At 31.1% G+C, this 56,300-nt stretch carries 23 protein-coding genes; all 23 read left to right on the forward strand.

Annotated features, from left to right (window positions below):
* A partial coding sequence (locus tag CLAVI_RS04735; protein ID WP_228547648.1) for a hypothetical protein occupies positions 1–397 on the forward strand: 397 nt, incomplete at its 5' end.
* Positions 398–1,425: 1,028 nt separating this feature from the next.
* A complete protein-coding gene (locus tag CLAVI_RS04740) occupies positions 1,426–4,449 on the forward strand; it encodes a hypothetical protein (protein WP_194844449.1) in 3,024 nt (1,007 codons plus the stop codon).
* 45 nt (positions 4,450–4,494) lie between these two features.
* Entirely contained in the window at positions 4,495–7,497 is a 3,003-nt protein-coding gene (locus CLAVI_RS04745) for a hypothetical protein (protein ID WP_194844450.1), read from the forward strand.
* A gap of 98 nt (positions 7,498–7,595) precedes the next feature.
* Positions 7,596–10,649, forward strand: coding sequence for a hypothetical protein (locus CLAVI_RS04750; RefSeq protein WP_194844451.1), 3,054 nt, complete (start codon positions 7,596–7,598; stop codon positions 10,647–10,649).
* Between the two features lie 154 nt (positions 10,650–10,803).
* Positions 10,804–13,740 (forward strand): hypothetical protein, encoded by a 2,937-nt coding sequence (locus CLAVI_RS04755; protein WP_194844452.1) that lies wholly within the window; start codon positions 10,804–10,806, stop codon positions 13,738–13,740.
* Positions 13,741–13,767: 27 nt separating this feature from the next.
* A complete protein-coding gene (locus CLAVI_RS04760; RefSeq protein ID WP_194844453.1) occupies positions 13,768–16,119 on the forward strand; it encodes a hypothetical protein in 2,352 nt (783 codons plus the stop codon).
* A 1,285-nt stretch (positions 16,120–17,404) separates the two neighbouring features.
* Positions 17,405–19,126, forward strand: coding sequence for a hypothetical protein (locus CLAVI_RS04765; protein ID WP_194844454.1), 1,722 nt, complete (start codon positions 17,405–17,407; stop codon positions 19,124–19,126).
* A 315-nt stretch (positions 19,127–19,441) separates the two neighbouring features.
* Positions 19,442–21,238, forward strand: a complete 1,797-nt coding sequence (locus CLAVI_RS04770) for a hypothetical protein (protein WP_194844455.1) — start codon at positions 19,442–19,444, stop codon at positions 21,236–21,238.
* A gap of 1,301 nt (positions 21,239–22,539) precedes the next feature.
* The gene (locus CLAVI_RS04775) at positions 22,540–24,216 is read left to right on the forward strand and encodes a hypothetical protein (protein WP_194844456.1); all 1,677 of its coding nucleotides are present in this window, start codon (positions 22,540–22,542) and stop codon (positions 24,214–24,216) included.
* Between the two features lie 656 nt (positions 24,217–24,872).
* Positions 24,873–27,302 (forward strand): hypothetical protein, encoded by a 2,430-nt coding sequence (locus CLAVI_RS04780; protein WP_194844457.1) that lies wholly within the window; start codon positions 24,873–24,875, stop codon positions 27,300–27,302.
* Between the two features lie 94 nt (positions 27,303–27,396).
* The gene (locus CLAVI_RS04785; RefSeq protein ID WP_194844458.1) at positions 27,397–29,865 is read left to right on the forward strand and encodes a hypothetical protein; all 2,469 of its coding nucleotides are present in this window, start codon (positions 27,397–27,399) and stop codon (positions 29,863–29,865) included.
* A 126-nt stretch (positions 29,866–29,991) separates the two neighbouring features.
* Positions 29,992–30,981 carry a hypothetical protein gene (locus CLAVI_RS04790; RefSeq protein WP_194844459.1) on the forward strand — a complete coding sequence of 330 codons (990 nt, stop codon included), beginning with the start codon at positions 29,992–29,994 and terminating at the stop codon, positions 30,979–30,981.
* A gap of 104 nt (positions 30,982–31,085) precedes the next feature.
* Positions 31,086–33,479: a hypothetical protein gene (locus CLAVI_RS04795; RefSeq protein ID WP_194844460.1), complete on the forward strand. Its 2,394-nt coding sequence runs from the start codon at positions 31,086–31,088 to the stop codon at positions 33,477–33,479.
* A 258-nt stretch (positions 33,480–33,737) separates the two neighbouring features.
* Positions 33,738–36,158 (forward strand): hypothetical protein, encoded by a 2,421-nt coding sequence (locus tag CLAVI_RS04800; RefSeq protein WP_194844461.1) that lies wholly within the window; start codon positions 33,738–33,740, stop codon positions 36,156–36,158.
* 292 nt (positions 36,159–36,450) lie between these two features.
* On the forward strand, positions 36,451–39,954 hold the full coding sequence (locus CLAVI_RS04805; protein WP_194844462.1) for a hypothetical protein: 3,504 nt from the start codon (positions 36,451–36,453) through the stop codon (positions 39,952–39,954).
* Positions 39,955–40,007: 53 nt separating this feature from the next.
* Complete coding sequence (locus tag CLAVI_RS04810) at positions 40,008–40,463, forward strand: hypothetical protein (RefSeq protein WP_194844463.1); 456 nt, start codon at positions 40,008–40,010, stop codon at positions 40,461–40,463.
* 103 nt (positions 40,464–40,566) lie between these two features.
* Positions 40,567–42,189 (forward strand): hypothetical protein, encoded by a 1,623-nt coding sequence (locus CLAVI_RS04815; RefSeq protein WP_194844464.1) that lies wholly within the window; start codon positions 40,567–40,569, stop codon positions 42,187–42,189.
* Between the two features lie 47 nt (positions 42,190–42,236).
* Complete coding sequence (locus CLAVI_RS04820) at positions 42,237–44,651, forward strand: hypothetical protein (protein ID WP_194844465.1); 2,415 nt, start codon at positions 42,237–42,239, stop codon at positions 44,649–44,651.
* A gap of 84 nt (positions 44,652–44,735) precedes the next feature.
* A complete protein-coding gene (locus tag CLAVI_RS04825) occupies positions 44,736–47,222 on the forward strand; it encodes a hypothetical protein (RefSeq protein WP_194844466.1) in 2,487 nt (828 codons plus the stop codon).
* 1,111 nt (positions 47,223–48,333) lie between these two features.
* The gene (locus tag CLAVI_RS04830; RefSeq protein ID WP_194844467.1) at positions 48,334–50,667 is read left to right on the forward strand and encodes a hypothetical protein; all 2,334 of its coding nucleotides are present in this window, start codon (positions 48,334–48,336) and stop codon (positions 50,665–50,667) included.
* A 40-nt stretch (positions 50,668–50,707) separates the two neighbouring features.
* A complete protein-coding gene (locus CLAVI_RS04835; protein WP_194844468.1) occupies positions 50,708–53,392 on the forward strand; it encodes a hypothetical protein in 2,685 nt (894 codons plus the stop codon).
* Positions 53,393–53,520: 128 nt separating this feature from the next.
* Positions 53,521–55,932 carry a hypothetical protein gene (locus CLAVI_RS04840; RefSeq protein WP_194844469.1) on the forward strand — a complete coding sequence of 804 codons (2,412 nt, stop codon included), beginning with the start codon at positions 53,521–53,523 and terminating at the stop codon, positions 55,930–55,932.
* Between the two features lie 30 nt (positions 55,933–55,962).
* A complete protein-coding gene (locus CLAVI_RS05600) occupies positions 55,963–56,097 on the forward strand; it encodes a hypothetical protein (RefSeq protein ID WP_267239484.1) in 135 nt (44 codons plus the stop codon).
* The last annotated feature ends 203 nt before the right edge of the window (positions 56,098–56,300 follow it).

Genomic DNA, 56,300 nt, shown 5'->3' on the forward strand with positions numbered 1-56,300 from the left:
GTTCAATAAAGTAGATAACTATTTTCATATAGGTTCCTATAAATTATCTGTAATACCCCAAGAATGGATAAAAGATAACCAGCCCTTCATGGTGAAAAAATATTTTATTTCACCCTCTATTTTGCTCACAATTGTAAAAATCATTTCCTATTTTACAATTATTATTCCTTTTATATTTTTGATCATGAAGATGGTTTTAAGATCTCGTTACAATTTTATTGCAAGCGACTCAATATTAAAAGAACATCAAAATATCTCTTCTTCAAATCTATCCCATCAGAACAATTCATCATCACACATATCTGATGTCCAGATTAAAAATGTTGTATCCAACAAAAAAGTAAGAAATCTCTCTCTAATTTTAGAAGAAGGTCTTTCTTTTTATTCTACTGAATAGCAAAGAATGTCTAAATTATCCTTTCTTAAATCACAATTTATATATCCATCTAAATATATTAATATTTTTCTTAACTGTTTAAATAAATCATGAAACCCATATTGATGAGATATAATTTGTAAAAGATTGATTGCTATTTTTTCATTGAAAGAAATTTTTGAATGAGGCTTTTAATTCCAAGGGCTTTTTTAGGTGATTTTATGTAGAATATATTTGATAAATGCACATATTTCTAATTAAGGCATCTAGTTTTAAGGCAAAGCTTTCAAGATCTGTACGAATAGGTTGTAGTCTAAAAGTAGATTTACTCAACATAACTATATTTTTAATATTGTAGGTAAAAAGAAAAGATACTTCAAAGAAAGTACTCTTACTGTTCATTAAAAATATTTTTGTATAAAAATAAAATGATTGAGATTACTTACTGTTTCTTCAAGGAAACGTTTTTTTAATGGCAAGTGTGTTACAAGATCTTTAGAAAAAGCATCCTTGTTTTTATGATGAAACACAGCTTTGCCATTAAGAATAATTCTTAGTTATATGGTTATAAGATATAGGACTCGAAAAGGATGTTATTTGTATTTTATGAATAAACATCTAATTATTTAAATGAATTACTAAGCGAGCAAAGTCAGGAATAGAATTGAATCAAGAAAATCCAATCTTAACATCTATGAAACGACTAACACTTGCATCTTTCCTAAAGTATAGCTTTACTTAAGCTATTTTATTCAGAACAAGCAGATATGTATCTATACAAAATTATCGTAAATAATCAAAAAAAAGTGCCTATCATCCCTCACTCTTGAATCTATTGTATTGAATATTACACTATAATGAAAAGGACCTTCATAAAATATTTTGCATGTTCTTTTTTATCCAGACCACCCATCATTTAATAAAACTTAATTTAATCACACTTTAAATTTAATAAGATTAATTCAAATATTATTAAAAAATATTGAGAACTACATTATTAAATGTTATTCTCCTCACCACATTTATAATATTTTTAATAATCCATCCTTATGCTTTCTATAAATTTTGTTATTCCAGAAACTACTTTAAGAGTCCTCCGAAGAACTCTAACCATAGCTCCTTATAATGCCCTTGATTGCCAAGCCTTGGACATACCAAAACTACTAAAAAAGATAATACTTAATATTGAGCGAGCAGCCATCGGAAACTATTCCTTAGTTAATATATATCCAGCAGAGCCACCTAGTCTCCAAAGCCCCTTCAACTCCATCAAAACTCTTAAAGAGTTAATTGCTATTCTCAATACTTGTTTACGCAAACAAAGATTCATGCTTCAAAAAACTTATGGCTCTACATTTTATTGCAGTATCATAAATTCTTTAAGAACAGCAATAACCATTCTGAATACTGCTCCAATTTTCCCAGAACGATCTTCGCCAGAACCTATTCAATCTGCTCCTCCTCCTCCTCCTTATTTGGTTTTTAATCCTATTTTTATATCGCTTACTTTATGCTATTCAAGAGAACAACTTTTGTTAAGCCCATACATTTCATCAACACAAACCCCTTTTTCTCTAAAAGACCAATTAACCTCTCATGCCAGAAAACTAAAAGAGGCAGCACTTCAAAGATATTCTCTTTTAAATCATTTTCCTGAAAAAAATTCTTCATCTTCCCCTGATCATCCAAAAGGTATCACAGATCTTCAAACACTTGTAATTAAACTAGAAAAGTGGATAAAACATAACTCTCTTCCTCTTCTAAACCAGTGTGGTCTATCAGCCCTCAGAGATATTTATAAAGATCTCTCAGAAGCAGCCAACTGCCTTTCCCTTACATCTTTCCAAACTCTATTACAAATAGAAAATCCACCTCAAACAAAGCATGAACCCTTATTAGCATATAAGGCTTCATCAACACCTGTCAATTCTACTCCTAGCCTATTGTTACCTCCTAAAAAACAAAAATTAAAGCCTACCATATCAGACTCTTCTCTTCCAATTCTTTCCCATATTGATAAAAACTTATCAATAAAAAAACGCTTATGGAAAAGATCCCATGAAACATCTATAGAAGCTTATTCTTCTCCTACCAAAAAACATAAATCAGAAAGCCCAACACCCATTTTAGGATTTTTTGACCTCTTTACAGAAAATCTAGCAACTGATTCTTCTCCTTTAGGCAGTCCATTAAATTTAGAAGAATTAATAGAAACTTTAAGACCAGAAACACCAATTATCCCTAAGGCATATGAAGTTGAAGAACTTACACTAGCTGGAAATAATATTTTCACACTCACTTCTATAACTACAGAAGACCTTGAAAGCTGGATAAATCATGCTCATTCATTAGTGGGCCAATGCTTAAATTATCCAGAAAACCTTTTAGTAAATTCTCTAGCAGACGTATCTGCCCTTGAACATGAATCTCAAACAAATTTAAGAAAATTTACACTGCAGCAACTTCTTAAATTTATGAACAGAAATCTTCCTTTCCTTTCAAAAATACAAGATCAACAAAGTCATCAAGAAATAACTGCATTGCATGGTCATTTAACAAAAGAACTAGAAAATGCTCTTTCAGAGATAGAAAAAGCTCTTATACCTCCAGCAACAACACTTATTCTTCCCTCACCTATACAAAACGTAAAACTTCCTAATGACAACAACAAATTTATCAAAGTTACAGTTTGTAAATCTCACTTCTTAATATCTAGTAGATATTCTATAAAAAGTGGCTTTGACTTCAAAAAATTTTTAGTGCAAGTAGAAAAAGCTAGCAAATTAAGCAAATATTCCTCTCTACAAATAATCTCTGGAATAGAAAAAGAGTCCTCCAATAATTTATTAACGTCTTTAATGGTTTTATACCATGTAACCAAACAAAATTATTTAAATTTCAAATATTTACATCCTTTTTCCAAAATTGATCGCGAAGCGCTTGCGTCTTTAAATACCTTAAATCAAAAATATTGTTTTTTAATGAAAGAGGAACATGACGACAATCATCATCACAACAACCTAAAAGAACAAGCCATTTCCATAATTCAACCTCCAACTTCTGTTGCTTCAACACCTTCCTTATCATATTTTACAGTGTTTTGTAATCCAAAATTTACAGATATCTTTTGGATAAGAAAAATGAATATCCCATCTCCTATAGATAATAATACAACTGTGCTTAACAATTGGATAATTAGCCTCAAAAAACATGCGCAGCGCATGCACAATTTACATTCTTATATTGAAAAACATCCTGTGTTTCTTAAATGTAATGATAAATCTTGGGCATTAACTCACCTTAGCGCTTTACCTATTCCAAAAGCACAATTAGAAAATATTTTAGGAAAAATTGCTCAATCTAATCTTACACTTTGCACATCTTATTTTTTAGAAATTTCACCTGAAGGAAAAGAAATTAAGCACCCTGGGTACAATGAAACAATAGAACTTTTATCCCCTTTAACATCAATTTTTAAAACAACACCTCCAGAAAGACCTGCCTCTGATATCGCCCCAATAAATTACTTAACTGCCACTGATAATTTATTTACACCTACTCATGCTCCTTTTATCACGTTGAGAGTACGTAATTCTTATTTTATTCTTTCTGTTTCCCAAATACTACATATGCAAAAAAGCAATTTTAGTAAAATTGTGCTTCATCAAATCAAACAAATTAAATCTAATATAAAAAAGATTATTAACGAATCTTCTTTTCCCATTGTTAAAACATCAACTATTCCTATCACGAATTTAACAACTTTGATACCCATGATGTATTGGGGATTAGGTTGTAATATATCTTTAGTAAAAAGTATGTTTCCCAAATCCTTTATAGAAAATAAAAATGTTACTGCTGTAGATCTAAAACTTAAAGAAGTTCTTCTTGATTCAGAAGAAATACAAGCCATGTTATTAGAAAGCTGGAAAAAAATATCCCCTCTTACACCTATTTCTCCATATGAATCTTTGAATCATCCATTTAAAGAGAATTTCACCATCATTTATAAAGAAATAAATCAATATACAGAGACAAAAACAAAAAATATTGAGAACTACATTATTAAATGATACTATCTCGCCATTCTTATAATAAATTTTTAACAATCTATCCTTGTGCTTCCTATAAATTTTATTTTTCCAGAAACTACTTTAAGAGTAATCCAAAGAACTCTAACCTTAACTCCCTATAACGCCCTTGATCACCAAGATGTGGACATACCAAAACTACTAGAAAAGATCATATTTGATGTTGAGCAAGCAGCCATTGGAAGCTATTCCTTAGTTAATACATATCCAGCAGAGCCACCAACCCTACAAAGCCCCTTCCACTCTGTCACAACTCTTACAGATTTAATTTTCACCCTTAATACTTGTCTAAGTGAACAGCAACGCATGTTGAAAGCAAATTATGGATCTCTATTATATGCCAGCCTCATAAATTCTTTAAATACAGCAAAAACAGTTCTGAATACTGCTCTAGTTTTGCCAAAACAATCTTCGCTAAAACCTCCTTATTCTACGAGTCTCCCTTCACCACATTTGGTTTTTAATCCTATTTTTATATCGCTTACTTTATTAATTTCAAAAAAACAACTTGTCTTAAGTCAGTATACTTCAGCAAAAAGAACCCATTCTTCTCTAAAAGACCGATTAACCTCTAACACCAGAAAACTAAAAGAGGCAGCACTTCAGGGATATTCTCTTTTAAATCATTTTCCTGAAAAAAATTCTTCATCTTCCCCTGATCATCCAAAAAATATTACAGATCTTCAAACACTTGTAATTAAACTAGAAAAGTGGATAAAACATAACTCTCTTCCTCTTCTAAACCAGTGTGGTCTATCAGCCCTCAGAGATATTTATAAAGATCTCTCAGAAGCAGCCAACTGCCTTTCCCTTACATCTTTCCAAACTCTATTACAAATAGAAAATCCACCTCAAACAAAGCATGAACCCTTATTAGCATATAAGGCTTCATCAACACCTGTCAATTCTACTCCTAGCCTATTGTTACCTCCTAAAAAACAAAAATTAAAGCCTCCCATATCAGACTCTTCTCTTCCAATTCTTTCCCATATTGATAAAAACTTATCAATAAAAAAACGCTTATGGAAAAGATCCCCTGAAACATCTATAGAAGCTTATTCTTCTCCTACCAAAAAACATAAATCAGAAAGCCCAACACCCATTTTAGGATTTTTTGACCTCTTTACAGAAAATCTAGCAACTGATTCTTCTCCTTTAGGCAGTCCATTAAATTTAGAAGAATTAATAGAAACTTTAAGACCAGAAACACCAATTATCCATAAAGCATATGAAGTTGAAGAACTTACACTTGCTGGAAATAATATTTTCACACTCACTTCTATAACTACAGAAGACCTTGAAAGCTGGATAAATCATACTCATTCATTAGTGGGCCAATGCTTAAATTATCCAGAAAACCTTTTAGTAAATTCTCTAGCAGACGTATCTGCCCTTGAACATGAATCTCAAACAAATTTAAGAAAATTTACACTGCAGCAACTTCTTAAATTTATGAACAGAAATCTTCCTTTCCTCTCAAAAATACAAGATCAACAAAGTCATCAAGAAATAAATGCATTGCATAGTCATTTAACAAAAGAACTAGAAAATGCTCTTTCAGAGATAGAAAAAGCCTATACACTTACAGAAATAAGACCTCCTTATAATCCACTTATTAAACCCATAGAAATTGTAAAACTTCCTTTAATTCAAAGGAATTTTATAAAAATCAAAAATTGTCAATTTTACTTTTTATTATGTAGAAGCAAAACCATGAAGAGTGAAAGTGAATTCAAAAAATTTTTAAAACAAGCTCAAAAAGCTTGTGCCTTAGGCGCATATCGTTCTTTACAAAAACTTCCAGAAATAAAAAAGGAAACTTCAAATAATTTATTATCCTCTTTAATAGTTTTATATTTTGTGACTAAACAAAATTATGTGAATTTAAAGGCCTCCCTTCCTTACGTGCGAATTGATCATGATGCTCTTAATTTTTTAAACACCTTAAATCAAAAATACTGTGATTTAGTAGGAGAAAAACATGATGATTTACATCATAGCAACAACCTACAAGAACAAAATTTTCCGACAATTCCATCTCCATCTTCTCGTCTTTCATCTATTTATTTATCATATCTTACAGTTTCTCCTACTTTGAAAAGTCCTCATACTTTTTGGATAAAAAAAATACTTATTCCATCTCCTATACATAACAGCTCAATGGTTCTTGCCAATTGGATAGAAAACCTAAATAAACATACTTTACGCATGCAAAATTTACATTCTTGTCTGCAATTAAATTCTGTATTTCTTAAATGTAATGATGAATCTTGGCCATTAACTCATTCTACTGCTTTACCTATTTCTCAAGCACAAGGGAACAATGTCTTATCAGCAATTTCTCAATATAACCTTACACTTTGCACATCTTACTTTGTAGAAAATTCAACTGAAGCAGGAGAAATTAAACACCCTGGATACTTTGAGACAAACACAATTTTATCCTTTGTAGCATCCATTTTTAAAACAACATCTACAGAAATCCCTACCCCTGGACTAACTACAATAGATACTCAAGACTGCTTACCTCCCAATGATAATTTATTTACATCTACTCATACCCCTTTTATAAGTTTAAGAAGGCCTGGATCTTCTTATACTCTTGCAGTTATCCCAACGCTACAGACCAACAAAAGCAATTTTAGTAGAATTGCTTTGCATCAAACAAAAAATCTTAAAAATCATATAAGCAATATTGTTAACAATTTTTCATTTCCTTTGATTAAAACATCAAACACACCTATCATGAATTTAACAACTTTTATATCTGTAATGTATTGGGTAATAGATTGTAATAGAGCTTTAATGCGAAATATGTTTCCTGTCACCTTTATCAAAACTCAAAATTTTACTAAAATAGATCTAAGACTTAAAGAAGCTATTGTTGAATCAAAAAAAATCGAAAACATATTATTTCAGGCCTGGGGAAAAATACACCCTGATACGCCTATTCCTCCTTATGAATCTTTAACGCACGCCTTTAAAGAAACTCTCACTGGTATTTATAAAAAAATAAATCAACAACAATAAATAAAATAAAGTTTATTGAAACAAAAAATGTTGAGAACTACATTATTAAATGATATTATCTTCGCAACATTTATAATAATTTTTAGTAATCTATACTTATGCTTCCAACAAACTTTGTTATTCCAGAAACTACTTTAAGAATACTCCGAAGAACTATTACCATAGCTCCTTTTAACGCCATTGATTGCCATGCTTCGCACATACCACAACTACTACAACAGATAATACTTAATCTTGAGCTAGCGGCTATTGGAAATTATTCCTTAGTTAATACATATCCAGCAGAGCCACAAACTCCTGAAAGCCCCTTCAACTCGATTACAACTCTTTCAGAGTTAATTTTTACTTTCAAAACTTGTCTAAGCGAACAGAGAAACGTAATTAAAAGAAATTATGGCGCTTCATTCTATAGCAATCTCTTAAATTCTTTAAGAACAGCCACAACCATTTTGAATACTGCTCCAATTCGTCCAGAAAGATCTTCACCAAAACCTATCCATTCTGCTGCTGCTACTGCTCCTTATTTGGTTTTTAATCCTATTTTTATATCTCTTACTTTATGCCATTCAAGAAAAAAACTTGTTTTAAACCCATATACCTCACTAAAAAACACCCATTCTTCTCTAAAAGAACGACTGCTCTCTAATGCCCGAAAACTAAAAGAAGGCGCTCAGAAAAAATATTCTCTTTTAAATAATTTTCCTGAGAAAGATGCTTCATCTTCATGTGATCATCCGAAAAACATTACAGATCTCCAAACACTTGTAAATAAGCTAGAAAAATGGATAAAACATAACTCCCATCCTCTTCTAAACCAGTGTGGTCTATCAGCCCTCAGAGATATTTATAAAGATCTCTCTGAAGCAAGCAGCAACCTCTCCCTTACATGCTTGCCAAATCTGTTACAAATAGACAATCAACCACAACAAAATTTACAAACTTCCCCATCAAATGCTTCTTCTTCAACATCTTTTCAACATTTTGAAGACTTACCTAGAGAAAGAAGCTTACAAAAAAGAGCTGCTGCAGAAGAAGCTCCAGGTGCTTCCTCTTCTCCTATCAAAAAGCATCGAACTGAAAGCCCAACACCTTTTTCAGAATCTTTTGACACTTTTTTAAAAAATCTAGTAACTGATTCTTCTCCTTTAGGCAGTCCATTAAACTTAGAAGAATTAGTAAAAACTTTAAGATCAGAAGCATCTCCTGACCCTCAAATATATCAAGTTGAAGAACTAACCTTAGTTGGAAGTAATGTTTTTACATTCACTTCCATAAATATACAAGACCTTGAAAGTTGGATAAATAATACTCATTCATTAGTGGGTCAATGCTTAAATTATCCAGAAAACCTTTTAGTAAATTCTTCAACAAACTTATCTGCCCTTAGACATGAATCTCACACAAATTTAAGAAAGTTTACACTTCAGCAACTTCTTGGATTTATGAAAAGGCATCTTCCTTTTCTTTCAAAAATACAAGATCAACAAAATAAGCAAGAAGCAATTTCTTTACATTCTCATTTAATAGACGAATTAACACATGCTCTTTTAGAAATAGAACAAGCCTGTATCACTACAACACAAACGCAAAATCCATTACAAGAAAAGTCTGGCTTAAATTTTCCATCTCCTTTAACGGAGTTGGAAAAATATGTTTCTTATAAAAATTACTCTAATTCACCCCTTAGCAAAAAAGAAGAGTCCATACTTGACATATCAGAAGTTCAACAACAAAAATTTATAAACCCCAATTCTTCTAAAAAGTCGATTTCTGCACAAGAACCTTTTGTTTCATTGAGAATACATGCTCACTATTTTTCAGTAATTTCTGTAACAATAATGCAATATGCGTCTCATATTAAAAAGTTTATTCAGCAAACAGAGCGCGCCATGTGCTTGTCAAGCTATGACTCTAAAATCATATTACCCGCAGTAAATAACAGCGCACAATCAGATCCTTTAAGTGTCCTTTCCACTCTCTACCATATAACTTGTAGAAACCTATATCTATATCAGAAAAACAACCCTCACTATTTAGTGAAAATAACACAATTCCTGAATCCACTACTAAACACTCTTAATGAAAACTACTGCAAACAACAAGGACTCATCCCTGACCCACAAAACCATCACCCCAAACTTGTAAAACTTAAAGTTTCTGATCTCAACTTTTGCTCAGTAACTGCAGGAGAACAACTTATACCTTATATTTCTATCTATCTCAAAAAAAAATCAACAAATACCTTTTCCATCAGAAAAACTTTCATAAAAACACCTATTGCTAATTCACTAACAACAGGAATGCATTTCCTTAGGAGCCTACAAAAACATAAGGATCGCATGAACATAATAGCATCTCTTGATGCGGACCTACGTGCGTATATTAAATGCCATGATAACTCCTGGCCATTAACCCATAAACAATCTTTAACCATCTCTGTTGCTCAGTTACAAAAAATTATAATAGCAATAGCCCATCACAACTATCAAGAATGCCTCCCATATTTAAAAATGCCCTCAGACCCTACAGAACAAATGACTCATTCTACTTATAATCAAGCAGAAAAAATTTTATCCTCTATATTAAACATGCCAATGACAGGTATTACCACGCCCATAGCCACCTTAATAACACAAGCATCTTTATCTGAGCTAAGCGCCATATCTCCTGAAACTCAAAAACCTCTTCCCTCTACTTATTTCATAACGCTTCTTAGGCCTAATCAATTATACCAACTGGCAGCTGTAAAAATTAATTCTATTGGAAAAAGAGACAACATGCTTCAGTTTTTACTAAATCAAGTGTCGAAAATAGAAAAATATTTAAATACTGAATTTTTAACTCCCACATTCCATTCTGTAAACAATGAGTCTCGTGCAATAACAAACAAAATTGAATTCATCCTTTTGTTATATTATGGAATAGACATAAACAAATTAATACTTAAAAAATATTTCGACGGAACATTCCCTGAAAAATCAAAATCTTCATTAGAAGAAAAATATACACTCATATCAAGCCTCTTAAACAAATTTGAGTCAACATTACAATCTACATGGAATCAATTATCAAAAGATAAAGAGATACCTCCTTTAGAAGAGATCAAACACCCATTCGCTAAAAAGCTCATAAATCTAAAATTAGTCCTTTAAAAATAATATCCAACCACTCACCCTAAAGAGGATAATTTGTATAAGCAAGAAATTAATTATTTTCTTGCTTATACAAACGCAGATGTAATTGATCATCAATTCATTAAATGTTATTGTAAACAATTTCCTTACAATAACCTGCTAACAAATTGCTATGTCTTTACCCATCAATTTTTCTTTCCCCGAAATCACTGTAAGAAGATACATAAAAACTATGAGTATTGGCCCTTCTGTACTTACTTGTACAAGAATAGAAGAGATACAAGAAGTACTATCTGCCATAATTGTTAATATCGAAGAAGCTGCTGCAGATAATTTTTTAGTCAAAAATGCCTTTTCAAGATCTTTGCAACCTATAGATAGCCCCTTTAACTCAGTTACAAGTCTTTCTGAATTAGTCTTAACTTTAAAAAAGTGTTTACATGTAAATAAAAACACGCTTGTACAAAATTGTGGTGCTACATATTACCAAAACATAACAAGCTCTCTCAGCACTGTTCAAGAAGTTATTAATACTAGGCAAAGGTTACCATCATTTCATTCTTTGATACATTTTAATTTTAACCCTCTCTTTATTTCTCTTTCTATATTACATATAGAAAAACAACTAGTTATGAAATACTGCAATGTAGTAAGCAGCAATTTCTTTTTTTTAAAAGAAAGATTAGAATGCATGGTAGAAATCCTCAAAGAAGGTGCTCAGAATGGGTTTTCTCTTCGTAATAATTTTCCTACAAATCCAGTAACTTCCTCTAGCTATCCAGGAAATATTAAAAATATTGCAATGTTAGTAGAGCAATTACAACTCTGGGTACAAACAAATGCACCTTTTCTTTTAAAGAAATATGACTCAGCATTTATCTACTCTATAACTAAAAGCCTTAAAACCATCGCCTTAAGCACTCCTCAATTAGATTCTTATAATCCTTTTCACGATCGATCACTAAAACAGAATCCTCTAAAAAGATATTCTGATAGTATTCCTGAAGCTACTGTTTCTTCGTCCAAAAAATATAAAATTGCAAGTCCTTTACTTACTTCAAGATCTACTGAACATCATTTAAAAGAGATTGTTAGTCCTTGTTCTTCTAAAAGCAGCCCATCAACCTTGCAATCTTTAAAGAAATCATTAGAAGTCAAAAATAATCTCTCTACACTGTATCGAGTAGAAGAACTAACGTTTTTTCAAAGCAACATCTTTATAATTATTCCAATACAGACAAGCGATCTTGAAGGATGGGCAAACAGAAACCACACTATAGTTGGTCAATTTTTAAATTATCCAGAAAATATTTTAGTAAATTCTCCTATAGATACACAAGCTCTTAAATATGAAACATTAACCAATTTAAGAGCTCTTTCACTTCAGAAATTGCTTGAATTTATGGCAAAACATGCTTCTTTTATCCCAAAAATACAAGATAAAACAAGCAATCATGAAGCCACGCACCTACATCTTCATTTAACAAAAGAACTAACCAATGCTCTTACAGAGGTAAAATCAGTCAACCTACTCATAAAACAAGATGCACATATTCCAGTAATAGAAGCTAACATCAGTATGGAAAAAAAAGAATTCATCCCTGTAAGCATTTCACCATCTTCTACATCAGAATATTCTTCTTCTAGCAGTAGCACAATGATAGTATCTACCGATTCTTCGTTAGAAGCTAGCAAACAACCCTATCTTTCTCTAAAAATCTCTCATACATATTTTGATGTAATTATTATCTCAGGATTTCAAACTAGTAATCATTTTAGAGCTTTTACTAAACAAATCAAAAAAGCCTCTCTTCTACTTAACTGTAACTTTAAAGTTACAATACCAGGGATATCTAAAATAATATTTAATAATTCTCTAAAAATTTTAACTCTCTTATATTATTTAGTTTCTAGAAATTTATACCTACATCATCAAAACCATCCTTTAAATAAAAGTAAGTCATCATGGTTCCTCAACCCTATACTAAATTACCTTAATGAAACATATTGCAGAAAACAACAACTAATACCTAATCCTCTTCAACATCACCAAGACCTTAAAAAGATTTTATTTTCTAATATGAATCCTCCCTTATATTCTTGTGAATCTACTAATTATATAACATATAAAAGCATCTATCTTCAGAAGCATACAACAAACATTTTTTTGATTAGAAATAAGTCTCTACAATCTCCTATTAACAAAACTCCAATCGATAATAAATATTTTTTACAGAGTATGAAAGATCATAACTCTCGCCTGAAAGCTCTCTCTTTATTAAATTCAAAACAACCTGTTTGGGTGAAGTGCCTTGATGAATCATGGGCATTAATACACAAACAAAATTATACTATACCTGCTTGTCAACTACATGAAATTGCTTTGAATATTTCTAAGTATAACTACACTGAATGCTTAAAACATTTTAAAATTTTCACAACTACTGGTGAAGAAGATTGGCATCCAGGATATGAACAAACTAAACAATACTTATCGTCAGCAATAGAAATATTTAATACAAGTTTACTAAAAGCTCAATCCTGCCCTTCTATCACACACCCTAAAAAAAAAGCTAAAATTTCCTCTCGCCTTAAAAAACCAAGACCTACCCTTACTACTATTATATCCTTTAGCAAGTCTGGAGACTACTACAACTTAATCGAAGCATCAATAACCTCAAAAAGAAGACATCATATTTCATCTTTCTTTTTAAAAAATTCCTTTAGATTAAAAAAATTTGTATTTCATATTATTTCTGCTGATAAATTTTGTAAAATACATAATCAAGAACAAGCTATGACAAATAAAAAAGACTGCATCTGCTTGTTATATCATGGAATTTTATTAAATATTAGCTTAGTTAGAGCACATTTTGAAGGAGCATTTAGAACAGTAAATGAGAGTCTCTTAAAGAAAAAGTATAACAAAATATTAAAAAATTTATACGACGCACAACTTTTCTTGCAAAAAACCTGGAATACAGAAATACCTCAACTCCCTATTCCCTCTATTGAAACTATCAACCACCCTTTTACAACAAATTTAAAGGCTATACATCAAGCTATTCAATCTATAACAATTGACTCTCATGATAATGAGGTGCCATAATCCCATAATCTACAATGAATTTATTATATGACCACTTTTTTTAATCCTATTTTTGTTAATTTACTTCTTTCGCCAGAGAAGCATCTAGCTTTAATTGAACCAATTAAGCATGCAGGCAATACTCCTTTTACCATAAAGCATCATCTAGAAAAAATGGCAAGAGATGCTGCAACAGCATCTTTGCAAAACTATTCTTTTGAAAATGCCTGCTTACAAACAACAACTATTCCTGAGACCTCTTGTCAAAATACTTTTACCCTACAAATATTTGTCTCTAAACTACATCAATGGCTACACAACAATAGTTCTTCTTTAATAGCCACTCATGGCCTTTCATTTTACACAAATATTATTGCCTCTTTGGGCAATCCAAAAAAAGAAACCCAAACAAAAACTGTAAGCACAACATCTTCACAACCATATCAAGGCTTATCCCGAAAACATCGACTATTAGGACATCCTGCCGAACAAGAATCAATAGTACCTCCTTTAGCAAAACAAGCTAGAATAGAAGATGCTCAACCAATCACAAGTACTGCTAGTCTTAGCTATCAATTGCAAGAAATAGTCATGCTAGAAGATACAGTGATGTCAATACAAACCTCTACAATCACTGACTTAAGCACCTGGATCGCTCAGACACATTTATTAGCAAGCCAAGTTTTATCTCATCATGAAATATTTTTTGTTTCTGTAAGAGAAGATATTCCCTCTCTTGCACATGAATCTATACTGAACTTAAGATCTTTGACCCTGCAGGTTCTTCAAAGATTTTTATCTAAACATACTTGCTATATAGATTTGATGTCAGACATTCAGGAAAAAAAAACAACTACAACAGCACATCATATTTTACTAAAAGACATTCAATATGCTCTTTTAGAGTTAGAGAATACCATTCAAGCTGCAGCTGAAGCAATGACAGTCACAACAGACCTAAAACCATTAACTTCAATAAAAAATATAAAAACCAAAAAAAACAAGAGCTCTTTTTCTAAAACAAAACAAAAAGCTGTGAAAATGCAAAAAAACAGCTGCTTGTATATAGGAATAAGAACTCATTTACAGCATTTTTCGCTTGTTCGTAGACAAACCATGAATCATGGAAAAGAGCTCAAAAAGTTCTTCAATCAAGTAAAAAAAGTAAGCATCTTTAAAAAATGCTCATGTGTATGCACAATACCTGAAATGCACTTAAATCAAAGAACCACTAATCCACTAAATATTATTTCTTTGTTATATCACACAGTATCTAGAAATTATTATGTTTTTACAACTTCACATCCAAGATCTATAAGTTTAAAAACCATCTTCCATGACACACTAGACACTTTGAATAAACAATACTGCCTTCAAAAAAAAATTACCCCTAATCCTTTAAATCATCATCCAGACCTTCTAAAAGTAACTGTTTCTGCTGCTACTCCTCCTTTACCCATTGAATCTCAGCCTATATTTTCATATATTTCTATTGTACCTGATAAAATAATTTTAAATACTTTTTGGATTAGAAAAATTCATATCCAATCAGACTCAAACCCATCTTCCTCTCAACGCTTACATCTAAAATTAAGTATTTCAAAACATGATATGAGAATGAAAAAATTATTTGAGTTATCTTTAGAAAAAAATTATTTTATCAAATGTAATGATAACTGTTGGCCTGTAAAGCATTTATCCAAATTCCCCATTTCAAGACATCAATTATGCGAAATAGCTTATGCAATTTCTGAAAAAAATCTCCTATTCTTCGGCTCGTATTTCCAAAGATCTAAGGAAACTATATTAGATGTAGAAGAGATAATGACATTAACCATGAAAAGTTTTAAAGATTTTTCTAGTACTAGCACCTCAAAAACTGTTTCCTCAACGTCTATATCTTATTTCACACCAGTTGCAACACCTTTACTCTCTCTAAAAACAACAAATCATCGATATGAAATGTCTATGCGCTGTACATCAAGCAATAAAAGAGAAAACATTCTAAAATCCTCTGCAAGACAAGCTCTAAAGCTAGCTCATCATGCTAAAAAAATTTTATCTAATTCTAGATTTTCTTACACATCACATGAGGGTTTGAATGTAAATAACAAACAACATTTTTTAGTTGTATTACATGAAGGTGTTATATGTAATACTTTATTTTTAAAACAACAGTTTGAGGGTACATTTGCTCGTAAATTTACAACTCAAAATGAAATTAAATATCAAAAAACTCTTTCAGTCCTGAAAGAAATCACTACATTAATACATCAAACATGGAAAACTTTATTTCCTGGGAAACCAATACAATCTATTCATGAAGTAGAACACCCATTAAAAAATTTACTAATACAATTTCATAATCGTTTAGAGGGTGAAAAATCTAGTGCTCCCTAATCAATAAGTAATGATATCTGATGCCAAAGGTTTTTTTAGCAATATTAATTGTCTCCAATTCACAAAAATTATTAAGCAAAATAAATTCCTATCTACTCATTTATCCTTAACTTCTCCCTCTGCAAAACGCTTATTCATCGACTTCTGGCAACAACATCCTAAATCTTTAGAAATATTTTTGACAATTCTAAAAATCATAAATTACTGTACAATCATCATTCCTCTTGTTGCATTTTTATCTCATTATCTATGGCAGTTTTACTGCCTTTATAAATCAGAAAAAGCCTCTTTCAATATATCTAGAAGCCCTCAATCATACAACCAGATGCTTTTTTAAATATAGATTTTACAAGAAATTTAGAAAATGGGATTTCACAAGAAAATTTAAATCTTATCTTTATAAAATTACAACAAGCTCCTCATGCTTTAGTCTCCACTTATTATATTTCTCAAGCGAGATCTATTATTTTTTAGCTTAAAGACCTTCCTAAATTTATTTTAAAAATAGATCTAGATCCAGATACTTTTGTCACTCGCATAACAGGATTAAAAAATAATTGAAGCATTAGTAAAAACAAAAAATTATAATAGAATTATTATTCCAAAATTTTGTCTTATTACAATTTCTTCCAATGAAAATAAAGCACAACAATGTGTAATTGAAGAAAAAATTAATTTATTCAAAAGTGAACAAATCTCAAAGCTAAGGCTACCATTTTACCTGCAGCATATGGATGGTTAGAGCATGATAAAGAGCTCCGATTTACTATTATTCAACTTTCATTGATTATTCAAAAACAGGTCTACCTGATATTTTCCATCATAATGTCCCAATAATTTGTGATAATAATAGATGGAAAATATGCCTTATTGATCTTGGATTGTTTGAAACTTCCCCAGATAAGGTTGGATATAATCTCAAGCAATTAATGAGATGCACTTCCTCAAAAGAAAGCATGCACGTTATCATCGAATCTTGTAATACTGACTTGAGCCCAAAAACAACTACGAATAGATCTTTTGCAAGAAAAAAATTCCTATATAGCACCACCTATGATGAATCCAAGGTATCTTAAATCATTATCTAAAGAATTGACCTTGAACTAAGTATTGATATAATCTAACGTAATTAACTGACCCACATGGATTTAGAAAACAATCCACTTATTATAAGATTAACTGATGCTTAAAACAAATTTGTGCATCTCTTAAATTATTTTGCTATAACAATCATTTTTTTCTTAAAAACTTTATATTTTATTCATAAATAAAATAAAATTATTATATGTTTATTCATCATTTTTTTACTCCTATCTCTTTTATCTCTACATCTCATCCCCCCTTAAGAGCAAAATTAATCAATCTTGTCGATGATTACTTTCATCTTCATGGCCCTACTTTCATAGTAGAGCAACCATCTAGCCCCCACAATCCACTGACATATAATGGAATGCTTAAAAAAGCTATATCCACTAAGCCTCAAGAACAAGCTCATAAAATCCTTATTTTAACAGCCAAAATCCTTTCCTATACCACGCTAATCATTCCTTTTATTATGCTCTTAGCTAAATATCTTTTGCGACAACCCTATACCTTTGTGCCTTTGCTTCAAGATCATACTTCTTCCACAGAAACAGCCAATCCAACAGGCTTTGCTAACAGTCTTTCAATGCCTACTGAATTTGTAAAAACTCAAGATTTAAAAACAATAACCTCAATATTAAGCACTTCAATCCCTTTGGTTATTACGAAACCAGTAAATAAAAATATTTTTTCTTCATGCAAATCTAGCAAAGGTATCCATGATTTTGAACTTAACTCAGCTCCAAATTTCGTCTTTAAAATAGCTGATGATAATGAATACGCCCAGACTATATTTGCTAATACGCAAAGGATAGAAAATTTAATCAAAGCAAAAGGTTATAACAAAGTATTTGTCCCAAAATCTCAACTTTTAAAAATCACTCTCCCCAACAATACAACTAAATTTTGCATCATCAAAGAAAAACTAAGCTTTCCAGAAGAGCATAAAAAAAATTATTTAGGATGGTCCATCATTCCTGAAGCATATGGATGGTTAGAGCATGATGAAGAGCTAAGACCTGCTATTGCACAAACAGCGTCTATTATTCAAGAAAGTGGCCTATCTGATGTATATTATCGTAATACTCCAGCTGTCTTACATAATGGTGAGTGGAAAATTTGTCTGCTTGGAACAGAGGACTTTAGACCCTCTCCTGCCATGATTAGGTATAATCTTTTACAGCTGATCCAATGCGCTTTCTCTGAAAAAAGCATTCAAGCCATTATAGACTCTTGTAATCCTGCATTAATTTCTCAAAACAATATTCAATCTCTTCTTAATGATCTTCAAAATAAAAAAATAAAACGATCAGAAGAAATTTTAAATATCCTTCTTTATAAAAATGATTACAAAAAAATGCAGACCTCCTTAGGCCATATCAACAACCCCTTTAAACCCATTATTATTGATATAGAATCCTTAAAGCTCGATCTTACTCAAACAGCCCTAAGCCCTAATCAAGAAAACATAGCAATCAAAGATGTGATAAATACAGTCATTACTTTATTAAACAAACAACTAAGCATAAAGTCTATAGAACCTTTTCACCAATACGATAATCATCAATATGACAATCATCGTTTAATAAATTTTCCTCTTGTTACTTATAGTAAAAAAGAAAAAGACTATATTCCTCATCCATCAATATCTGGGTACCTCTCTGATACTGAGCTGCCTTTGTTACACCTACTAGGACTTACTTCAAAAGAAATTTCAGATTTTAAAGCATTAATCGCGTTGAGAAAAAATCAAGGCAAGCATACTCAAGCACAGCATAATAAAGCCTTAGAATACCAAAAGAAAACATGGCTGTACCAAATATTTACAGCTTTACAGGAAAATGGTTATATCTTTTCTTCTCCCTACAATGGTCCAGAAGGCATAAAACTTCTTCTATCCCCTGAATTTAAAATCAAAATGTAATAAATATTTTTAATAAAAAAATGTTTTTTCTATTTAATTCAAAACTAAAGCTCATATACTATAACTAATAGATTCAGATTGCCTTTCAAGGCTAAAGCTCATATACTATAACTAATAGATTCAGATTGCCTTTCAAGGCTAAAGCTCATATACTATAACTAATAGATTCAGATTGCCTTTCAAGGCTAAAGCTCATATACTATAACTAATAGATTCAGATTGCCTTTCAAGGCTAAAGCTCATATACTATAACTAATAGATTCAGATTGCCTTTCAAGGCTACTATCTTTCTTTAAATTAAAGTAACAGGGCCCTATGTCATTAATAAATCCTTTTGATATTTCAGTAATTTTATCAAAAAAAAGCTCTTGTCTTATCATTTTACCTAATCCATTTTTACAGAAAAGCCTTGGACAACATCTTCAAATTTTAGCTCAATCCATTGAAAAAGCTGCTCAGGAACAGCTCTCTTTCACTAATATGTGTCCTAATTTAACAGCTATTTCTCATAATCAAGATAATTTTGACCCTTCATCTATTTCAAATTTACCAACATTAGTCCACCACTTACTCCAATGGATCCATGTATGTAAAAATGAAATTATTTCAATAAAATCATGTGGCCTAGCAAGATATGAAAGAATTAACAGTGCTTTAATTAAAGCACAAAGAAGAATAGCTTCTAGGAACATAAGACAGCCTTTACTAACAACGCCCCTAATTAAACATTTGGTAAAACCCTCTCCAGAAAAAACTAACGATACACTTTTAACACAAAGATTTAAATTTTTAGAAAGTGAGCCTTTATTTATAAACTTACAACTAATTACTAAAAAATTAGAAAAAGCCCTTCCTTACATACTAGAAAGAAGATTTCATCCTTTGATTGCTCGTTATTATAACATTTCTTCAAAATATATTGTATTTCAACTAAGAGGAATGCCTCATATTATTTGCAAAGCAGTGATAGATATAACTGCCTTTGAGAGCCATATTACCAATTCAAAAACCATTGCAAAGATCATTGAAGATAAAAATTATGATAAAATTATAATCCCTCAATCGCACATCCTAGAAATCACCTCAACATGTAGTAATACTGTAATATTCTATCTTGAAAAAAAAACAAATTTACCAAAAAACGCACAAAATCATGCTTTAAACTGGCCCATATCACCTAAAATATATGGATGGACTGAATGTGATGATAAACTGAGACCTGCATTTATACAGCTTGCGCATATTATTCAAGAAACAGGTTTATGTAATATTAATCGAAACAATTGCCTTGCTGTATTAGATCAAAACACCTGGAAACTTGTCCTTGTTGATACTGAAACTGTAAAACCTTCTTCTGCATCAATAATGGGAAGCTTACTAGATTTGATCAGTCATGTATCTTCCCCTACAAGTGCTGCTGCAATTATAGAATCTTGTAAACCTGAATTAATGCCTCAAATAGAATTTTGTGCATTTTTAGAAAAGCTTAAAGAAAAAAGCATTCCTATTTTAGAAGAGACAAAACAATTCATCAGTTTAAAAAATAAATACATCAGTATGCAACAAAACTTAGGTAACATTGGTCATCCCTTCAAACCAATTACTGTTACTATGAATACTTTAGAATTAAATCTTTCACAAACCACTACGACTTCTGATCATAAAAAAATCTCTCTAAAAACTGTTCTAAAAAAAGTAATTATTATATTAAATCAACTTTTATTAGAAAATAGCACCTGCCCCAATGCTATAAATGATTCACCTCGTTTAGTTAACTTGCCAACATACCTTTATAATGTTGACTCTAAGGATTATATACCTCATCCACATACTACATTAAATATATATGACCCCCAAGCTTGTAATTCCTTAGCTTTACTTGGCCTTTCAGCAGAAGAAAAGCAAGACTACCTTAAAAAGATGCAGTTAATGAGAACATCTGCTCGTCTCCCTAAATTTTACCTAACTCATGCCTTACAATATCAAAAAAAAACCTGGCTACACCAGATAATAACTGCATTACAGAATCAAGGCTATATCCTTACCTCTGATTACATGGAAGGCGAAGAGGTAACCCTTTTAAATACTCTTAGTTTTATGATTCAATTATAATTTATATGATTGTTTATTTTTTTTTGACTTCTGTTTATTTTTCTCTTGCATCTAATCCAGGCCTTAAAGAGCAATGGATTTCAAAGATTGATAACTATTTTTATACATTTGGACCCATTCCTTAAATAGATAATGCTTGCCAATTGTCCAGACAGTCTTGTTCATAACAAGGAACACACACCTTTTATCAAAGAAGTTTCCTCTAAACTAAATCCATTAGCATGTTGTTACTCATCAGTTCATCCCCCCCCCTTCTTAAGACCTCTTATTCAAAAATAACATTCTTGATGTTGAAGTAAAAACCCCCTCTACTAACATCTCTCTTTGGCCTGCTGAAGCAGATTGACTTTGACCCATTGCTTTAAAATCAATTTCTCAAAAATTAAAGGAAGCACCTTCATCAATATGTAAGCAACATCTCATAATTTCATTGCTACTTATCATAAATCTTCATATAGATCTATTCTCTTTGAACTAGAAAACCTGCCTCATTTTATTTAAGGAAGCAATAAATAAAGATACATGTAAGAGCGTATAACTAAATCAAATGCTATTACAAAAGTCATTCAATTTAGAAATTATGATAGAATCATTATTCCCACCATCTTCCATCCTAAAAATTTCTAAAAACAATACTTAAACAAGAATATTCCTTATTGAAGAAAAGGTTCTTTTACCTACAAGAGCTAAGATGGATAAATTAAACTAACCCCTAAATCCTGCTTTAGATTCATAGTTAGAAAATCATAACGCATTAATACATGCTTTCCTTTAAATGTCTTACACCATTGAAGAAACAAGCTTATCTGACATCAACAGATCCAATTATTTAGCTTTTACAGATGATAATATGGAAAATTGCTCTAATTGATATTGAATGTTTAAATAGTGAGTCGCTAAAAATGATGAATAATCTCCTAAAACTCATGAAACACTAATTCTACAGGAAGCATGCATGCAATTTTAGAATCGTATAAACCTGAATTAACGCCAAAAATAGATCTATCTGCATTCTTAGAATGCATTTCAAATAAAAACTTGGTAATATTAGCGAGCCTTAACAGATCCTTTGCAACTACAGCTCTCCAATGCCTTAGAATATGAGAAAAAGAACTGGCTATCTCAAATATTTACTGATTTATACAATACAGGTTATCCTGTTATTTCCCCTTATTCTAAATCCTAAAAATGAAAAACATTTATTAAATACTACTTCTTTTATAGTTAATAATAATTTATATATTTAAAAATAACTTTTTTTTGATTATAGTTTTCATAAAAAATTTACTTTTATTAAATACATGTTAGTTTCGTCATTTTTCCTTCCTCTCTATTTTACCCCTGAATCCCGCTCCAGTTTACGAGAACAGTGGACATCCAAAATTGATGATTATTTTCATTTATGTGGCCCTAGCCTCAAAGCCTCCTCCTTAAATAATCCTAATGACCCTTGGGCATACACTGGCTCAATAGTTAGCCAACAAGAAGCACCTCTTTACTCTAAGACGGCCACAAACTTATTAATGATCTTAAAGATCATTTCTTACATGACCATAATTATCCCTCTGACCATGCTCTTAGCTAAATATCTTCTTCGCTACCCATACCATTTAACCTTACTTTTATCAGAACGCGCTTCTTCAGCTCCAATAACACAAACAGAATGGCTTTCTTCTACAGATTTAATATACATACAATCTCAACTTTCAACAATTTTACCTGTAGCACTCGAAAAAAAAGCTCATCCATCCATCTCATATTATCACATATCTGCAGATAAAAATTCTGTGTTTGAAATAGCAGATTTTCCTAATCTTATTTTTAAAACATCAAATAATGCATCCTGTATAAACATTCGATTTGAGAAAATGCAATTACTTGAAAAACTAGTTAAAACAAACAATTATAATAAACTTTTAATTCCTCGATCTCATATTTTAACAATTTCTTTGCCTAATAAAAAATTCCATCCCTGTATTATTGAGCAAAAAATATATAATCTAGATAAACATAAAAAAAATAAATTAGGTTGGCCTACTATGCCTGGCTCATATGGCTGGGTTGAACATGATAAAAATTTAAGACCTGCTATAATACAAGCCGCTCAAGTTATTCAAAAAACTGGCTTATCTGACATCTTCTATAGAAATCTTCCAGCAATTATAGATAAGAATACATGGAAAATTTGCTTACTTGATACAGATGTTTTTAAATCTTCTCCTGATATGGTTAGCTATAATCTTTCTCAACTCATTAAGTGCTGTTGGTCCAAAGAAAGCATAGACGCTGTTATAGCTGCTTCTGATCTTCAAAAAATTCCAGAAGAATACAGAGAGCATTTTTCTGAATACCTAGATAACACAAAAAAAGATCGTTTACACGATCTTGTAAAATTACAAGCTGACAAAGAACCTTATGCACAAATGCAACTCAACCTTGGGAACATTAATAATCCCCATAAGCCTATTAAAGTAGATATTAAACAACTAGGTCTAGACCTTACCCAAACAACTCTAAATCCAAGTAATGAAAGGGTATCAATAATTAGTTATCTTAATCAAATCATAGCAACATTAAATCAATCTCTGGAAGACAACCACCATAAACTTCTTCATACATATCATAATCATCGTAAAATAATTTTCGATACTCACATTTATGACCATGTAAAAAGAGCTTATACGCCTCGTGTTAATACATTATGGTACCTCTCTCTCAAAAATGCTCCCCCATTAATTAATCTATTAGGCCTTAATCAAGACGAAAAAAATGATTTTCAAGGATGGCTTTTTCTTGCAGAACAACAAAATTCAAATTCTTCATATGGCTATATAAAAGCTTTAGAATATCAAAAAAAAACCTGGCTATACCAAATAATAACTGCATTACAGGAAAAGGGTTTTATCTTTTCATCTGATTATTCTGTTGATGGAAAGCCTAACCTCTTACTATGTAGTAACTTATCACTTTGCTTATAAATAAAATATTTTTAAGAAATATTTACATAATAAAATTATTAAGATATGTCAATAATGTTTGTTTTATCATTTTATATTCCTCTTCACTTTATTCCTACATTCTATTTAATTAAATTCTAATACTGCGTGGTCATATAAAAGCTCTATAGTCCATCAAAAAAAACTCTATTTTTCACTAAAAAAATCTCATACCTAATTACTGTTCATCAAAATTCTTTCTTATATTACAGTAATTGTCCCCCTCATAATGCTCTTAGCTAAATATCTTCTTCGCAAACCCTACCATTTAACATTACTCTCACAAAAATAACCTTCTCCAAGCTCTTCCCCTACAATAATAAAGCCTGTTCTAGCAATATCTCCTAAAATAACAGAAAAAGACTGGATCTCAAGTCAAGACTTAACTGACATCATTGCCTTATTGCCTATAATGGCTCCTAAAGCACTTAAAAAGTGCATCTCATCCATTAACCATTGCAACATTAATTCTACAAACACAAGCTAGCAGTACCTAATGAGGTATTATCACATGAACATTTGGACTAATAAAAACGTCTTAATGTTACAAGTACATGAAAATAAAATGTTTAATTGAAAAAAGAAATTATTCTGTGTTATTTTTAATAAATAACTATAATGAATGATTCGTAACTACTATGACTACTCCCATTAATCCTTTTACTATCTCTCTTAATCTACTAAAACAAAATCAACGCATAGAGGTACTCCCTTTTCAACCTCCTCCTGATCTTCCTTTTCATATTAGATATCATTTAAAATACCTCTCTGAATCTATTCAAGCTGCCTCTCTTCATAAGTACCAACTTGTGAATGGTGCGCCCAGAAAGAATTCTTCATCAACAGAGACAGAACCTTTCCAGCCTATTCCAAATCTCCAACAATTAGTTACAAGACTGCATAGCTGGATAATTACTAATAGCTCTATTATCATCTCTTCTTGTGGACCTGCATTTTATCAACAAATAGAACAATCATTTACTGAATCAAAATTGTTAATACATGAGTCCAAGCTTGCTTTTAAGGAACACCATCATTGCTTTTCAGAAGATCCTATTTTTTCTCCGAACAAGAAAAAACGTCATTCAACAGAGGCAGACACATCTCCTTTAGCAAAAAAGATAAAACAAATAAAAATATTAGAACATAAAGACACATTAACCACTGCTATCAGCCCTAAAACAGTTTTAAACAACATAAGCTACACAGTCCAAGAAATAATTTTTTTAAATGAAAGTACCTTTACCTTTCATCAAAAGCTGGAAAATGATCTATACGCATGGATGGATACAACACATCAACAAATTAGCCACGCTCTAAATTTTTCAAAATGTTGTTTTGTACAATCATCTGAGCATTTACTCACCTTACAAAAAGAATCTACACTTCATTTGAGACGAATAACTCTAGAAACTCTTTTACAATTTTTGAAAGAACAAAAGCCATTTTTAGAAAAAATGACTAAAAATCTTGAGCAAAACAAAGCCAAATTTTTTCATTCTCATCTGACAAAAAAATTAGAAACAGCTCTCGTAGAAATTCAAAAACCTTTGACGAGCAGAGCAAAGGTTATAGTCTATAGGAAAAAAAAGATCAGCAAACAAGTGCCTTCAAAAACCATTCGACCTTTTTACCAAATAAGTAATTCAGCTAGAAGTTCTACTGTTACAAAAAAATTTGTGAAAATACGCTTAATGCCACCTGACTTGAGCTTTTCTTTTAGACAAGATATCGTCAAAACATTTGAGATGAAAAATTTTTTAAAAAAAATTAAAAAAGCCTCCCTATGCTCACAGTACACATCTACCCAAGTTATTGATGGAATACAACCCTCCTCCAACAATAAAGCTCTTTTAATTAAAGCCTTGTATTATTCAGCAAAAAATAACTCTTTCTTATTTCAACAAAAAAATTCTATCTCTGAGCATTTACAAAAAGAAATAGATAATACATTAAATTTTCTAAATAACCTTTACTGTATTGAAGTTTCAGCTACTCATGACGAATCCTGTCATCATAATGAATTGACATCATTAGCCATTACAACAACCAGCTTTGCAAGATCTATTTACCCTATTTACAACCTTTCATATATCAGCATACATCCAGATAACCCAGACCCCCTTAATGCCCATCTTCACACAATATCAATTAGTGCTTCTTCTACTCAATTAAAAGACTTAGTTAGCAATTTTATAAGAAGTATTGCTAAGCATAAAGCTCGCATGAACGCATTATTCATACGCTCCATGAAGTCAAATATTTCCATTAAATGTTTAGATAACTCATTTCCAATACCATTTAACAAAAAAACCGCTTTGCCTCACGATGAACTTTGCAAATTATTTTCTAACATCTCTACATATAACCTTCAAAATTGTCTTAACTACTTTAAAGACACATTAGCAGATGGTAGTGAACAATTGTATTCTGGATATCATACAATTCAATCCTCACTAACCTTCATTTTAGATCTTTTTTTACATCCTTTCTCAGAAGAATTCATGATCCCCACTGCAATATCTGTAGTATCTTCCTACTTAAAAAATAATAAACTACCTTTCTTCTCTATTGTAAAAATTGACCGTAGCCATACCATCAAATTTTGTTCTTTTTCAATACATCAACAATTCGATTTGATAAAAAATTTTTACACTCAAAGCAAACACATTCAACTTCGTTTAAAGAAAATTTTTTCTATTGCGCCATTTCATCCTACCAAATATCAAGGCATCTTGATAAAAGATTCTTCTGAATTATTATCCTTATTATATTGGGGAGTGAAATGTAACTTGATATCAATAAAACATTGTTTTACAAATATTTTTTTTAAAAATAAATCTTCAGTAATGCACAGCAATTTTCAAAAATCCACTCAACTTTTAGAAGAAAATATATGTTTAATAGAGAAAGAATGGAACATCATCAACCCAGGCACCCCTATACCTGCTTTAGAAAAATTGCAACATTCTGTAAAAGATGAATTGCAACTCATAATGAATTCCTTAACAAATCCAGAAGACTGTAGCAAATCATTAAACTTGCCATTAGACAAAAAAACAAACTAAATTTATTTACCTAAGATGAATAAGCTAGGCTATTTAAACGTAAAATGTGATTATTTTTTCTTCTTTCTAACATTATGTAAATATTGAACTTATTGTGACTACTTCTATTAATCCTTTCTCAATTATTGTGAATCTTGTAAAAGAAAAAAAAAAGTTAATAATGTTGCCCTTTCAACAAAATCCTTCTCTTACTTTTCACATACGTTCCCATCTAAGCACTATAGCTGAACAGATCCAAATAGCCACTCTTCATCAATACTCTTTTGTCAGCGCTATGCCTCTTAACACAGCTCCTTCAACAAGCACAGAAATTTGTTCTTCAGTTATAAATTTGCAACAACTGATTTCCAGATTACATAGCTGGATAGTAAGCAATCAATCTATCATCCAATCTTCCTGTGGACCTACATTTTATCAAAAAATGCTAACATCATTTACTCTAACACAAACTATGTTGAGCAATTCTGACACTTCTTTTAGCCCTCCTCCAACAATTTGCGTCTCTGATCCATCAAGTATAAAAAAATCTTATCTAGGGAAAAAACGTCTATCTAAAGATTCTAAAAAGGGTACATCTCGCTCAGAATCTTTTTCACCTCCTTTAAAGAAAAAACTCTTAGCAACTTCATCTTTTGAAAAATGTTCAGTCTCAGTAGAAAAACAGACTCCATGTATTACTACTGATTCTTTGCAAGAAATTGTAGTACTTACTAAAGAAGTTTTTACGATTCAACCTGCCCAAAATTTAGATTTAGAATCTTGGATATGTCATACCCATCAGATGGTGAGAAATGCTTTAAATTTTTCAGAAATATGTTATGTAAAACATACAAAAGCAGCATCCGTTTTGAAAAAACAATCCCTTACTAAATTATATGTAGAGACTCATCGAGAAAAAACTCTGAAAAAATTAAAAAAATTATTAGCAAAACAAAAGCCATTCTTAAAAAAAATGCCTGCAAATTTAAATAAAGATCCTGCTATTCACTTACATACACACTTAAAGATAGAATTAGCAGCCGCTTTGAAACAATTAAAAAATACTTCACTCAAACTAAAAAAGGCTTTAAAATCCCCTTCTCCCCTACCCTCCATTGATTCTTTTGAAACAGCGTCTCCCTTACCTTCTGAAATAAAAATTCAAAGAACTGTACCTGGAGTACAATACAAACCCAATAAAATTGCCTTAAAAAACACCATTCAGAAATTTTTTATCTCAATAAAAATATTCCCTAATCTTTTTAACTTATCATCTAGAGAAAAAATAGAAAAAGAAACTGAATTGATGTTTTTTCTAAAACAAGTTCATCATGCTAGTCAATTACCTCAATACATCTGCTCTCAAGATATTCCTGAGATAGATGCAGCTTCATCTGTAAACAAAGAATCAATCCTATTAGCATTATATCATGCTGTAGAAAGAAATGTATTTTTATTCAAACAATTCCATCTCTTGTCTGAACCACTACAAGAAAATGTTGACAAGACACTTAACATGATAAATAAAAAATATTGTGCTATAAAATCTTGTGCTGACGATATAAACAAGCATCATAAAAATTTTCAAAAATATCCGATAACAAAATTAACTCCTCCTCAACCCATCAGCTCTATCTATGCATTACCATTAATCACTATTTATTATAATCCAAAACATCCTCACATAATAAATATTAGAAAAATCTTCATTACAGCATCTGACAAAACCTTATATTGGCTGCTTAAAAATTGGAAAAAAAGTCTTTCTCATCACAAAAAACGAATGCTAGAAATAGCAACCATGGTTTTTCATAAAAATCTTGTGGTTCAATGCCACGATAAATCCTGGCTATTAGAAAGCAACCAACAGAAACTCCTACCCCATCAATTACTCAAGGTTTTATTAGCTATAGCAAAACACAACTACCATGAATGCCTTCTTTATTTTAAAGATACCCAAGAAAATAATAATGAGGAAATACATTATCCTGGATATACAGAAACTGAATCTCTCTTAAAATTTGTTGTAACATTCTTGGAAAATTTTGACATGACTAATCCTTATCCACAACCTGTAGAAGCACCACCAAAAAAGCAACCACCACCAGTATTGTTATTTTTTATGTATAAATCATACAGCAGCTATGAACCCAAACTACATACTACATCAATGAATAAAAAATATGATGTTATAAGAAACATGCATCAGAACTTACTTAAGACAATGTCTTATTTAAAAAATCTTTCAAATGGAAATACTGCAACTCAGATCCTATATAATGGGCAACACCTAGAAAATCAAAAAGACGCCTTAGCATTAGTGTATTGGGGATTGGATTATAATTATCAATTTCTAATGAAAAACTTTAATCACACATTTGACAAAACAAAAAACTCAATGCTACTAAATCTATATCAAGACAGTCTTACACTAATCCAAGAAGAACAAGCATTAGCAACAACATACTGGGGAAAAAAATACCCTAACTCTTCCCTTCCTAACCTTGACTCTCTTAAACATCCTCTCAAAAATGAACTAAGCAATCTGTCTAAAGTATTACAGACTTCTCCAATAGTCAATTAAGATTCAGCCTATATCTCCCAAAGTCATCGCTTTTCATACCCAATCTTGCTTATTCATTAAAAAATGATTGCAAATAGATTAAATCTTTAGATATAATTTATTAATGTCTCTCTCAATAATTTATTAATGTCTCTCTCAATCAATCCTTTTACTTTTCAAGCTCTTCTCAAAGAGGAAGAGCAGTGTCTTCTTCTTGTTCCACCAAATCTAAATTTACAAAATTCTCTTGCATCACAGCAACATTTATATAATGTAGTATCTCGAATTAAACAAGCAGCGCTTCGCCAATACTCTCTCGCCCATGCTCTTCCTTCCACAAGCATTACGCCTAATCCCCTATCTTCTATTCAAAATTTAACAACTTTAGGTGAGCAATTACATGCATGGATTGAACAAAAGCAAGATTTTCTTACAATGTGCTTCGGAATACTTTTCTATCAAGAAATCTCCCACTCTTTAAGTATAATTCCAACTTCTTTACCATCACATTTATCTAACATTCCTTCGAATTTGAAAAAACACCATCCAAAAAAACGATGGAAAATTCAGCATGTTGGAGACACAGAAGCTACTAAACCTAAACAAACTAAAACATCCATAGAAGAGCACTCTTCTCATACCTCTCCAGAACCTTTATTCCAAACTGCAAACGATGAGAACATACAGTCGGATGATGATGTCTTGTTTGTATCAACATCTTATCCTAAAAAACCAACAACAAAAATATTATCTCAATCTTCTAGCAATCTTTACACCTCATTAACCCCATCAACAGGCAACACATTAGAGTTAATAAGAGTAGAAGAAACTCTCTACATGATACAAAAAACAGCTACCAACAATATGAAGAAATGGGCAAAAAAAACACATACCATAATAGAAGATCTTTTAGAATCAGTAGAATTATGTGTAGTTCCATTAAACAAAACACAACAAGATTTAAAAGCTCTTAAATTACTCCCTAGAAAATCTCAAACTTATTGTACTATTAAAACTTTCTTAACAGACACTTTACCCTACTTAAAAAATATTAAAAGCCCTTCTGAGCAAAAAACTGCTACTGCCATGCACCATTACCTTTTAGATAAAACTAATGAAGCTATTTCCTATATGTAACAATTAAATTTATTTTTTGTTAATAAATAATTTTATATACAACTATATCTAATTAAATATGTTATAATTTTCAAACCCAACAACATATTAATTATGAATTGATTATGCCGTTTTTCATCAACCCTTTTTGCCTAAACACGATAATGATAGAGGAAGAAGAAAGCCTCTTATTAATTCCATTGCAAACATCCTTGCTAGAACCATTAAAAATAGAATTACACCTCACTAGACTTGCTCAACATCTAAGAACAGCCTCTCTCAATAACTATTCTCTTATCAATGCTTCAATATCTACATCTGATGTAGAAACAGACTCAGACACTGCATCATTACAATCTATTCAAAACTTAAAAGACTTAGTATTGAGATTAAATAATTGGATAACCCACCAACATTGCATCATAAGTACTTCTCATGAATTAAGTTTTTATCAAAAAATGCAAGAATCATTAAACACTACTGCAACCTTACTTCATTCTATACCTCAACAAAATCGTTTAGAGAATACACCTGAACCAACACCTTCTACATCACAACCATTCAAAGGAGTAAAAAAACGATTTTTAGCATTAATGGAGCAAGAAAGTTCTCTTCAAATAACTCATTCCAAAGCTAAAAAATCTAAAACAGACAACTATAATGAACCTACTGCAAACAGCCTTTCGCCACTTGAAGAAAGGCCTTCACCTTTAATAACCTATCCTGTAACCAAAATATTTTTTCTCCAAGAAGGAGTATTTTCATTAGAAAAAACAGAAGTAGAAGATCTTGAAAGATTCTTTATGGAAAACCATGAAATGGTTGGTCAAATCATTACCCTTAATGACCATGTATTTGCTCCTTCAAAAGAAGCTATTTCAATCTTAAAATATGAGGAAGTCGCTGCATTACGCATTTTGTCATTAAAGATGCTCTTAGATTTTATGCAACAACATCTTATGCTTATCCATCAAATCCCCAACGAAGACATAAAAAAAGAAATATGCAAAGCTCACTTCATTCTTATGAATGATCTCCGCTTTGTCATTGCAGAAACAGAACCATCAACAACAACGTCTTCTCTTTTAAATAAAGCAGTAGCACTGCCTAAAAGCATGCCTCGCGATGCATACCTCCCCTCATATCCCTACATAGGATTAAAAATTTCATCTTCTTCTTTTTTCATATTTGCAAAAAAAACATTTGCAACTAATGGAAAATTTTGTTTATTTTTACAACAGATTTTATTGGCTATTCCACTGTATTCATATAAATCAAGTGGCATAATTCCCAGCATACCCAAGAGCACCTTAAATAATCCTTTAATAGCTTTACAAAGTCTTTATCATATAACTTCTAGAAATTATTTTATGTTCTGTCAAATACATGCTGCTTCACAAAATGTTCATGATCAAGCCAAAAACACTCTTAATACCCTCAATAAACAATACTGCTCCATAATATCTGTTCCAGATAATGCAGCAGATCATCATGTAGATTTACAAAATTTAGCTGTCTCTGGAACAAACCCTCCCTTACCCATTTCTAATCCAGATACTCTATCATACATAAGCATCTATCTTAGTAATCATCACTCAGATCTCTGGTTTATTCAAACAGCCATATTTAATAAACCTCACCCAGAGTCTAAAACTTCAATAACATCCTGGTTAAATGGGTTAAAAAATCACCACCTTCGTATCAAAAAGCTTCTAAAGCAAGCTAAGAATAAACCCATATTTTTAATCTGTAATGACAATTCCTGGCCTATACAATCTTCAAGAGACCATCCTATCCAGAAAGAAGTACTAACAAATACTTTACTCAACATTGTCCAACATAATAACACAACATGTTTAGATTTTTTTACAGATTATTCCAATGACGAACCAACTTGTCGTTCTGGCTATCTTGAAACAAAGATTACTTTAACCAAAATACTAAAAACAGTCAAAAATGCTATAGACCCTCATGCAGATGATAATGACATCAGCGACTCAGATCTATCTCCACCTGCATCCTTGGAAATAAATCTCAATACACTTCAAACAAGATCTATCTTTCCTGTATTCTCTCTATTGAAACCTAGAAATTATAAAATGGAAATCTCTTATCTATCACATCACATCAAATTTAACTCTTTAAGAGCCTCTGCGCGTGCCTCAAAAAAAATCAAAAAATACATTTCAACATTATTAGCTTCTTTTCGCCCTCATGCTATTCAATATCAACATGAATTCATCACAAATATAAAAATGGTCATCCCCTTATTGTACTGGGGAATTCAAATTAACTATAAAATATTAGAATGTACCTTTAAAAACTCTTTTATTAAACAAAACGATAATGCCTCAGAACAATTATATATAAAAACTCTTGCTGATTTTAAAATTTCGCTAGAAGAATTAGAAAAAAATTGGGAAAATATTTCACCAAAACAACCCATACCATCTCTTCATGAACTTGATCATCCAATAAGAAAAGAACTATCTCTTATTATTCAAGCATTTAATATTTAAACCCATTTTTGTATAAGAATATCTTCTTTTAAATGTATTGTCAGATAGATTTATTCCATATATGCTAAAGCCTTTACAGGTATTTACATTATTAGAAGAAATTTATGATTCTATTTCTTATATGAGTAGTCTTATCTTATTTTTCTATTCTCTCTTTATAAGAAAACATTCTCTCATCAATAAATAATTTTATATTTAACTTAATGTAATTAACTATTTTAAAATAAATGATCGAAAAACATATTAATTTAATTGATTATGCCCTTGTCCATCAATCCTTTTATTCTAAGAACTATCCTCATAGAAGTAGAAAAAAGTCTTTTGATCATTCCATTTCAGCCAACCACACCTTTGAAACCATTACAAATACAACACCATCTTTCACAACTTACTCAAAATCTAAAAACAGCCTCTTTCAATAACTATTCTTTTATCAATGCTTCAACATCTAGACCTGATTTAGAAACAGACACAGACACTGCATCATTACAATCTATTCAAAGCTTAAAAGACTTAGTATTGAGATTAAATAATTGGATAACCCACCAACATTCCATCATGAGTGCTTCTCATGAATCAAGTTTTTATCACAAAATGCAAGAATCATTGCGCACTACTGCAACCTTACTTCATTCTATACCTCAACAAGATCGTTTAGAGAATACACCTGAAGCAACACCCTCTACATCACAACCATTCAGAGGAGTAAAAAAACGATTTCTAGCATCAATGGAGCAAGAGAGGGCTCTTCAATCAACTCATTCTAAAGCTAAAAAATCTAAACTAGACAACTCTAATGAACCTGTTGTAAACAGCCTTGTGCCACTTGAAGAAAGAACTTCACCTTTAAAAACCTATTCTGTAACCAAAATATTTTTTCTTCAAGAAGGCGTATTTTCATTAGAAAAAATAGAAGTAGAGGATCTTGAAGCATTTTTTATAGAAAACCACGAAATAGTTGGTCAAATCATTACCCTTCACGATAATGTATTTGCTCCTTCAAAAGATACTATTTCAGCCTTAAAATATGAGGAAATTTCTTCATTACGCATTTTATCATTAAAGATGCTCGTAGATTTTATGCAACAACATCTTATGTTTATTCATCAAATATCTAGTAAAGAGATAAAACAAGAAATATGCAAGGCTCACTTCACTCTTATGAATGATCTGAGTACTATTATTACTGAGATGCAACAATCAACAACAGCATCCTCTCTTTTAACCCAAGCAATAGCATCGCCTAATGACATATCTATTCCTACCCACCTTACCTCACATCCCTATATAGGATTAAGAATATCACCGCTTTCTTTTTCCTTATCTGCTAAAAAAAATATGAATTCTAGTCTTTCATTTCATAATTTTTTAAAACAAATTTCATTGGCTAGTTCACTAACTTCGTATAAATCCAGTAGCCTAATTCCTAGTATACCCAACAGTGTATTAAATGATCATGGACAGGTTTTAAAAAGCCTTTACCATATAACTTCTAGAAATTATTTTATATTTTGCAAATGTCATGTATCTTCAGAAAGTATAAAAAGTAGCTTAAAAAATACCCTCGAAAAACTTAATGAACAATACTGTACCATAAAATCTACCCCTGCTAATACAATAACTCATCATATACATTTACAAAATTTAGCTATCTCTAACACAAATCTTCCTTTACCTATTTCCACTCAAGAGACTGTATCATATGTGAGCCTCTACCCTAACCAATATAAAAAAAATCTTTGGTTTATCAAAGAAACTTCTTTTATTAAACCTAATACTAAATCTAAATTGATACTGACATGTTGGCTTGGGGGGTTAAAGAAACATGAGAACCGTATTCAAACAATTTTAGATACAATGCACGAGCAGGAGATATTTTTAGCTTGCAATGACAATTCATGGCCAATAAGCATTGAGAAAGAATTTCCTACCAAAAAAGAAATGCTTTTAGAGATTTTATTAAAGATCTCTCAACATAATTTACAGATATGTTTAGACCTTTTTATTGATAATTCAAGTGCTGACCAAATTATACTTCCTGGATATTTTGAAACAAAATACACTTTAACTAAGACCCTTACATCAATCAACAATATTATATCCCCTGATTCAGATAAAGGACACTTCAGTAATACAAATCTCACCTTACCTCCCACTCCTTCAATAAGTACAGAGACACTTCAGATGCAGAATATGTTTCCATTTTTTTCTATACTTAAGCCTTATCAAACATATCAATTAAAAATTTCTTATATAAAGAATGCAACTAAGTTTCGCTGCTTAAAAAGATCTCACTGTATGCTTAAAAAAATAACGCGATATTTAGAACCCCTGCTGACTTCTTCTACATGCCACCTCTCTTTTCAACATAACCATCAAACCATCGAAGATATAAAAGTACTCATCCCATTAATCTATCTTGGACTTTTTACTAATTATGAAAAATTAAAATCTAGATTTAAAGACTCCTTTCAGGAGAAAGAGGTAAACTTCTCAGAAACACTTTATCAGGCATCTGTTTCTATTCTAGAAGATCTTTTAAAGAAATTAAAAAGAAGATGGGAAAATATTTTTCCAGAAACGCCCATGCCTGATGTTGAAGCATTTGACCACCCATTAAAACAGGAAATCATTCCTATTATTGAATCACTCAAATTTAACCTAAAACATCCTCTTTAGGCCATTTTTTCTATGCTGATTATTCATCAATAATTTCTTATATTGAAAAAAAAATACAATAATTAATTCTTACTAAATTAATTTAACATTCATATTAAAAAAATCAAGATTTAAACAAACTCTTATTTTAAAGCGATAAAACATATTTTAAATGAATTATCTTTTTAACAAATAAAAAAAGCTTTACTTATTTTGAACTGGAAAATAGAGATTGTAAATCTAATCATCCCCTATCATAATAAATAAAAATTATTTTTTCGTTATTAATCAATAAACTTTTTTATAATTTATTATGCCTTCAATTAATCCTTTTAATCTGACTGCTATCTTAGTAAAACAAGAGAAAAGCATTATCATATATCCTTCTCTAACTGATATCACTCAGCTCTCCCAAGCACAAGAACATCTCACTAATTTAGTAGAACGAGTAAAACAAGCCAGCTTGCATAGTTATTCTGTGCTAAACACTTTACCCATAGAAACTTCTACAACAACAAACCCTTTTATAGTCACAGAAATCCAACACCTTTTCCAAAGTTTACGCCGCTGGATAAGCCTTAATAAGATAAACCTCTCATCATCTTTTGGGACATCTTTTTATGATAATCTTTCCCAATCCTTAGATCTACAACCATCTTCAATTAATTTGCCCTCATCTACCTCTATAAGCACTATACCTACTAGTCAAACTAGTCAAAAAAAGCCCTTTAACCCAAGAAAAAGATGGCGCCAAGAGTATACTCAAACAAATGAATGCCTTCCTTGTAAACAAAGTAAAACATTTCTCACTGATGGTGAGTTTTCTGTAAAATCTGCTACAAGTATAACACAATCACCCCAAAGCCTTGCTCGCTATTATGTTCAAAAAATACTCATGCTTCATGACTCAGTATTTACCTTTGAGAATGCATTCGTAGAAGATTTAGAAGATTGGGTAATGCACACACATCAGCATATTGGAATAATGCTGAATGATGCTGATATGATATTTGTAAAAACAAAAGAAGATCTTTCTACTATCCCTCATGAAAATTTACGCACTTTAAGAGCCTTCACCTTAAAATCTTTATTGATCTTTATGCAACAACATCAAAAGTGCCTTGATAACTTAACTGACCTTGAAATTAAACAGCATCTTAAACAATCTCATGTATTATTAATGGAAGATCTACAAGCAGCCCTTGGCGATATAGAAAGAGCTACTGGAACTCCTCTGTCATTACAAAGTCCTCACTTATTAATTACCACTACTGATTCCCAAAAGAAAATAGATTCAGATCAAAAGAAGAAAACAAAAACTCCTGATCCTCAATCAAACGAAATGATTCATACAGAAGCAGAAGAGCTTGTAGAAGATTATTTTGTAGGATTACGAGTCACAGGTAGCAGATTTTCTATATATTCTAAAAGAAATATTGCTGATGCATATCAGTTTAAAAACTTTTTAGTTCAAATAGACAAAGCAAGCTTATTATCTACATATCAGTCTATGACTCCTATTCCACACATACCTAACAACATTTCTAATAACCACACTCAAACGTTAGAAACCTTATACCATTTATTACATAGAAATAGGTGCAGCTTTATGCGTTTGCGGCCTCCATCAACTTATTTAGACAGTTGCATTGGCATAGCATGCAATATTCTTAATGAGAAATACTGCCATGCCCTTGGCATAACACCTGATCCATTCCACCATCATCCTGCATTATTAAAGTTAAAAGTGTTTTTAAATAATCCTCTAACGCCTCTTCCCAAAACAATTTCTGTTTCATATATTAGCATTTATCCAGATAACACTAATCCAGCTAACTTACGGATAAAAAATACAACCCTGTCTCATCCCAAAAAAAATCATCAACATCATTGGATAAAAAGCATAAAAAACCATGAACGTCGCTTAACCCAACTTATAAAAGAATCTTATACCAACCCCTTATACTTGATATGTAATGATAATTCTTGGCAGGTTAACCACCCTTTAAACGAGCCAGTAGAGCCTAAATTACTTATTGATACAATTTTAAAAATTTCTCAATACAACTACAACACATGTTTAGAGTATTTTAAAGAAACTTCTGATACAGGTGAAGAAATGTTTTACGCTGATTATGATCCTATAGAAAAAACATTAGCATCATTAATCTCACTCGCGCAAAAATTTCTAGAAAAAGACTCTGACTTTAGTCTTGCAGAAGAAATAAATGTGAATAAGCCAGAGAAGATCGCACCTATTTGTGCTCATAAAATAAAAAAAACTGCCTTATTCTTTTCTCTTTACAAGCCTGATCGCAGCTATGCTTTAAATATAGCATCAATAACTTACAAAGCTTCATCGATTGCAACTATACACACTTTTACATCTCATGCAAAAAAAACAAGCCGTTACATAAAAAATATATTCAGTAGTTATCCTCTGGCTAAAATAAAATATAAAGAAGATCTAATAGAAAATTTCTCTCTTTTCTTGTCCTTAATGTACTGGGGCTTGGAACATAACATCCAAGTTATAAAAAATATTTATCCTAACGACCTTATGAAAGGCGCCCTTTCTTCTAAAATTCTAAAGCATTGCCAAGAGATGGTTCAACTATTCTCAGAACATCAAGAAAAAATCCTAGACAAACTTACTGGAAAAAAATTAATACCATTAACTTCCATAAAGCATCCTTTTGGTCTTCTATTAACACACCTCTCTAAAAATTTAATAAGAATAATTACACCAATTGCTGGACAACCCCAGCGAATAGCTACTCCTTCAGTTACAGTACTTCCTATGGAAAATAGTGATAATCAACACTTTTTTCATTATGTTAGCTGCTATCAATGTATTCATAATGCAAATATATTTAGAATTAAAAAAAGATCCCTGATTGCTCCACAAGACTCTGCTAATTATAATTGTATGGATAGCTTCAATAAACATTACCTCCGCATTTTACAAATACTTGAAAAATCTGCTCAAACTAATAAATTATATCTAGAATGCAATGATAAAGCATGGCCTCTTGATCATTCTGTAGACACTCCTATCGATCGAGAGACATTGCTCCCCATTTTATTAAGCATCTCTGAATATAATTATCAACAAATCTCACAAGCATTTAAAGGCCTCTCTAAGGATGGAAAAAAGATCACATACCCTGTCTATGAAAAAAGTGAAGCAATCTTATCATCCATCATTAACTTAATTAAAAAGTCTCAAGGCATACCTTTAGTCAACGATCTTTCTCCAATAAAAAGCCTGATAGGAACCACTCCCATCAAGACAGACTCTGCTAATCTAAATGTATTGACACCTCAATTTTTTGCCTTACAAAAATCTAGATCTATATATTACATCAAAATCCATCGAATTGAATCAGCTAACAGGCACCATATTTTAAAATCATTATCTCAGTACACTATAAAAATGATTCGTTTTTTAAACACTTTACTAAAAGAAACCACCCCCCCTCGAATGATGTATCAAGGTACAAAAATAAGTAATTTACCTATCTTCCTTTCATTATTATACTGGAGTTTTGATTACAATTTGCAGTTAGCTACACGCATTTGTTATAAAAATACAGAAAACATACGAAGACAAGATAAAATAGAAGAACGTTTTACAAAAGCTGCTAACAATTTTCAAGCACTTAAAAAAACAATTCACAATCATGGTCAAATAAATAATTTTTGGGAAAATATACCTTTGTTAGATAGTCATGATCACCCTCTAGCAAAAGATTTACAAAAATCCTATAAACAACTACAAGATTTTATCGAAAAGGTCCCCTCATCCAATACATAGCGATTTTTTTACAATAATCTCTCTTGAACTAGGTCTTCTTTAATGCCTTTTTTATGACCTGTTCCATCAATCCCTTTACCTTTAATGTGATCATAATAGAAAGAGAAAAATGCCTCTTACTACTTCCTATAGATTCATATCATTATAAACCTGAAAAACTAAAAGATCATCTTTATCACCTATTTTTTCGCGTTAAAAAAGCCTTGTCCTACAATTTAAATCTAGGAACACCATTATTACTCCTGACTACAGAACCTGTGCTCCCTTCATGTATTACAAATACAATAGTTTTAGCACAAAAATTAGATGAATGGTTCAAAAAAAACAAACCCATGATTTCATCATTGTATAGCTTATCATTCTATGAATCCATCTCTCTAAATATAACTTTAGAAAAGCCAACCAGCTCCTCAATAACTCTTGAAAACACAATCTCTACATCTAAGATGTTAAATCCTAAAAAAAGATGGATAATAAAATATACCTTAGAAGCACAGCCTTTTTCTTAAAAGAACCCATTTATAATTTTATTCTTAATCTCATAAAAACGGAAAAATTATCTAAAAGATGTAAGTATATTTTACTTAATAATTTCTAAAAATATATGTAGCTATGTCCCTTTCAATTGATCCCTTTACAGTGAAAGTCGTTCTTATAGAAAAAAATAACGCATTCATAATTTGTAATGAAGATACACAAGCAAAAAATAACGCAGAAAAAAAAATACATTTAAAAGACTTAGTGGAAAAAATTAAACATGCTGCCATTAAAAAGTTTTCTGTTATACATACGCTCTATCCTACCCCTTCTCTAGTAACAGATCCTTTTCATCCTTTACCATCTAATCAAGACTTAATATCTTTAGCTCAACAATTACGTGAATGGATAGAAGAAAATAAATCTATACTCTTAGCATCTTATGGGACATCATTCTGCGAAGAACTTACTAAGTCTTTAACCATAAACACCCATATAGCTATACCAAGCTCACAATTAACCATGCAAGAAACAAGTGAGCAGATATCTAAAGGCAAATGGCCTAAAAAAAGATGGCGTAACGAATACACCCAGGAAGATACTTCTGCACCAAAAAAACCTAAAATATCTTCTGAAGCTTCTAACATCATAGAAAAATCTACTTTCCTCCATTGCCCCTATATTGTAAAAGAGATTTTTATGCTTGATAATGATGTATTTACGATGAGACCCACTACCATTGAAAATCTTGAAGAATGGATTAACTCTACTCATCAACATATTGGTAAAATTATAACAAATAATGAAATGTTATTTGTAAATTCAACAGCTGATACTTCTGCATTACAATATGAAACATTAAGTACTTTAAGAAAATTTACTCTTGACTCTCTTGTTCATTTCTTAGAACAAAATCTATCCCTTTATAATAATCTTTCCAGCCCAGACACACAAAGACAGCTCTATCAAGCTCACCTTATATTATCAACAGACTTAAAAAATGCTATTGAAGAGCTTGGCAATGCTGGCTTGCCACTTCCTTTAGAAAAGGGTATCGAAAAAAAAGCTCCCATTTCAACAACAAAGGAAGTTTATCTTGTTGGATATCAAGAAACCTTAAATATATTATCAAAGACACTTGATGCCACTAAAATAGACTACATTAATCCTATATCAACCTTTACAGATTTATCAAGTAAAGTAGAATCTATAAAAAAAATTTCCCTTCCCTTAGTTAAGTTTAAACCTAATTTCATAACGCTCTTAAAGAATAATCATGTATATTATATAAAAATTTATCACACATGTTCTACAAGAAAATATGAAATTATTGCAGCAATGTATCGCCATGCAAAAAAAATTCAGCACCACCTAGACAACATGTTTAAACAAACAATACTCCCTCGAATGAAATATCAAGGCCAACAGTTCAACAATGCTTCTTTATTCTTAGCACTACTCTATCATGGAACGACCTACAACCACTCTTTACTAGAACAGTACTTCGCTAACACCTTTAAGAAAAATTTTAAAAATTTTACTCTTACACAATACAATAGCACTCTCTTAGAACTAAATGTAGCCCGGTCAAATATTCAGAATTATTGGAATTCTTTCAACGCTACAATACCTATTCCTAAGTTAGAATATCTTGAGCATCCTTTATCCAAAGAAATGCTACTTTTGTATGAAAATTTACCAACACACATCATTGCTCGCTCTGAAAAGGAAATTAAAAATATGAAAAATTACCATTGAAATGTAACTATATTTTGAATGAAAAACTTAAGTTATTATGATTTATTATGTCAGCCTCTATAAATCCCCTTGCCCTCAAAGCTATCCTTATAGAACAAGAAAAACATTTACTTATTTGTCCTCAACATCCAAAAATAACCCAAGATTCTGAGCATCTACAACAGCATCTTCAACATTTAGTAACACAAATAAGACAGGCAGCTCTTCAAGGATACTCTTTTAACCATGTTACACTCAGCTCTTCTTTGAATACGCATAGACATTCAGAAAGTTGTTCATTTATTCAAACTATTACATCTTTTGCGCAAGAACTTAGTACTTGGATAAAAACTCAAGAATTCCTCCTTATTTCATCTTGTGGATTATCTTTTTATAACCATATTTCTGAGTCATTAAATTTAAACCCTCCTTCATTTTCTGCGCCTGCCTTGCCTTTAAAAGCCGCTCCCTCTAGCTCTATGCCAATAAATCCAAAAAAACGATGGAGAACTCAGCATGCTCTAGAAGAGAGCTCTTCTGCACCTAAAAAAATTAAAGAATCTTCTACAGAAAAGGTTGATTATTTTGTTAAAGAACTAGTCATGCTTGAAAAAAATATTTTTATACTTTCTCCCATAATTACCCATGATCTGGAAGAGTGGTTTAATATTACACATGAGAATATAGGAAAAATTTTAACCAATTTTGATATTGTATTACTAGCCACAAAAGAAGATGTTAAGGGGCTACCATTTGAAACATTAACTAATTTAAGACAGTTTACACTTGAATCTCTTTTAAAATTCTTGTATGAACACAATTCACTCATTAATCAAATTCCTGATCCAGAAATTAAAAGAACAGCCTCTTTATCACATCTAACACTAACAAAAGACTTAACAGATGCTCTTCAAGAGCTTTCTGCTTGTATAGAAAGCCGCTCATCAGATAGCGATCTTCTGGAAGTTAGTTCTCCAGCAAGTGAACCAAAATCTTTAGCAGACAAATCAATCAAAAAAATTAATAAATTACGATCCATAATAAGCTCTCAAGAAGCTGATTCCAATGAAGAATGGTTTGTAGGAATACGAGTGTCAGAAACATCCTTTTTTCTCTCATCTAAAAAAGATATCATTAATTGCTATGAATTTAAAATATTTTTAAAGCAAATAGTACAGGCTAGCTCATTATCCACATACAACTCTAAACAAAATATACCTAATATAGAAAAATCTGCCTTGCATAACTTTATTAATGTTTTAACTACTTTATACCATATAGTTCAAAGAAATAAATATCTCTTTAATGAAAGGCATGGTGTTTCTCATAAACTAGACGAATCTATAAACTCTACTTTAGCCTTATTGAATCAAAAATATTGCGAACATTTAGGAGAAGTAGCAAACCCTTCATCTCATCATCTTCACCTAAAAGGTTTACTTGTCTCTCCCTCTAATCCTCCAGGTCCTATTATAAAAGACGCCTGTATCTCATATATTAGCATCTACTCTGCTTGCGCTAACACAAACATTATAAGAATCAAAAAAACTGTAATTACAACGCCAGTACAGGCATCTTATAAAAATGTTCAACTTTGGTTAAAAAGCTTAAAAAAACACCAAGAACGCATTTTATTAACTATTAAAAATCTTCATACAACTGTTACATACTTACAATGCAATGATAACTCTTGGCCTTTATACCATCCGCAAGACATATCTGTGTCCCCTATAAAATTGATAGAAACAATGATAAGCATCTCTAAATATAATTACAAAAGTTGCACAGCTGCTTTTCAAGAATGCTCTAATCCTGATACTGAAGCGAATCAATTTGGCCATAACCAAAGTAAAGAAATATTATCATCAATCCTTCAAGCACTTGAGGATGCTCTAAAAGATCTTCTAAACAATAAAACCTCTCAAGAAAGTACTATATTTAAACCTCAGGTTATAGAAAAAATAATACCTCCTTCTTTAAGTATCCCACAAGTTTCATTCTTTTCGATAACTAGACCTGATGAAGGGTATCATGTAGGAATACATCAGATAGTATCTTCAAGAAAATATGAAGCTTTACGGTCTATTTTTCATCATACAAAAAAAACAGCGCGTTACATAAAAAATATACTGACACAGAAATGTCTTCCTAAAATCAAACATAAAGAGACAAAAATAAAAAACCTCTCTCTTTTCATCTCTTTGTTATATTGGGGACTTGATTATAACAAGGCATTTTTAAAGAGTATCCATAATAAAACTTACAAAAAAGACCACCACAAATCAGAAAACTACTACTTCTCAAGTCTTAATTGTCTAACGCAATCTCAAGAGCAATTATTACAAAAATTAAAACAAGATTCTTTACAAGACTTTGTTACTCCTCTTACGAGCATTAATCAACCTATAGCTCAAGAGATATTAAACTTGTGGAAAAATATACCTTCTACTAATCAAACAAAGCCTAGCAATGAATCTAACTAACCCTTTAGCCCATATAAAGAAAAACTTCATATGCTATAAAAATATTATTTTGATAAACCACATTCAAAACAAATATAATGAATTATGATCATTCCTATTAATCCATTTTCTATTCAGACCATTCTTGTGAAGCAAGACACCACTATCTTACTCATACATAGAAATCTAGTTTTACAAGATACACATGAAAAACAAGATCATTTACATAACTTAGCTCATCAGGTCCGACAAGCAGCAATACAAGGATATTCTTTGTCCAATGCTTGTCTATCTACAAAATCTACAAAAACTGGATACACACACCCTTTATCTTTTACACAAAACTTATCAATACTCGCTCAACAACTTAAGACATGGCTACAAGAAAATAATCAAACTCTTATATCATCATTTGGAGGAACATTTTATCAAAAGATCCTACAATCATTAGATTTAGAAGCACCTATTGTACCCACGCATTCAGTCTCTCCCACACCCCAATCACAAAATCCAAAAAAAAGATGGCGCATGGCATATGAAAAAGCCTCTATGTCTCCTCCAAAACAAGCTAAAATGGATCCAGAAAAACATGCTTTCCCTTCGGACTCTTCCCAAGTTATTACACTTGCTCTTGAAAAAATGCCCAGCTTTTTAACCACTGATATTACCATGCTTCAAGAATCTGTATTCACATTTATACAAAAAGAAACTTATGATCTTGAAGCATGGATCACAAAGACACACCAACAAGTCGCAAATGTCATCACCAATTCAGACATTTTCTTTGTTAACTCAGAATCAGAAATATCATCTATTCCATATATAAAACCAGGTCACTTAAGAAAAATTACGCTAAAATCACTTTTACAATTTATGGAACAACACCTTCATTTATTAAATAATATTTTTGACTCAGACATTAAAAAAGAAGCTCATTCATCTCACATAACATTAATAAAAGATTTAAAAATTGCTCTGCAATACACTCAACAATGCCTTCATATTTCTAATGAATCTCAAAGTCCTGTATTAGAAAAATCTACTAATTTAAAAATGGCAACGCTCAAAAAATCCCCTTGCATTATCGCTAAAAGATTTAAAAAATTAAGCACCCCTAAAATTTTTAAGCAAATTTTACCTGAACATTACTTTATTGGACTTCGTTGTCTAGCTTCTTGTTTCTCTTTATCATCTAAAGCCTCTATATATTCTATCCAAAAATTTAGAAATTTTTTAAAAATTGTATATAAAGCAAGTAAACTAAGCTCTTATGCTTCTAATACAACAATACCTAATATTAGCAATAACATTTCGCATGATAGACTTACCTCACTTAAAACTTTATACCACATAGTACATCGCAATTTTTATTGCTTTCCAAAACTTCATCATTTAACAACAAATTTAAAATCTTTAGAACAAGCTGTATTAGAAACCCTGTCCTTTCTTAACTCAGAATATTGTTCTGAAATTGGCTTTAACCCTGACCCCTTGCATCATCATGATGACTTACTCGTTTCTCTTATATCTGACAACAATCTCCCTTCCCCGATATTCAAAAAATCATCCCTTTCTTATATCAGCATATACCCCCATCCAAATAACCATAACGTCTTGCTCATTAAAAAGATCCTTCTACAAACACCCATTAATAACAAAAAACAAGCACTTACAACTTGGTTAAAAAGTTTATCAAAACACAAGTTGCGTCTGATTAATGCAATTAAACAATCCCAACATCAATCTATATACCTAAAATGTAATGATAATTCTTGGCCACTAGATCATGACACTCGCTCTCTAAAAACCCATAAAACCTTATTACCTGTACTAAAAAAAATTTCTCTTCATAATTTAAAAACCTGTCTCCATCACTTTAAAAGCAACTCTGAGCTAGATGATAAAGTCTTAAGCCTTGGTAGAGAAAACACTGAACAGATCCTGACATCTATTATAGATATATTAAACAATCCTAATCCCGCACTTCCATCTTCCCCTCAAGATTCACTAACTTCAACACCTCTCATGTTAATGTCTAGAGAAAATGATCTAACAAATTCTTTTCAATTTTTCTCGATTTTTAGGCCTGATACTGACTATGTAATTAATATTCATTCAGTATTTACAAATCTAAAACTTCATAATATAAAAAGCCTCTTCTGCCATGCAAAAAAAACTACTCATCATGTAAAAAATATGCTCTCTTTTGAAAGGGCAATAAACATTCAATATAATCAACACATCATAACTGACGTCAACCTTTGCATACCCTTAATATATTGGGGGGTTCAATACAATCATGTATTGCTGCAAACTAATTATGAAGACACCTTTTCGTTAAAAAAAAAACATATGACTCAAGCAAAATATAACAACACGCTTTTTGAATTAGAAAAAATTCAAACCTTCCTTTTAGAAGAATGGAAAAAGAGAACATCTGAAAACACCCCTGTAACCCCTCTTAATGACCTTAAACATCCTTTGCAAAATTCCTTAACCATTCTTTATAAAGAATTAGAAATAAAAATTATGGACCAATTAAAAAATTATCAAAAAAATATTGATAAATTAACGCAATTGGAAATCACTTGAAAATATGTTAGAACATTTTAGCTAATACTTTGCTCTTATTTCATATAATCCATCATGTCATCCTCTATAAATCCTTTTACTTTTGAAGCTATTCTTTTAGAGAAAGATTAATGTCTTCTTCTTGTTCTACAGAAGCTAGATAAACAAAACTCTCTTCAATCACAACAGCATCATTTACATAATCTAGTCTCTCAGGTTAGATAAGCAATCCTTCAGCAATACTCTCTTACTTCTACAACAATGACATTGTCTTCTTTATTTTCTATACAAAATTTAACAATGTTAGTTGAGCAAATTATATACATAGATTCAAAGACATAAATATTTTCTCAAAAAGTCTTTTGGAGCCCTTTTTTTACATTTACTAAAAAAGTAGCTATAAGCCTTGAAGACTGGTTTATTAGCACTCATCAACAAGTTGGTGATATCATTACTAACTTTGACTTTGTATTTGTAAATGCAGAGATAGACATACTCGCTCTTCCATTTGAGACCCTTGCTAATGCAAGAGAATTTACTTTACGCGCTCTTTTACATTTTATGCAGGAGCACTAATATCTTTTAGGCAATCTTAAAAATTTACCAACTCAAAAAGAAGCTTCTTTATCACACTTAACATTAATGAAAGATATCGAAGTTGCTCTTAATGAACTCTTACATATACCTCCCCCCCCCCATCACACCTTCCAATAGCCCTAGATCAATAGCGTATAGCAATCCTAACCTTAATTTTTTAAATAGAGAAAAAAGCACTCCTCCAGCATCTTATTTTTTTGGATAAAGAACAATATACTAAATCTTCCTATAGTAATAGCCTTGCTGTATTGGTGGTCCATTTACGCTAAAAACTTGTCAAGACTATTTTATAAAGGCACTTTTAGAAAAAAAATAAATAATGTTTCTCGAAAAAATTATGAACTAGTTCTATCTGAACCTTCTCTGAATAAAATTTCTCACCCCCTTAAGAGAATCTTTTCATTTTCTTCATGACCAACTAGAAATAAAAATCATCCAAAAGGTATTGACAACAGAACATAGTTGAAAATTACTTAAAAAGTATGATAAGATAGTTTGGCTAATAATGCCTCCATATCTTTTTCTATAATTCATTATGTCATCTTTAATAAATCCTTTTTCTTTTCAAGCTATTCTAGTAAAGCCAACTCAATGTCTTCTTCTTGTTCCAGAAAATTTAGAAAAAAAATCTCCTCCATTACAACAAAATCACCTACATAACTTAGTCTGTAAGGTTAGAGAAGCAACTCTTAAAAAATATTCTCTTATGAGTACTCTTCATTCTTCAACAATTATGTCTGAGCCCTTATCTTCTATAAAAAATTTAACAATGTTAGTTGAGCAATTACATGTATGGATGCAACAACATAAAAATGTTCTTAAGAACTCTTTCGGGGGACCTTTTTGCGAAAAAATTTCCCAAGCTTTAGATATAAGCACCCCTTCTTCGTCATTAGATTTATGTAATACTCCTGCGATCAAACAGCACCCTCCAAAAAAAAGATGGCAGCTGCAGCATGCAGAAGAAGAATTCTCTCCCTTATTAAAAAAAGCTAAAAAATCCATCGAAGAAAGCTCCTCTATTATCTCTCCAGAATCTTTCTTAAAAACTGAAGGTTATCTAGTTCAAGAAATTGTAATGCTCCAGGATTCTGTTTTTACATTTACTACAAGAAAAGTTCCTCTTATTGAAGACTGGGTCATGAGTTCTCATCAACAAATTGGAAATATTATCACCAATTCTCATCTTGTTTTTGTAGATTCTTCTCAAGATATCTCTGCTCTTCAACATAAAACTGCTCATAACCTAAGAAGATCTACTCTTAAAGCACTTTTACCATTTATGACTCAAATTCACGATCTAACAAAAAATATAAAAGATCCTGATCTACGAAAAGAAACATTTTCCTCTCACATAACATTATTAGAAGATATTCATGTTTCACTAAAAGAAATAAAGGAAAAATCCATTGCCATTTTGCCAATTAACAGCCCCAAAGTTCCTATCATATCTCCTAAAAATAAGATAAGAAAATATAAACTTGTTCCAAAAGAAAATTTTTTTATTAATGTTCGCTCATTAGCTCATCGTTTCTTGTTATCACCTAAAGCCTCCATGCAACACAGCAACAAATACAAACATTTTTTAAAAATTGTAGAAAAAGCAAGCCTATCTGACTCATATAACTCCAGCAATAATCTCCCAGATATTATAAGAACAGTATCAAAGGATAAAAAATTAGCTCTTACAGCATTATACTATGTGACTCATAGAAATTTATACTGCTTTACAATGGCTTTTCCTTTTTTTGCTCGTTTAAAATTGTTACAACAACTTACTCAAGAAACATTAAATTTACTTAACAAAAAATACTGTGAAGCAATAAACCATGAAGCAGATCCTTTAAATCATAATAAAGACCTTCTTGTCTCGCTTGTATCTCCAACTAATCCACCAAAACCTATTCAAAAAATTAAACAGATGTCTTTCATAAGCGTGTTTCCATGCTCAGTAAATAAAAATTCGTTTTATACAAAAATAACCTCTATTGTTACCCCTATAAAGACTTCATATGGACAACTTAAATATTGGCTCCTTAGCTTAAAAAAACATCAACAACGACTAGCTTTTATCATTGCTTTAGCAAAAAAAAACCCCATATATCTTACATGCAAAAATGATTCATGGAAATTAGAGCACAATGTAACTAATACAATTTCTCTAAATGATTTATTAGCTACCCTAACAGCGATATCTCAACATAATTTAAACACATGTATGCTTCAGTTTAGAGATGGTATTGATGATATAAATAAAAAAATTTTACTCCCAGGTCATGAAAAAACTGAAAAAATCTTATCCTCTATAATAAAAATGTGCGAACATGCAGACAATATAAGCACACCTATATTAGAAAAAATACGCCCTACCAAAAACTGTAAAAATACATCTTCCATACCTCTTATGCAGCTGCTATCTATTTTTAGACCAGGAACTGGATATACATTATCTATTCATTCAGTAAGTATACAAATCAAAATGGATAACATCAGCACATGCTTGTCTCATGCAAAAAAAATACTCTATCACATAAAAAATATTTTTCAAGACTCTACATTTCCAAAAATAGAATATAATCATCAGGTCATTCTAGACCCTTGTGTCTTTATACCTTTAGTGTATTGGGGAATCAAATATAATATTGCTTGCTTAAAACTCCGCTGTAAAGAAACCTTTTTTACAACTAAAACTCAAACATCTAAAAAACAATATACGCAAGCGTTGACATTTTTTGACAAGCTTCAAGATGAATTATTAAAAGAATGGCATACACGAACCTCTTTGACAACTCCTATAAGTCCCCTTTCTGAAATATCTCATCCTTTACAAAACACCTTATCTATTCTTTTTCAGAAATTAGAATCATAATTTATAAATAAATCAAAATCATTTTTAAAAAAAATTTATTATGTCTTTTTATTTAAATCCTTTTTCTATAACCCTCACACTGCTTGAGCGAGAAAGCCAATTGCTCTTTCTTCCATATATTCCTCAACCAAACCATCCATTACATCTACAAGATCATTTGCAACATTTAGTTGAATGCGTTAAGCAAGCTGCTCAAAAAAATTATTGTTTCCTTTGCACATTATTTCCTTCTTCTGATACTAGCCTTTATTCTCCTCCTCTACTAGAAATCCCTACTCTTTTAACCTTTGTTAAAGAATTAACTAGCTGGATAGCAACAAATAAATCTATGATCATTTCTTCTTGTAGTGATCTTTTTTTTCAAGACATATCTCAATCTTTACTGATGACTCAATCCTTAATCGAAAACCCAGAACACACTTTAATGGTTACGAAAACAGCACTAGAGATAACTTCTTCATCCAGCACTATACCCCTTAACCCTAAAAAAAGATGGCTTACAACCCATGAAAAAGAAACTTCCATAACAAAAAAAACTAAAATATCTTGTGCAGAAAATAATACTATTGAACAGACCCCTTCGCTTATTCAAAAAACAACATCTTCCTGTTTTAACTATCTAGTTCAAGATATAGTTATGCTGGAAGATGCCATCTTTACATTCATTCCAACAATTATACAAGATATTGAAGAATGGATATCTATCATACATCAACATCTTGGGACTATTATTGCTAATTTTGACATAGTGATTGTCGATGCTAAAATAGACTTACACGCTCTTCCATATGAAAGCTTAAGAAATTTAAGAATATTTTCTCTTCAGTCCATTCTAGCCTTCATGCAAGAACATCAAGATATCCTTGAATCCCTTCCTCATCCTGAAACAAAAAAAGAAATCCAACAATCTCATACACAATTAATGGCTGACATAGAAACTGCCCTTGAAGAAATAGAAGAAGATGACACCTTGCTTACGCCTCCTTTTAACCAAGAAGAAGAACTTTTAGAATGCCTTCCTCATCCAGAACAAAAAATCAGACAATCATATACACAATTAATAACTGACATAACAACTACCCCAGAAGAAATAGAGCAAGATGACACCTTGCTTACGCCTCCTTTTAACCAAGAAGAAGAACTTTTAGAATGCCTTCCTCATCCAGAACAAAAAATCAGACAATCATATACACAATTAATAACTGACATAACAACTACCCCAGAAGAAATAGAGCAAGATGACACCTTGCTTACGCCTCCTTTCAACCAAGAAGAGGAACCTTTAGAATCTATTACTTCTACAACATTAGAGCCTCAATCCATACCAGCTCCTGCCAAAAAATTGGATGATATAAAATGGCTTATAGGATTACGATTAACCTCTGGCGTCCTCAGCCTAAATGCCATACAAGTTTTTGTCGATGCCTCTCGCTTTAAGCAATTCTTACTTCAAGTAAAAAAAGCTAGCCTTGCTTCTGCATATAAATCTTTACTCCCTATACCTAATATTCCAGAAAAAATTACAAACAATCACCCTGCAGTCCTTCACACCTTATACCATATAGTAAGCAGAAATACTTTCTGCTTCAGTAAGCAGCATCTAATATCTCCAAATTTAGAAGAGTTTATTTCATCTACATTCGATATGCTTAATCAAAAGTATTGCGCTGCTTTAAAAATAGATTCTGATCCCTTAAATCATCATGAAGATTTAATAAAACTTATTGTATCTAATCATAAACCACCTTTTCCTATCATTATAAAGCCCTCTATCAGATATATTAGCGTCTATATACAACGCAACAACCATCAATTTATACGCATCCAAGAAACAGCAGTCCGCTCGCCAATGCATCAAACAGATACAAGTTTAAAAAATTGGTTCGCAAGCCTTAAAAAACATCACTCTAGAATACATTCTATCCTCCAAAAATCTCTAAACACATCCTTATACTTATTATCTAAAGATAACGCTTGGCCATTAAATCACGATGATACAAAACCAGTAACTTGTGACACACTAGTCAAAACTTTATTAGACATTTCTCGCCATAACTTAGAAATATGCCCTTCCTATTTTAGGGATCAAGAAATTAAACACCCAGGTTATGCAGAAACTCTATCATTATTATTATCTATAAAAGAAATGCTTCAAAACCCCGTCTCCTCTTCTTTAACTACTAAAAAATTTTCTAAAGAAATTAATTCTATACGAAAAGCCCGCTCCTGTTCATCGAAATATTTTTTTAAATTTTGTACTCTTGCAAGATCAGGTTCTTCATATCATTTTTTAATTTCTCGTACAGTAAGATCAAAAAAAAATGAAACTCTAAAAGCTTTATGTTCTGTCGGAAATAGATTATTTCATCATATTGTTAATATTTTTACAGAACCCTTTTTTCCTAAAATTAAAGAAACAAAAGAAAGTCACATATATATAAAACAGCCTTTATTTATTGCCTTAATTTATTTAGCTACTGAATACAATTTGTTCTTAACTCAAAAAAAATTTGAAAACACCTTTTTAGAAATAGAAAATAATTATTCAAAAGAGTCTTTCTTCAAAGCTATTAAAAAATTTGATCAAATAAAACAACTCTTACTAAAACAATGGGCACAAATCGAACCTAAAAAATCAATGCCTGCCCTAGAAAGTATTGACCATCCAGTCGCAACATCTATTTCTTGCTTATATCAAAAATTTGATATCAAAAAAAAATTATAAAGCTTTCTAATACCGATTAATATTAAATTATTTAATTTGTTTTCTTTAGAAGAATATTGCATTTAATAAAAAAAGAAATAATGTAATAATCAACGAAACAACTAATCATTTTCTAAAATAATATTACTATGGCATTATCAATAAATCCTTGGAACATAAATGCTATTCTTATTGAAGAAGAAGAGAGTATTCTATTAGTACCATACCACCAACATACCCAAGATCCCACTGAACTCAGACAACATCTAATAACCTTAGCAGAGCGCGTAAAAAAAGCTGCCATGCTTAATTACACATACACCAATGCTTTACCTCATCAAGGTGCTTTAACCAGCCATGCCACAGATGTACCTACTAATATTCCAAGTATAGAATCATTAATGCAAAAATTAAAAAACTGGTTAAATTGCCATCAATCACATTTTGATCAAGTTTTTTATGAACATATATCAAAAACATTAAATCTAGGATCACCTGAACCTATTCAATCCCCTCTTCTAACAACCCCCTCAACCTCTAAAGCTATAATTCCAAGAAAAAGATGGCTTGCAGCTGCTCAACAAGAAGAAATGTCTATCCTTACAAAAAAAACAAAATCTTCTGTAAGTGAAAACAACATGTCATCTAGCTCTATTGAAAAGATAGAGACCATCTCTCCTAGCTACTTCTTAAAAGAGATCACGTTGCTTGAAGATTCTATATTCATTTTAACTGAAAAAAAAATTGCTGATGTTGAAAATTGGATAACCAATTCTCATCAATATATAGGAACTATTATCACTAACTTTGATTTTGTTTGTGTAGATACTAGAAAAAATTTAAATGCTCCCTCATATGCAAATTTAACTACTTTAAGACAATTCTCTCTTGAGTCACTTTTAAATTTCATGAAAGAACAGGAACCTTACATCAAATACATTGCTGATGCTGAATTAAAACAAGTAACCCAACAGTCACATCTTCAACTAATGGCTGATCTACAAACAGCTGTGCAAGAAATAATAGAATCTAGCTCAAGCCACAGTACGACTAGTAATAGTGAAGAAGCAATAATAATTAGTGATTCTGAAGAAGAATCTAGTGACTCAGATACTGCTTCCAAACAACAACCGCCATTAGAAGAGAAAAATAACCATTATTTCATAAGCCTAAGAAACAATACGCATGGCTTTTCTTTATCAGGAAAGAAAGGTATTAGCTCTGGTAAAATTTTTCAAATCTTCTTAAATCATGTAGTTGAAGCTAGCTCCAAACCTACATTCTCTTGCGCTCCAGAAATACCCAGCATACAACCGCCAGCCACTAATGATTTTGCTGCAACATACAGGATTTTATACTATATAGTTCACAGAAACTGGTACTGTTGGGATAAAACTTGCCGAACTTCTCAGACTATCGAAGAACTTACTAAGCTGGTTGAATCTACACTCAATATGCTGAATAACAAGTATTGCTTACGCCTAGCAATTGATCCAGATCCTTTATCTCATCATCCTGATTTACTAACATCTTTGGTATCTAAAACTAATCCTCCCATGCCCATATTAACAAAAAAGAGTCTTTCTTATGTTAGTTTACACCCACATGCTAAAAAAAACACAATCTTATATGTAAAACAAACATCTACGCTTTCTCCAATACATCTTGGAAAAAAACCGCTAATTGCATGGATTCAGAGCTTAAAACAACATAAGAAGCGCATAGCAAAAATTATAGAGGAATCTAACAGCTCGCCATTACATGTAAAATGCTATGATGAGTCCTGGCCACTATCCCACAATCCTTCAAAGCCAATACCTCAAAGTACGCTACTTTCCCTTTTAAAAAGGATCTCTCAACACAACCTAAAAATATGCCTCCGTTATTTTAAAGGAAATACTGATCTAGGTGAACCACCTTTACATGCTGGTTATAAAGAAACTGAGGAACTTCTTTCTTCCACCCTTACCTTAGTCAAGAATCCTGATGCTTCTCTTCGCTCTATCTTACATCCAATAAAAAACCCTAGTTTTACAACAAGTCAATATGAATTCTATTTCTTTAGTATATTTAGACCCCATAATAGATATGAAATAAAAGTTTCTAAAATAACTCTTACTCAATATTTTAACGCTATAAACTCAACTATTGTGCGTAGTAAAAAAATAACTCGCATACTAAAAAAAATACTCTCAAAAAAGAGCACATCAACGACTATTCAGGTTGAATATAACAGAGAAATTATACAAGATGTTTCACTACTCCTTGAAGTGTTATATCATGTGGTTGAGTACAACTTAGCAGCAGTAAAAAGCATATTTTCCTTACAATTATCTAAATTACATGCTCTTTCTTTCAAAAAATATTATGAAACAGCACTCTTAGAATTATCATCATCACAAGAATTCATAACCAAAGCGCATAACGAAGCAAATAACCTGCCATTTTCTCTTCTTAATGACCTACAACATCCTTTAAAGGATGTATTATTGATTCTTTATCAACAATTAAAAGAAAAAGAAGAAAAATTAAAAAGAGATCCTATACCCCCATTACACTAAATAAGAATTTTTATACTCCCTTTAATGATTATGCCTTGTTTAAAACAGGCTCTTAAAAGATCTGTAAGAAGAAGTGTTCCAGTAACAATAGCTCACCTTATTTACAGCACACCTTCCTACTCAAATAAATATTCAGTTAAAGATACTATTATTGTTAAGGCATAAAATATTAAAGAATAAATAAATTCCATCCACTAGCTTAGAAATTCATAATCTTTAATAAAAATTATTTAGCAATATTAAGCTCTCTTGTAACCCTGCATAAGCCATTTAAAAGCAGTAATAAACAAATATAATCTTTTCATATTTTTGATATTATACTTCATTATTTTACCCATACTATTGTCTAAGATAAATAAAAAAAATAA

The organism is Candidatus Clavichlamydia salmonicola (assembly GCF_015356765.1).
In the GTDB taxonomy this organism is placed as follows: domain Bacteria; phylum Chlamydiota; class Chlamydiia; order Chlamydiales; family Chlamydiaceae; genus Clavichlamydia; species Clavichlamydia salmonicola.

What these genes read in the sequence shown, in the direction of transcription:
- CLAVI_RS04770 (WP_194844455.1), top strand. Translation starts at nt 19,442, where the DNA reads ATGTCATTAATAAATCCTTTTGATATTTCAGTAATTTTATCAAAAAAA.
- CLAVI_RS04755 (WP_194844452.1), top strand. Translation starts at nt 10,804, where the DNA reads ATGTCTTTACCCATCAATTTTTCTTTCCCCGAAATCACTGTAAGAAGA.
- CLAVI_RS05600 (WP_267239484.1), top strand. Translation starts at nt 55,963, where the DNA reads ATGCCTTGTTTAAAACAGGCTCTTAAAAGATCTGTAAGAAGAAGTGTT.
- CLAVI_RS04780 (WP_194844457.1), top strand. Translation starts at nt 24,873, where the DNA reads ATGACTACTCCCATTAATCCTTTTACTATCTCTCTTAATCTACTAAAA.
- CLAVI_RS04790 (WP_194844459.1), top strand. Translation starts at nt 29,992, where the DNA reads ATGTCTCTCTCAATCAATCCTTTTACTTTTCAAGCTCTTCTCAAAGAG.
- CLAVI_RS04810 (WP_194844463.1), top strand. Translation starts at nt 40,008, where the DNA reads ATGACCTGTTCCATCAATCCCTTTACCTTTAATGTGATCATAATAGAA.
- CLAVI_RS04840 (WP_194844469.1), top strand. Translation starts at nt 53,521, where the DNA reads ATGGCATTATCAATAAATCCTTGGAACATAAATGCTATTCTTATTGAA.
- CLAVI_RS04830 (WP_194844467.1), top strand. Translation starts at nt 48,334, where the DNA reads ATGTCATCTTTAATAAATCCTTTTTCTTTTCAAGCTATTCTAGTAAAG.
- CLAVI_RS04835 (WP_194844468.1), top strand. Translation starts at nt 50,708, where the DNA reads ATGTCTTTTTATTTAAATCCTTTTTCTATAACCCTCACACTGCTTGAG.
- CLAVI_RS04825 (WP_194844466.1), top strand. Translation starts at nt 44,736, where the DNA reads ATGATCATTCCTATTAATCCATTTTCTATTCAGACCATTCTTGTGAAG.
- CLAVI_RS04805 (WP_194844462.1), top strand. Translation starts at nt 36,451, where the DNA reads ATGCCTTCAATTAATCCTTTTAATCTGACTGCTATCTTAGTAAAACAA.
- CLAVI_RS04765 (WP_194844454.1), top strand. Translation starts at nt 17,405, where the DNA reads ATGTTTATTCATCATTTTTTTACTCCTATCTCTTTTATCTCTACATCT.
- CLAVI_RS04820 (WP_194844465.1), top strand. Translation starts at nt 42,237, where the DNA reads ATGTCAGCCTCTATAAATCCCCTTGCCCTCAAAGCTATCCTTATAGAA.
- CLAVI_RS04800 (WP_194844461.1), top strand. Translation starts at nt 33,738, where the DNA reads ATGCCCTTGTCCATCAATCCTTTTATTCTAAGAACTATCCTCATAGAA.
- CLAVI_RS04795 (WP_194844460.1), top strand. Translation starts at nt 31,086, where the DNA reads ATGCCGTTTTTCATCAACCCTTTTTGCCTAAACACGATAATGATAGAG.
- CLAVI_RS04740 (WP_194844449.1), top strand. Translation starts at nt 1,426, where the DNA reads ATGCTTTCTATAAATTTTGTTATTCCAGAAACTACTTTAAGAGTCCTC.
- CLAVI_RS04815 (WP_194844464.1), top strand. Translation starts at nt 40,567, where the DNA reads ATGTCCCTTTCAATTGATCCCTTTACAGTGAAAGTCGTTCTTATAGAA.
- CLAVI_RS04775 (WP_194844456.1), top strand. Translation starts at nt 22,540, where the DNA reads ATGTTAGTTTCGTCATTTTTCCTTCCTCTCTATTTTACCCCTGAATCC.
- CLAVI_RS04750 (WP_194844451.1), top strand. Translation starts at nt 7,596, where the DNA reads ATGCTTCCAACAAACTTTGTTATTCCAGAAACTACTTTAAGAATACTC.
- CLAVI_RS04760 (WP_194844453.1), top strand. Translation starts at nt 13,768, where the DNA reads ATGACCACTTTTTTTAATCCTATTTTTGTTAATTTACTTCTTTCGCCA.